The 57,671-nt window shown below is 39.4% G+C and carries 54 protein-coding genes (2 of these 54 running past the window's edge); 42 read left to right on the plus strand and 12 right to left on the minus strand.

The annotated features are described in order from the left end of the window. The 6 genes from aroC to DK861_RS09090 form a co-directional block, all read left to right on the plus strand. Positions 1-111, plus strand: the final stretch of a protein-coding gene (gene aroC / locus DK861_RS09065; RefSeq protein ID WP_109399877.1) for a chorismate synthase. It extends 975 nt beyond the left edge of the window; 111 of the gene's 1,086 nt are visible here — the last part of the coding sequence; its start codon lies beyond the left edge, outside the window; its stop codon occupies positions 109-111. 172 nt (positions 112-283) lie between these two features. Beyond that, positions 284-1,084 (plus strand): sulfite exporter TauE/SafE family protein, encoded by an 801-nt coding sequence (locus tag DK861_RS09070; RefSeq protein ID WP_072063206.1) that lies wholly within the window; start codon positions 284-286, stop codon positions 1,082-1,084. A 19-nt stretch (positions 1,085-1,103) separates the two neighbouring features. After that, positions 1,104-1,658: an elongation factor P hydroxylase gene (locus DK861_RS09075; protein ID WP_109399878.1), complete on the plus strand. Its 555-nt coding sequence runs from the start codon at positions 1,104-1,106 to the stop codon at positions 1,656-1,658. 153 nt (positions 1,659-1,811) lie between these two features. After that, the gene (locus tag DK861_RS09080; RefSeq protein ID WP_006533359.1) at positions 1,812-2,084 is read left to right on the plus strand and encodes a YfcL family protein; all 273 of its coding nucleotides are present in this window, start codon (positions 1,812-1,814) and stop codon (positions 2,082-2,084) included. A gap of 326 nt (positions 2,085-2,410) precedes the next feature. Next, positions 2,411-3,307, plus strand: a complete 897-nt coding sequence (locus DK861_RS09085; protein ID WP_109399879.1) for a hypothetical protein — start codon at positions 2,411-2,413, stop codon at positions 3,305-3,307. 109 nt (positions 3,308-3,416) lie between these two features. Next, positions 3,417-3,965: a GNAT family N-acetyltransferase gene (locus DK861_RS09090; RefSeq protein ID WP_109399880.1), complete on the plus strand. Its 549-nt coding sequence runs from the start codon at positions 3,417-3,419 to the stop codon at positions 3,963-3,965. Positions 3,966-4,061: 96 nt separating this feature from the next. Here the strand turns inward: DK861_RS09090 and mnmC are convergent, their stop codons facing one another. Beyond that, positions 4,062-6,110 (minus strand): bifunctional tRNA (5-methylaminomethyl-2-thiouridine)(34)-methyltransferase MnmD/FAD-dependent 5-carboxymethylaminomethyl-2-thiouridine(34) oxidoreductase MnmC, encoded by a 2,049-nt coding sequence (gene mnmC / locus DK861_RS09095; RefSeq protein ID WP_109399881.1) that lies wholly within the window; start codon positions 6,108-6,110, stop codon positions 4,062-4,064. A 205-nt stretch (positions 6,111-6,315) separates the two neighbouring features. Between mnmC and fabB the strand changes: the two genes are divergently transcribed. Continuing rightward, entirely contained in the window at positions 6,316-7,527 is a 1,212-nt protein-coding gene (gene fabB, locus DK861_RS09100) for a beta-ketoacyl-ACP synthase I (RefSeq protein ID WP_006533354.1), read from the plus strand. 561 nt (positions 7,528-8,088) lie between these two features. On the opposite strand, the gene DK861_RS09105 is transcribed toward fabB, so the two are convergent. After that, complete coding sequence (locus tag DK861_RS09105) at positions 8,089-9,009, minus strand: EamA family transporter (RefSeq protein ID WP_072063201.1); 921 nt, start codon at positions 9,007-9,009, stop codon at positions 8,089-8,091. Between the two features lie 121 nt (positions 9,010-9,130). On the opposite strand from DK861_RS09105, the gene DK861_RS09110 reads away from it, so the two are divergent. The 11 genes from DK861_RS09110 (at position 9,131) to DK861_RS09160 (ending at position 19,859) form a co-directional block, all read left to right on the plus strand. Beyond that, entirely contained in the window at positions 9,131-9,913 is a 783-nt protein-coding gene (locus tag DK861_RS09110; RefSeq protein WP_109399882.1) for a helix-turn-helix transcriptional regulator, read from the plus strand. Positions 9,914-10,062: 149 nt separating this feature from the next. Further along, positions 10,063-11,205, plus strand: a complete 1,143-nt coding sequence (gene pdxB / locus DK861_RS09115) for a 4-phosphoerythronate dehydrogenase PdxB (protein ID WP_006533349.1) — start codon at positions 10,063-10,065, stop codon at positions 11,203-11,205. Between the two features lie 44 nt (positions 11,206-11,249). Continuing rightward, a complete protein-coding gene (locus DK861_RS09120) occupies positions 11,250-12,260 on the plus strand; it encodes an aspartate-semialdehyde dehydrogenase (protein ID WP_006533348.1) in 1,011 nt (336 codons plus the stop codon). After that, positions 12,260-13,144 carry a tRNA pseudouridine(38-40) synthase TruA gene (gene truA, locus DK861_RS09125; protein WP_006533347.1) on the plus strand — a complete coding sequence of 295 codons (885 nt, stop codon included), beginning with the start codon at positions 12,260-12,262 and terminating at the stop codon, positions 13,142-13,144. Before DK861_RS09120 ends, truA begins: the two co-directional genes overlap by 1 nt. Positions 13,145-13,168: 24 nt before the next feature. Then, on the plus strand, positions 13,169-13,870 hold the full coding sequence (locus DK861_RS09130) for a DedA family protein (RefSeq protein WP_109399883.1): 702 nt from the start codon (positions 13,169-13,171) through the stop codon (positions 13,868-13,870). Positions 13,871-14,039: 169 nt separating this feature from the next. Further along, on the plus strand, positions 14,040-15,002 hold the full coding sequence (accD, locus tag DK861_RS09135) for an acetyl-CoA carboxylase, carboxyltransferase subunit beta (RefSeq protein ID WP_072063195.1): 963 nt from the start codon (positions 14,040-14,042) through the stop codon (positions 15,000-15,002). Beyond that, a complete protein-coding gene (folC, locus tag DK861_RS09140; protein ID WP_109399884.1) occupies positions 14,995-16,293 on the plus strand; it encodes a bifunctional tetrahydrofolate synthase/dihydrofolate synthase in 1,299 nt (432 codons plus the stop codon). Before accD ends, folC begins: the two co-directional genes overlap by 8 nt. Further along, a complete protein-coding gene (gene dedD / locus DK861_RS09145) occupies positions 16,283-16,933 on the plus strand; it encodes a cell division protein DedD (protein ID WP_109399885.1) in 651 nt (216 codons plus the stop codon). Before folC ends, dedD begins: the two co-directional genes overlap by 11 nt. Positions 16,934-17,118: 185 nt before the next feature. Beyond that, positions 17,119-17,610 (plus strand): colicin V production protein, encoded by a 492-nt coding sequence (cvpA, locus tag DK861_RS09150; protein ID WP_023581692.1) that lies wholly within the window; start codon positions 17,119-17,121, stop codon positions 17,608-17,610. A 30-nt stretch (positions 17,611-17,640) separates the two neighbouring features. Further along, positions 17,641-19,158: an amidophosphoribosyltransferase gene (gene purF, locus DK861_RS09155; RefSeq protein WP_072063192.1), complete on the plus strand. Its 1,518-nt coding sequence runs from the start codon at positions 17,641-17,643 to the stop codon at positions 19,156-19,158. Positions 19,159-19,277: 119 nt separating this feature from the next. After that, the gene (locus DK861_RS09160) at positions 19,278-19,859 is read left to right on the plus strand and encodes a UbiX family flavin prenyltransferase (RefSeq protein WP_109399886.1); all 582 of its coding nucleotides are present in this window, start codon (positions 19,278-19,280) and stop codon (positions 19,857-19,859) included. A gap of 98 nt (positions 19,860-19,957) precedes the next feature. Here DK861_RS09160 and DK861_RS09165 read toward each other — a convergent pair whose 3' ends face one another. Both DK861_RS09165 and DK861_RS09170 read right to left on the minus strand, forming a co-directional pair. Next, a complete protein-coding gene (locus DK861_RS09165) occupies positions 19,958-20,863 on the minus strand; it encodes a TIGR01777 family oxidoreductase (RefSeq protein WP_109399887.1) in 906 nt (301 codons plus the stop codon). A 66-nt stretch (positions 20,864-20,929) separates the two neighbouring features. Then, on the minus strand, positions 20,930-21,544 hold the full coding sequence (locus tag DK861_RS09170) for a glutathione binding-like protein (protein ID WP_109399888.1): 615 nt from the start codon (positions 21,542-21,544) through the stop codon (positions 20,930-20,932). Between the two features lie 197 nt (positions 21,545-21,741). On the opposite strand from DK861_RS09170, the gene yfcD reads away from it, so the two are divergent. Continuing rightward, the gene (gene yfcD, locus DK861_RS09175; protein WP_072063189.1) at positions 21,742-22,284 is read left to right on the plus strand and encodes an NUDIX hydrolase YfcD; all 543 of its coding nucleotides are present in this window, start codon (positions 21,742-21,744) and stop codon (positions 22,282-22,284) included. Here yfcD and DK861_RS09180 read toward each other — a convergent pair. Beyond that, positions 22,281-23,327 carry a LacI family DNA-binding transcriptional regulator gene (locus DK861_RS09180; RefSeq protein ID WP_006533330.1) on the minus strand — a complete coding sequence of 349 codons (1,047 nt, stop codon included), beginning with the start codon at positions 23,325-23,327 and terminating at the stop codon, positions 22,281-22,283. The two genes, yfcD and DK861_RS09180, sit on opposite strands and share 4 nt — an antisense overlap. Before the next feature lie 227 nt (positions 23,328-23,554). Between DK861_RS09180 and DK861_RS09185 the strand changes: the two genes are divergently transcribed. The 4 genes from DK861_RS09185 to alr all read left to right on the plus strand — a co-directional run bounded on the left by DK861_RS09185 (position 23,555) and on the right by alr (position 26,995). After that, on the plus strand, positions 23,555-23,998 hold the full coding sequence (locus DK861_RS09185) for a PTS sugar transporter subunit IIA (RefSeq protein WP_006533329.1): 444 nt from the start codon (positions 23,555-23,557) through the stop codon (positions 23,996-23,998). A 29-nt stretch (positions 23,999-24,027) separates the two neighbouring features. Next, a complete protein-coding gene (locus tag DK861_RS09190; RefSeq protein WP_069367973.1) occupies positions 24,028-24,315 on the plus strand; it encodes a PTS sugar transporter subunit IIB in 288 nt (95 codons plus the stop codon). 10 nt (positions 24,316-24,325) lie between these two features. Further along, positions 24,326-25,582 (plus strand): PTS ascorbate transporter subunit IIC, encoded by a 1,257-nt coding sequence (locus DK861_RS09195; protein WP_109399889.1) that lies wholly within the window; start codon positions 24,326-24,328, stop codon positions 25,580-25,582. 189 nt (positions 25,583-25,771) lie between these two features. Beyond that, positions 25,772-26,995 carry an alanine racemase gene (gene alr, locus DK861_RS09200; protein WP_109399890.1) on the plus strand — a complete coding sequence of 408 codons (1,224 nt, stop codon included), beginning with the start codon at positions 25,772-25,774 and terminating at the stop codon, positions 26,993-26,995. A gap of 70 nt (positions 26,996-27,065) precedes the next feature. On the opposite strand, the gene DK861_RS09205 is transcribed toward alr, so the two are convergent. The 3 genes from DK861_RS09205 to ackA form a co-directional block, all read right to left on the minus strand. Beyond that, on the minus strand, positions 27,066-27,209 hold the full coding sequence (locus tag DK861_RS09205) for a Hok/Gef family protein (RefSeq protein ID WP_072063187.1): 144 nt from the start codon (positions 27,207-27,209) through the stop codon (positions 27,066-27,068). A 409-nt stretch (positions 27,210-27,618) separates the two neighbouring features. Continuing rightward, positions 27,619-29,763, minus strand: coding sequence for a phosphate acetyltransferase (gene pta, locus DK861_RS09210; protein WP_072063186.1), 2,145 nt, complete (start codon positions 29,761-29,763; stop codon positions 27,619-27,621). Between the two features lie 77 nt (positions 29,764-29,840). Further along, positions 29,841-31,043, minus strand: coding sequence for an acetate kinase (gene ackA, locus DK861_RS09215; RefSeq protein WP_006533321.1), 1,203 nt, complete (start codon positions 31,041-31,043; stop codon positions 29,841-29,843). A gap of 392 nt (positions 31,044-31,435) precedes the next feature. On the opposite strand from ackA, the gene yfbV reads away from it, so the two are divergent. The 5 genes from yfbV (at position 31,436) to DK861_RS09240 (ending at position 36,582) form a co-directional block, all read left to right on the plus strand. Further along, positions 31,436-31,891, plus strand: coding sequence for a terminus macrodomain insulation protein YfbV (gene yfbV / locus DK861_RS09220; protein ID WP_069367978.1), 456 nt, complete (start codon positions 31,436-31,438; stop codon positions 31,889-31,891). A 139-nt stretch (positions 31,892-32,030) separates the two neighbouring features. Beyond that, complete coding sequence (locus DK861_RS09225) at positions 32,031-32,525, plus strand: YfbU family protein (RefSeq protein WP_109399923.1); 495 nt, start codon at positions 32,031-32,033, stop codon at positions 32,523-32,525. A gap of 34 nt (positions 32,526-32,559) precedes the next feature. Continuing rightward, complete coding sequence (locus DK861_RS09230; RefSeq protein WP_109399891.1) at positions 32,560-33,222, plus strand: sugar phosphatase; 663 nt, start codon at positions 32,560-32,562, stop codon at positions 33,220-33,222. 109 nt (positions 33,223-33,331) lie between these two features. Continuing rightward, positions 33,332-35,161: an SLC13 family permease gene (locus DK861_RS09235; protein WP_109399892.1), complete on the plus strand. Its 1,830-nt coding sequence runs from the start codon at positions 33,332-33,334 to the stop codon at positions 35,159-35,161. A 191-nt stretch (positions 35,162-35,352) separates the two neighbouring features. Beyond that, positions 35,353-36,582 carry a hypothetical protein gene (locus DK861_RS09240; RefSeq protein WP_109399893.1) on the plus strand — a complete coding sequence of 410 codons (1,230 nt, stop codon included), beginning with the start codon at positions 35,353-35,355 and terminating at the stop codon, positions 36,580-36,582. Positions 36,583-36,629: 47 nt separating this feature from the next. Here DK861_RS09240 and yfbR read toward each other — a convergent pair whose 3' ends face one another. Continuing rightward, positions 36,630-37,211, minus strand: a complete 582-nt coding sequence (gene yfbR / locus DK861_RS09245; RefSeq protein WP_109399894.1) for a 5'-deoxynucleotidase — start codon at positions 37,209-37,211, stop codon at positions 36,630-36,632. 136 nt (positions 37,212-37,347) lie between these two features. Continuing rightward, entirely contained in the window at positions 37,348-38,562 is a 1,215-nt protein-coding gene (locus tag DK861_RS09250) for a pyridoxal phosphate-dependent aminotransferase (RefSeq protein WP_072063486.1), read from the minus strand. Positions 38,563-39,421: 859 nt separating this feature from the next. Between DK861_RS09250 and hexA the strand changes: the two genes are divergently transcribed. The 14 genes from hexA to nuoN all read left to right on the plus strand — a co-directional run bounded on the left by hexA (position 39,422) and on the right by nuoN (position 56,085). After that, positions 39,422-40,339 carry a transcriptional regulator HexA gene (hexA, locus tag DK861_RS09255; protein WP_006533310.1) on the plus strand — a complete coding sequence of 306 codons (918 nt, stop codon included), beginning with the start codon at positions 39,422-39,424 and terminating at the stop codon, positions 40,337-40,339. A 797-nt stretch (positions 40,340-41,136) separates the two neighbouring features. Next, positions 41,137-41,589 (plus strand): NADH-quinone oxidoreductase subunit A, encoded by a 453-nt coding sequence (locus DK861_RS09265; RefSeq protein ID WP_072068609.1) that lies wholly within the window; start codon positions 41,137-41,139, stop codon positions 41,587-41,589. 17 nt (positions 41,590-41,606) lie between these two features. Continuing rightward, positions 41,607-42,281: an NADH-quinone oxidoreductase subunit B gene (locus tag DK861_RS09270; protein ID WP_004243697.1), complete on the plus strand. Its 675-nt coding sequence runs from the start codon at positions 41,607-41,609 to the stop codon at positions 42,279-42,281. Between the two features lie 76 nt (positions 42,282-42,357). After that, a complete protein-coding gene (nuoC, locus tag DK861_RS09275; protein ID WP_109399895.1) occupies positions 42,358-44,154 on the plus strand; it encodes an NADH-quinone oxidoreductase subunit C/D in 1,797 nt (598 codons plus the stop codon). A gap of 2 nt (positions 44,155-44,156) precedes the next feature. Next, complete coding sequence (gene nuoE, locus DK861_RS09280) at positions 44,157-44,702, plus strand: NADH-quinone oxidoreductase subunit NuoE (protein ID WP_006533305.1); 546 nt, start codon at positions 44,157-44,159, stop codon at positions 44,700-44,702. Next, on the plus strand, positions 44,699-46,063 hold the full coding sequence (nuoF, locus tag DK861_RS09285) for an NADH-quinone oxidoreductase subunit NuoF (RefSeq protein WP_072063177.1): 1,365 nt from the start codon (positions 44,699-44,701) through the stop codon (positions 46,061-46,063). Before nuoE ends, nuoF begins: the two co-directional genes overlap by 4 nt. Positions 46,064-46,116: 53 nt before the next feature. Then, a complete protein-coding gene (nuoG, locus tag DK861_RS09290) occupies positions 46,117-48,849 on the plus strand; it encodes an NADH-quinone oxidoreductase subunit NuoG (RefSeq protein ID WP_072063176.1) in 2,733 nt (910 codons plus the stop codon). Next, complete coding sequence (gene nuoH, locus DK861_RS09295) at positions 48,849-49,826, plus strand: NADH-quinone oxidoreductase subunit NuoH (protein ID WP_006533300.1); 978 nt, start codon at positions 48,849-48,851, stop codon at positions 49,824-49,826. The genes nuoG and nuoH overlap by 1 nt, the downstream gene beginning before the upstream one ends. Positions 49,827-49,840: 14 nt before the next feature. Next, positions 49,841-50,383 (plus strand): NADH-quinone oxidoreductase subunit NuoI, encoded by a 543-nt coding sequence (gene nuoI / locus DK861_RS09300; RefSeq protein ID WP_006533299.1) that lies wholly within the window; start codon positions 49,841-49,843, stop codon positions 50,381-50,383. A gap of 12 nt (positions 50,384-50,395) precedes the next feature. Next, a complete protein-coding gene (nuoJ, locus tag DK861_RS09305; protein ID WP_072063175.1) occupies positions 50,396-50,929 on the plus strand; it encodes an NADH-quinone oxidoreductase subunit J in 534 nt (177 codons plus the stop codon). Next, complete coding sequence (gene nuoK / locus DK861_RS09310; protein WP_023581731.1) at positions 50,926-51,228, plus strand: NADH-quinone oxidoreductase subunit NuoK; 303 nt, start codon at positions 50,926-50,928, stop codon at positions 51,226-51,228. Before nuoJ ends, nuoK begins: the two co-directional genes overlap by 4 nt. Further along, positions 51,225-53,060 (plus strand): NADH-quinone oxidoreductase subunit L, encoded by a 1,836-nt coding sequence (gene nuoL / locus DK861_RS09315; protein WP_006533297.1) that lies wholly within the window; start codon positions 51,225-51,227, stop codon positions 53,058-53,060. The genes nuoK and nuoL overlap by 4 nt, the downstream gene beginning before the upstream one ends. Positions 53,061-53,079: 19 nt before the next feature. Next, positions 53,080-54,609, plus strand: a complete 1,530-nt coding sequence (nuoM, locus tag DK861_RS09320; protein ID WP_109399896.1) for an NADH-quinone oxidoreductase subunit M — start codon at positions 53,080-53,082, stop codon at positions 54,607-54,609. A gap of 6 nt (positions 54,610-54,615) precedes the next feature. After that, the gene (gene nuoN / locus DK861_RS09325; RefSeq protein WP_109399897.1) at positions 54,616-56,085 is read left to right on the plus strand and encodes an NADH-quinone oxidoreductase subunit NuoN; all 1,470 of its coding nucleotides are present in this window, start codon (positions 54,616-54,618) and stop codon (positions 56,083-56,085) included. A 74-nt stretch (positions 56,086-56,159) separates the two neighbouring features. On the opposite strand, the gene DK861_RS09330 is transcribed toward nuoN, so the two are convergent. Together DK861_RS09330 and DK861_RS09335 are read right to left on the minus strand one after the other, a co-directional pair. Beyond that, positions 56,160-57,188 carry an alpha-xenorhabdolysin family binary toxin subunit B gene (locus DK861_RS09330; RefSeq protein ID WP_109399898.1) on the minus strand — a complete coding sequence of 343 codons (1,029 nt, stop codon included), beginning with the start codon at positions 57,186-57,188 and terminating at the stop codon, positions 56,160-56,162. Between the two features lie 15 nt (positions 57,189-57,203). Then, positions 57,204-57,671 carry the end of an alpha-xenorhabdolysin family binary toxin subunit A gene (locus DK861_RS09335; protein ID WP_109399899.1) on the minus strand. 747 nt of this gene lie beyond the right edge of the window, so the window shows 468 of its 1,215 coding nt (coding positions 748-1,215); the start codon falls outside the window, past its right edge; its stop codon occupies positions 57,204-57,206.

The following is a 57,671-nucleotide window of genomic DNA, read 5'->3' on the forward strand; positions in this document are numbered from 1 at the left end:
ATACGCGCTATCCCTATTGCAGAAGCAATGATGGCAATTGTATTACTCGATCATACATTGCGCCAACGTGGTCAATGTGGTGATGTTGTACCTCCACTAATGCAATGGTAATCATTCTAAGTCAATAACGAAGTCGATAAACTATTGTAAGTTTCATGTTAGCTTTAAAGGTGTGAGCGCCTAATTTTATTATGCTCAGATCGTGTTGTTGTGGCTTTTTTAAATAAATGAGATAAACACAGCAACACGCCCTTCATTCATTCCTAATAATTCGGATAGATAAATGGATTGGCTCTTTTCAGATGGCATCTACCTTCTTCTCTTCTTGGTGGCTTTAATCGCAGGTTTTATTGATTCAATTGCTGGTGGTGGTGGATTAATCACTATTCCAGCTTTGTTATCCGCTGGGATCTCGCCTGTTCAGGCTCTTGCAACGAATAAACTGCAATCAGTAGGTGGTTCATTTTCGGCTACGCTCTACTTTATACGTCGAAAGGTGATTGATTTAAGAGCGCAGCGATTTGCCATTTTAATGACGTTTATTGGTGCTGTTTCTGGTGCCATGTTGGTACAGTTTATTAATCCAGAAATTCTTAAACAAGCACTTCCTATTCTTACCATCGCTATCGGTTTCTATTTTCTTCTTACTCCATCAATCGGTGCTCAAGACAGTAAACAACGTATTGGCTATTATACTTTTGGTGCAATATTAGGCGGCGGTGTCGGTTTTTATGATGGTATTTTTGGGCCGGGTACAGGTTCTTTTTTCGCTTTAGGTTATGTCATGTTACTTGGATATAATCTTTCAAAAGCAACAGCTCATGCTAAATTACTCAATTTCACCTCTAATTTTGGCTCTTTACTGTTTTTTATTATTGGTGGGCAGGTTATTTGGACTATTGGTTTAGTTATGCTTTGTGGGCAGTTTATTGGTGCTCGCTTAGGTGCTGGTTTAGTCTTAACAAAAGGGCAAAAATTAATAAGACCTATGTTGGTCATTATCTCCTTTTTGATGAGCATCAAACTCATTAATGACAATCATGGCGATACTATTGCACTTTGGTTCTCTGCACTTTTTAATTAGGAATAAATGGTTTTTTTAAATGTCAGCACATCATTATCAACAGTTAATTGATATCTTTAATCAATGTTTTAGCGAAAGTTTCCAAACCCGTTTAGTTAAAGGGGATGATGAGCCAATTTATTTGCCAGCAAATGAAGAGACACCTTATCATCAAATTATTTTTGCTCATGGTTTTTATGCCAGCGCATTACATGAAATATCGCATTGGTGTATCGCCGGAGAGGCTCGTCGGCAACAAGTTGATTATGGTTACTGGTATTGCCCAGATGGACGAGATGAAACTACTCAAAAACAGTTCGAAGTTGTAGAAATCAAACCTCAAGCATTAGATTGGTTATTCTGCCAAGCTGCTGGTTATCCTTTTAATGTTAGTTGTGACAATTTAGAAGGTAACTTTGAACCTGATCGTTATGAGTTTAGAAATAAAGTGAGAGAACAAGTTCTCGCTTATTTACGAGACAAAAACACACCACCTCGTGCACAGCTATTTATTAATGCGTTACATTTGTTTTACAATACCCCAGAGCTAACGGAAGAGATGTTTCCTTATCAGGAAAATCCTTTAGTTAATTAAGGATTGCGAGAATAACTATCGCCTATCCACTGTGAAGGTTTTACCCAATAGGGTGGAGTCTGAAGTAGTAAGGTTGCTGGAACACACGTATTTATGCTTTGCTAATACAAGGTAAATATAAAAGATAGCAACATTATATATTGAGGATAAATAATGCTTTCTGAGTATGAAGCGTACTTATTAGATAAAATTGATAGCCGTGTTGAACATGCCACTGACGATGAGTTATTTGCAGGTGGGTATTTACAAGGTCATATTACACTAGCTATTGCTGAACTAGAGCAAGAAAATAACACACAGTTAGAAGCGTTAAGAGCGCGTGTAGAAGAGAGCATTCAAAAGGCGATAAAAGCAGGTGAACTTTCACCTCCAGATCAAGCGTTAGTTTTATCTACATGGCATGATTTAGTTAACTCAATAAATTAATTTGGCATGTCGATTAAGAGAACAACCGGCATAAATCGGTTGTTTTTTCTTTCTTAATATTTTATTAAACTCAAGTCGTTAAGTTATATTTAAGATATTTACTGTTGAATTAGATTGGTTTTTATACAAAAATTGATCCTCACTATTTATCAATTGTTTTTATTTGATTTTTCAAAGTCGATGTATCTCTCATTGATTAAGCATAATAGTGCTATCTTTTGTAACTCCTTGCCATTTCTGTAAAATTACTTTTAAATGTTTTTTAGGAATGTTTCTCGGGATGCAAATGATTTGCATAGAATATTTATGATAAGGATAACGATACGATGAAAAATTTCTTTAAAATAGGCCTACTGACTAGTGCTGTTTTATTTTTATCTTCTTGTGATCAATTTGATTTAGATAATAAAAAAAATAAGTTTTATTACAGTAATCCAAGTGAGAAAGTCATTAGTTTTAGCGTTGATGGTAAAGAATATCAGGTTGAGCCAGGTAAAAATGGTTACATAACGCTGTCTCCTGGTGAGCATAATTTAACAGATAGCGCCGGTAATAATGCTCGATTTATGGTTTATGATCATAATAATGGTGGCATATTAAATCCTGATAATTTCATGTATTACACCCTTTCTGAAGTTTATGCCGTAAAGGGAAAAACAAACCAATTTAAACCTGTTGATTACCCCGTTATTATTAATGGCTATGAATTTGAACTTCCAGTGCGTAGCACTAATGCCACATTAATTGATGGTAATGTTTTTCAGTGTACTTATGCTTTAGGTGAGCCATTTCCTAATGAGATCCGTACTCGTAATAAAAATAATGACGGTAGTATAAAAAATAAATGCTTTGATAAACCTGAATTTGTTAAATATATTTCAGCGGAATACAGTAAAGATTTAGCTCCGTTTACTCAAGAAGATGAGTATAACGATTCTGTTAACCTTGATTTAGACTATATGTTACCGACAGCAGAATTTACTGATCCTGATATTCAAGCCGATGCAGAAGAGCTAGTGTCATTATTAAATCAAATTCAAGAAAGTGATGATCCAAAGATCCATAACGCATTAAAAGATAAACTTTATAAGGCGACACTTGCTGTCTCTAGCACGTATGCTAATAGAGTGGTGAAAGACTCGGTAGAAGACAACAAGTATTACAACCATTTTATGGAAGAGAGTGGTAAATTTCAATCTTACGGTATATTACCTAAAAAGTAAGGTATTCAAAGAGTAAAAAGCTATCCAATGCAATTATAAGCCATCCAATCGGGTGGCTTTTTTAACGTATTTAATTCACTAAAGAATAAGAATATCACTGGAAATCTCTATGACAACAACACAAACCAAAATAAAAAATAACGATATTACTCTTCGCCCCACACAAATTGATGATGCAATTAAATTACCCATTATCGAGCAATCAGCAGGGCAATTATTTAGCACCTTAGAAGATTTAAGTTGGATAAGCGAAAGTGGCGTACAAAGCGTTGAAAAACATTTACTCTTTATTAACCATAAAGGGCATTGGGTAGCTGTTAATAGTGAGAATGACCCCGTTGGTTTTATTATGACGAAGCCATTACCAGAAAGTTTATTTATTCATGAACTCTCAGTCAGCCAAGATTGGCAAAATAGGGGGATTGGTAAATTACTTATTCAAAAAGTAAAAGATGAAGCCAAACTACATAAGTTTGATGCTGTTACGTTGACAACATTTCGCCATGTTCCTTGGAATGCACCGTATTATCAACGATTAGGTTTTTCTATTTTACCAGAAAACGAAATTCCTCATTCTTTGCAAGAAATCTTAGATGATGAAGTTGAAAGTGGGGGTTTTGTAAAAGAAATGCGCTGTGCAATGAAGTTTGAGGTTTAGTTTCTCTTTTGATGCGATGATGTCGGATCTCACAATGAGTGGAGTAAAAAGTAAAAATAAGCGAGCTAAGCAACCAAGGCCGGCTGCTTATACCTTTTATTTCACTTCAATTGATTTTCCTCGCAGTAATGCTCTTACCCAAAAACGATTAGGATGTAAGGCATTCAACACATTATCTTCAACGGGAAAAGGTTCATCAAAAATTTGGCTTGCAAGAATTTCGGCGGATAAAGGTGCTGAACATAATCCACGAGAGCCTAATGCACTGATAATATAAAGTTGATGATAAGCAGGCGCTAAAGCGGGAGTTTGTCTTCTACGCTTAAATCTATCTAAATGCGTGTATGCTACTCGCAATTTTTCAAAATCAGGCACTTCGCCTAATAACGGTAGGTGATCGCGAATAGTACAACGAATACCTATTCGCGCTTTATTTTGGCTAAAATCAACTTCTTTAACCCAAGGCGCTTTGGCTAAACACTGTATAAGATGAGCTTGGTTGTTTTCTTGCTCTTGAGTTGAGATAGCTAAATCTAAGCGATCGCGACGAAAGCTTGCCCCTACACAATGCAAATTATCTTGGTTATCAACCGGTGTAAAATAGCCATCATAACAAAGAACGGTTTTTAACTTTGATAATGTTTTTGTTGTTGGAATATGACTAACTTGGCCTCTGACTGCGCTAATGGGTAATTTGGCACTTTGAGTAAAGTCTATAATTCTATGACCATTCGCCAAAATAACGCAATCATGTTGTGATTGAAGATGTATCGTACTCTCTCCATCATGATGAACAACATCTAAGCACCAAGATGTATCCTGTGCACTTATTTGAGTGACTTGATGATTAAAGCGCAACGTTAAGCCTAATTTTTCAGCATATTTTAATGTATTGATTGTGAGCTCAGTCGGGGAAAGCCAGCCGGCTTGTGGATAAAACAATGCATCACAATTAATATCTATTCCGCTGATTTTATTAACTTCATCTTCATTGAGGTAACACGCTATTTGAGCAAAAGGTATGGAATTATCCATAATTCTCTGTGCTTTTTTACGAACTTTCTCGTTATAAATAACCTGAGCAACACCAGACCATTGATGTGAAAAAGGAATGCCTGCTTTACTCAGATTGTCATAAGTGCGATGAGCGAATAGAAATGCGGTTGTAAAAAATTGCTCTAGTTCATCGGATTTGCCATTGAGTAATGGATATAACACGCCTTGTCGATTGCCTGAGGCATTAGTTGCAGGTTGTTTATCTTCACAATATAAGGTGACATTGGCGCCTCTTCTTAAGCAAGAAAGTGCGATAAAGGTGCTAGCAATACCCCCGCCTATAATAGCGATATCTTGTGCTTGTGTTGCATGAGGCCGTGCATAATAAGGTAGATATTCAGGGGTGGGAGAATGAGGGAATACACCTGTCAGCATCTCTCTTTTTTGCCCAAATCCTTTGATTTTAGTTATCTCAAAACCAACACGTTGTAAACCTCGTTTGACAATCCCGGCAGCGGTAAATGTTGCAAATGTGCCGTTTTCTCTCATTGAGTCAGCCATTGATTGGAAGAGCGTTTCACTCCACATCTGTGGGTTTTTCGAAGGAGCAAAACCATCTAAGAACCATGCATCCACTTTGTTATGTAATGCTTGGCGAGTTTGCGGTAACAAGATGTTGATATCACCAAACCATAAATCCAGTGTAATTGTCCCATCAGCAAGGATAATGCGGTGACAACCCGCAATAGCTAATGGCCATTGAGAACAAAGCGCTTGTGAATATTTTTCGAGTTCAGGCCAATGACCATGCGCAGATTGTAAGTCACTTTTTGTAAGAGGAAATTTCTCAAAACTTACATAATGAAGACGTTTTAAACAAGAGTCAGGCGATGCTTGTCTAAATTGCTCGAAAGCTTGCCATAGTGTTAAAAAATTAAGCCCAGTACCAAAACCTGTTTCTGCGATAATACATTCAGAGCGTACATGTGTACCGAAACGTGATGGAAAATGATTTCCATGTAAGAACACATGTCGAGTTTCTTCTAGACCGTCTTGATTTGAAAAGTAAATATCGCCAAATTGCTCAGAGATAGGTGTACCAAGTTCATTCCAACTTAAAGACGCGGTATTTATCGGGCTATTATTCACGAAACTGCCTGTATTTCTCGAAAAAATTAACAGATATCTTAGCGCCGTTAGGTAGTCTGTACCAGCCTTAAAGGGAAAAGTGTTTTATCAGCCTATCTCTATTTTTGTAAAAAAGATCCTGATCGGACTTGTTCGGCGTACAAGTGTACGCTAAAGTGCTACTCAGAAATCCCGCAGCTACAACTATTATTGTAAAGAGGTATGAATGAAGCGCGCAGTGATCACGGGTCTGGGTATTGTTTCGAGCATTGGTAATAACCAGAAAGAAGTGCTGGATTCTTTAAAAGAAGGTCGTTCCGGGATAACTTTCTCAGAAGAATTTAAAGAGATGGGGCTTCGTAGCCACATTTGGGGCAACGTTAAGCTTGATACTGAAGGTCTTATTGACCGTAAAATCCGCCGTTTTATGAGCGACGCATCGGTTTATGCCTATTTATCTATGCAAGAAGCGATAGCAGATTCAGGTCTGAGTGAAGACCAAGTTTCTAATATTCGTTCAGGTTTAGTCGTAGGGTCTGGTGGTGGTTCTCCACGTAATCAGGTTCAAGGTTCTGATGGCATGAGAGCAAAAGGTCTACGTGGCGTAGGTCCTTATATGGTGACTCGTGCAATGGCATCGGGTGTTTCAGCGTGTTTAGCAACACCTTTTAAAATTAAAGGCGTTAACTATTCAATCAGTTCTGCTTGTTCAACATCAGCACACTGTATTGGTCACGCCGTTGAGCTTATCCAATTAGGCAAACAAGACGTTGTGTTTGCAGGTGGTGGCGAAGAGTTAAGTTGGGAAATGACCTGCGAATTTGACGCAATGGGCGCACTTTCAACCAAATATAACGACACACCAAGTAAAGCTTCCCGTACTTACGATAAAAACCGTGATGGTTTTGTTATCGCTGGTGGTGGCGGTATTGTGGTTGTTGAAGAGTTAGAGCACGCATTAGCGCGTGGCGCACATATTTATGCTGAAGTTGTGGGCTATGGCGCAACTTCCGATGGTGCAGATATGGTTGCTCCTTCAGGTGAAGGTGCTGTGCGTTGTATGCAAATGGCAATGCAAGATGTTGAGAAAGTTGATTACATCAATACACATGGTACTTCAACGCCAGTGGGTGATTTAAAAGAGTTGGAAGCTATCACTGAAGTATTTGGTACACATACACCAGCTATTTCAGCCACTAAAGCGATGACTGGCCACTCATTAGGTGCGGCTGGTGTACATGAAGCAATTTATAGCTTATTGATGTTAGAGCACGGTTTTATTGCACCAAGCATTAATATTGAAGAATTAGACGATAAAGCACAGGGTATGAATATCATTACTCAGCCAACAGAACAGAAGTTGGAGACTGTAATGTCAAATAGCTTTGGTTTTGGTGGTACTAATGCTTCATTAGTCATGAGTAAATATAAAAATTAGTTGGTTATACTTATACTTTCTTATTAAAAAAGCAGGCTTCATTTTAATGGAGTCTGCCTTTTTATTTTAAAATCACAAGTTAAAATAAATTATTATTCTAATAAAGATACTTTTCACATAAAAAAATATTTAAAAAAGATTATATAAATAATCTTTAAAAGGCCTTTCTAATAGTTACTTATTTTTATTATTATAAAAAAATAGATGATTTTTATAACTGATTGTTTTAAATGATTAAATAAAGTCAATTGTGTTTTATTTCAATCGTTTGATTTTATTGTAACTAAAGTCACTAAATGTTTTGTTTTATATGAAGTTAGGTTAATAGAAAGGACTAATAGGACAAAAAGAGCTGTAAAAAATTGATCTGGATTATTTTATTATGAATAAGTAGAAGCTATTTAATATAAAAGTTGGTAATGTTTGCTACGGATACTTGTATTACTTTATATTTTATACTTTGATTTCTTGTGTCAGTTTTATTTATTAAACCGAACATTATGAATGTGACCGGCTAAGAATTTAGCCGGCATTTTTTATTGTTGTCTTTTTGACATTGACTCACATCTCCTGATGACAATCTGCTTTTTTTTGAGCAGACTGACGTCGGAAATTTAGTGGTGTTCTAAGTTGTTGCACTAAGAGCACACCTAGTAACACAATCCCCCCACCCACTAAGTGATAACTATGCATTTCTTCACCAAGAAGTGCGATAGCAATCATTGCAGTAAATAATGGCATTAGGTTCATAAAAATAGAGGTTGTGTTTGCACCTAATTTCATCACACCTAAAATCCACAGATAAGGTGCAAGAATAGAAGCTCCGATACCTGCAAAGATAACCAATCCAATATTATCTTTTGTTAATGCAACACTTTCGGCAAGAAAGAAGTTTGGCAATAATAACAGGACACCAAATCCAATTTGCACATAAAGTGATTGCCAGTTAGGTAGTGTGATTGACCATCGTTTTGTTAATACACCATAAAGAGCGTATGACGCCGAAGCTATAAACATCATCAATTCACCATAACCCAAGCCTTGGGAAAGTAACTGAGAGGGTTCGCCACGGCTAATTAGCCAAACTAAGCCACTAATTGAAAGCACAGTGCCTAAAACAATACCTACCGTAGGTACAACACGTAAAACAAAAATACTAATAATGACGGTTAATAATGGGATAAGAGAGTTTAGTATTCCCATAAATGTTGCGCTAACATAATGTGCAGCATAATAAGCCAAACTCTGGTACATCACCATTCCTAATGCACCAAGAATAAATAATTTCCACCAATATTGTTTGACGGTTTTACGATGATGCCAAACTGGCATAATCAAAAAAGGTGTCATAATTAAAAAGGCGAGAAACCAACGATAAAAAGAGATAGCCGCAGGATCGATAACAGACGCAGCTGCTTTATTTACGACGGCATTAATGGACCAGATCAGTACCGCTAAAAGCGGAAATATTGCGTTTTTCATTGTTCTCACATCTATTTTTAAACCAGGTCGCTATTGTAAGCCTGTCTGATTAGATATATATAATGAAAACCAGACAACAGATAGGCCAATAAAGACAACATGACAAGAGAACAACATAACGATGACAATTGAACAACAAAAAATGCAATGGTTATTGTCTGATCCAGATACAGTCCGATTTCGTGATGAGCAACTATTAGCTGAAACTGAGTTTGTTTATCATCAGCATGACTTTGGTCAGTTACTTTATGTGATCTCTGGTGTTATGGATTTAGAAGCCGGAGGACAGCGGTTTTTAGCACCACCAGAATTTAGTGTATGGATCCCCAAAAATATAGGGCACGCTAGTTACAATAAAAAAACACTCTCTTTTAAAGTGCTAGATATCGCACCAAGTTGGAGTGATGAATTATTAGATAAACCTTGTTTGATCCAATTAAGTGCTATTTTTTCAACCATATTTTCCGACTTCTTTCATCGTGGTGTGTGTAAACCACAAACAGAAGAAGATTTTCGCTTAGCCCAAGTATTGATTGATCAACTTAAAGTTTCGCCAATACATCATACTTACTTACCCTCTTCTAAAGATAAATTACTTGCTCCCATACTTTCTGTATTAGAGCAGGATCCAGCGGATAATACCTCATTAGAAGAATGGGCTAAAAAACGTTATACCTCAGAAAGAACACTCTCTCGTCGTTGCCAACAAGAATTAGGTATGTCATTTAGTGAATGGCGTAAACGTCTACGCTTTTTACATGCAATTTCTTTACTAGAGCAAGGGAAAAGTGTGAATGAAATTGCATTTGATGTTGGATATAGCTCTTCATCTTCTTTTATTGCGATGTTTCAACAATTTGCTGGTACAACACCCGAACGTTTTCGTCGATTATCTAATTGTTAAGCTTTCTTTTCATTTATTTACTTAAAATCTAGGAGGATTTTACTGTCAATAATAGGCTTTGCGGTGAATAAGTGGCAAAATAGACCGCTTAATTTTATTTTTCTATTGATTGTTTACACACATAAATACCAAATCAGTGAGATAACACCGTGAAAATTCTGGTTGATGAAAATATGCCTTATGCGGAACAACTTTTCCGCCAATTAGGTGAGGTAAAAGCTGTTTCTGGGCGCCCATTACCTACTGATGAGCTTAATGATTCTGATGCCTTAATGGTGAGATCAATTACTAAAGTCAATGAATCCTTATTATCAGGCAAGCCAGTGAAATTTGTTGGAACGGCGACTGCGGGTTTCGATCATGTCGATATTTCATGGTTAGAACAGCAACAAATTGGTTTTTCATCAGCCCCAGGCTGTAATGCTATTGCGGTCGTTGAATATGTATTTTCGGCACTGATGATGCTAGCAGAGCAAGATGGCTTCCAATTAACCGATAAAGTCGTCGGTATTGTGGGTGTGGGAAATGTAGGTGGACGGTTAGCTACACGTTTACGTGCATTGGGTGTCAATGTATTACTTTGCGATCCACCTAGAGCAGATAATGGTGATAATGAAGAATTTCATTCATTGGAAACGCTATTAGAAAAAGCAGACATTCTGACTTTCCATACACCTCTCAATAAATCAGGTCCATACAAAAGTTATCATTTAATTAATGAGAGCAACCTCGAAAAATTACCTGAAGGACGTATTTTAATTAATGCGAGTCGTGGCGAGGTTGTTGATAATCAAGCATTATTGTCTGTACTCGAGAAAGGTAAGTCTTTACGTGTGGTATTAGATGTTTGGGAGCCAGAGCCTGATCTTTCTATTGAATTATTAAATAAAGTCGATATAGGTACCCCACATATTGCGGGTTATACCTTAGAAGGCAAAGCACGCGGTACAACACAAGTATTTGAGGCTTACTGTGATTTTATTGGACAGCCTCAACAAGTTGAATTATCAACCTTGTTGCCAGCACCGACTATTTCAACAATTTCAATACAAGGTGAGTTAACACAAACACTTTTAAAACAACTGATCCACCTTGTTTATGATGTGCGTCGTGATGATGCACCATTACGAAAGGTAGCAGGTATAAAAGGGGAGTTTGATAAATTACGCAAACTTTATCCTGTACGTCGTGAATGGTCTTCACTACATGTAATTTGTGATAACCAAACTACGGCCAATACATTAAGTGCGATTGGTTTTAGTGCTACATACAAAAGTGCGACACGCAAATAAAGCACAACATTATTTTTAAAATTTATGGTATTGGAGGATATCTTATGGGAGAAGGTTGGAATATCGCAGTTGTTGGTGCAACAGGCGCTGTTGGTGAAGCGATTTTAGAACTGCTACAAGAGCGTGAATTTCCCATTGGTGAACTGACGGCAATCGCAAGTGAAGACAGTATTGGAAAATCAGTGCGTGTAAACAGTAAAAGTGTTGCTGTTCAAGGTATTTACAATATCGAATGGGCAGATATTCAATTAGCTTTTTTTGCGGCGCCAACAGAAATCAGTGCGCAATACGCACAACAAGCCGCTGATGCTGGCTGTATTGTTATTGATTGTAGTGGCATCTTTGCAATGGATTGGGATGTGCCATTGGTTGTTCCTGGTGTGAACAGTGCAATGCTAGCGGAATATCGTACGCGTAATATTGTTTCTATTGCTGATAGCATGGTGAGCCAATTATTACGTGCCATTAATCCACTAACAGAGTCTGCGGGTTTAACGCGCCTTAGTGTGACTAACTTAATGTCTGTTTCTCGTTTTGGGAAACAAGCCGTAGATGAACTCGCAGGGCAAAGTGCTCGTTTACTTAACGGTATTCCTCCTGAATTAGGCCGTTTTAATAAGCAATTGGCATTTAATATTTTACCTTTAATGGTTGATGACGAAGGTTCTATACAAGAAGAGCGTCGTATGGTTGATCAAATTCGTAAAATTTTACAAGATGAAGGCTTGCCAATTTCTGTGACTACACTGCAAGCGCCTGTTTTCTATGGTAATGCACAGTCAGTACAATTAGAAACCTCACGCCCAATGGGAAGTGATGAAGCACGTGAAACATTACAAGAAAGTGAAGATCTTAATATCAGTGATGAAAATGATTTTCCAACACAAGTCACTGATGCATCTGGTAATGTGAGTTTGAATTTAGGCTGTTTCCGTAATGATTATGGTATGCCAGAAGCTTTGCAATTTTGGTCAGTAGCAGATAACGTGCGCTTTGGCGGGGCATTAATGGCTGTTGAAGTAGCAGAGCAATTAATGCAGGAGCAGTTTTACTAATGAATGCGCAAGTGAGTGCTGAAGTGGCAGAACAGCCTTTGACTGAGTCAGCGGTTACTTCTGAAAGCACAACAATCAAAATTGCTTTAGGCGTTGAATATGATGGTAGTCGCTATTATGGCTGGCAACGCCAAAATGAAGTGCGCAGTGTACAAGAACGGCTAGAAAAAGCACTTTCACAAGTGGCTAATGAGCCTATATCTGTGTTTTGTGCGGGAAGAACTGATGCTGGCGTACATGCAACGGGACAAGTTGTCCATTTTGAAACAACTGCGCACCGCAAAGATCCTGCATGGACAATGGGAGTTAACACTCATTTACCTGCGGATATCGCTGTACGTTGGGTAAAAACAGTTGCTGATGATTTTCATGCTCGCTTTAGTGCAACGGCAAGACGTTATCGCTATGTTATTTTTAATCATCGCTATCGTCCCGCTATATTATCATCTGGAGTGACGCATTTTCATTACCCTTTAGATGCTGAGCGTATGCACCAAGCTGCGCAATGTTTACTGGGTGAAAACGATTTTACCTCTTTTAGAGCCGTTCAATGTCAATCGCGAACGCCATGGCGTAACGTTATGCATATCAATGTTTCTCGATATGGTGACTATGTTGTTGTGGACATTAAAGCGAATGCGTTTGTTCATCATATGGTGAGAAATATTGTTGGCAGCCTTTTAGAAATAGGGTGTGGCAATCAGGATATTACTTGGATGGCTGAATTATTAGCCTTAAAAGACAGAACTAAAGCCGCTGCAACAGCTAAAGCGAATGGATTGTATTTAGTTTCTGTGGATTATCCTGATCATTTTGAATTACCAAAACCTGCAATGGGCCCACTATTTTTAGCGGATAACCCTATTGAGATATCTCAATCATAAAGACACCCAGTTTTCTGAGGATTTATGGATATATTAACGCAATTTGTTGATCTGATAAAATTTCTAATTGATTTTATTTTACATATTGATGCGCATTTAGCAGAGCTTGTCGCGCAATATGGTACATGGGTCTATGCCATTTTGTTTCTAATTGTTTTTTGTGAAACAGGGCTTGTGGTAACACCTTTCTTACCTGGAGACTCCTTATTATTCGTTGCTGGCGCTTTAGCTTCATTAGAAACCAATGATGTGAATGTCCATATTATGGTTTTACTGCTACTTTGTGCTGCCATTTTAGGTGATGCAGTAAACTATTCTATAGGGCGACTTTTTGGCGAAAAGCTATTTAGTAAGCCTAATTCACGTATTTTCCGTCGTGAATATCTGGATAAAACCCATGCTTTTTATGAAAAACATGGTGGTAAAGCGATTATTTTGGCAAGATTCGTGCCGATTATCCGAACTTTTGCGCCATTCGTTGCAGGAATGGGAAAAATGTCATATCGTCATTTTGCCTTTTATAATGTTACTGGGGCAATTGCATGGGTACTGCTATTTACTTATGCGGGATACTTTTTTGGTGACTTAGATATAGTTCAAAAGAACTTAAAATTGCTAATTGTTGCCATTATTGTTATTTCTATTTTACCGGGCGTCATTGAGATCATACGCCATCGCAGAGCGAGCGCAAAAGCGAAGAAAGAAAGTGATAGCAAAGAGGTTTGAGCAGTTATCATTAGTTTTTGCCGTAGAATAGCCATAATAAAGAGATGCGCTGAAATTCAGTAAGCGGTATCATCATAAACTTTGCTAACCACACAGCCAGTGCATTGTGGTTGATACGCTCACAATAATTTTACTGGCGAAGGTCAGATTCAGACGAAAAGGTCCGTTAATGAGCTGGATTGAAAAAATTCTAAATAAAAGCACTATCACAAGTTCACGTAAAGCCAATATCCCGGAAGGGGTTTGGACTAAATGTGATAGCTGTGGACAGGTACTCTATCGCGCAGAATTAGAGCGTAATTTAGAGGTTTGTCCTAAATGTGATCACCATATGCGCATTTCAGCGCGCCGTCGCCTTGAGACTTTCCTTGATACAGGAAGCACAACAGAATTAGGTAGCGAATTAGAACCTAAAGATATTCTGAAATTCCGCGACTCTAAAAAATATAAAGACAGAATTAGCGCTGCTCAAAAACAAACGCAAGAAAAAGATGCATTAGTTGTTATGAAAGGAACGCTAAAAAAGATGCCAGTTGTTGCTGCATCCTTTGAGTTTGCGTTTATGGGTGGTTCAATGGCTTCTGTTGTAGGGGCGCGTTTTGTTCGTGCTGTTGAACAAGCACTAGAAGATAACTGCCCATTAGTTTGCTTCTCTGCAAGTGGTGGCGCTCGTATGCAAGAAGCGCTGATGTCATTAATGCAAATGGCAAAAACCAGTGCAGCATTAGCAAAAATGCAGGAACGTGGCTTACCTTATATTTCTGTCATGACTGACCCTACAATGGGGGGCGTTTCTGCAAGTCTAGCGATGTTAGGTGATATCAATGTTGCTGAACCTAAAGCACTGATTGGTTTTGCAGGTCCTCGAGTTATTGAACAAACAGTACGTGAAAAGCTACCTGCTGGTTTCCAACGTAGTGAGTTCCTGCTAGAAAAAGGGGCGATTGATATGATTATTCGCCGCCCTGAAATGCGTGATGAACTAGCTGAATTACTGGCTAAGCTGACTCAGTATGATTTAGTCGAAGATGAAGATGAAATCATTAGTGAAGAAATGATTGCTGATGAAATTGAATCTACAGATAACGAGCCAGAAATTAACATCGAAACGAATAAAAAAGAAGATGTCTAATATCATAACTGCTCCTAAAGCCACATCGCCTTTGTCGGTGTGGCTTTCTTATCTTGAACATTTACACTCCAGCGCTATTGATATGGGGTTAGAACGAGTAGGCAAGGTAGGAAAAATATTAAATGTGTTACGTCCTGCACCTAAGGTAATCACTGTCTCAGGTACAAATGGAAAAGGCACAACCTGTCATATGCTCGAATCAATCTTGATGGCATCAGGATTGAAAGTCGGCGTTTATAGTTCCCCTCATCTTGTGCGTTATACAGAACGCGTTCGTATTCAAGGCAAAGAACTTTCCGAAGGTGCTTTTTGCGAAGTTTTTGCAGAAATTGAACAAGCTAGAGGCGATATTTCGCTGACTTTTTTTGAATATGGCACTCTGGCTGCGTTGAAGCTATTTCAACAAGCGCAACTTGATGTGGTTATTCTTGAGGTAGGATTAGGTGGCCGATTAGATGCGACGAATATCGTTGATGCAGATATTGCGGCTATCACTAGTATTGCACTCGATCATACGGATTGGTTAGGTGCAGATAGAGAACATATTGGTCACGAGAAAGCCGGTATTTTCCGTGCTAATCACTACGCTGTTGTGGGTGAACCGGATATGCCTCATTCCATAGCCCAAGTTGCCAATGAAAAACACGCTAAGCTTTTCCGTCGAGGAACGGATTGGTCTTTTGCTATTGAAGGTGAGCACTGGCATTGGCGTTGTGTTGACTGTGAATTTGATGCGTTACCCATCCCTAATATTCCGCTAGCCAATGCGGCGACAGCAATGGGAGTTATTCGTTGTTTGCTCAAATCTGATGACAAAGTCAGCCAAGCAATAACAGAACAAAGTATTGTCGACGGTATGTCTCGTGCACAATTACCGGGTCGTTTTCAGGTAATTTCGCAACATCCTCTGGTTATCTTTGATGTGGCACATAATCCTCATGCTGCAGGATATTTAGCGGAAAAATTATCACAATTACCACAAAAATCTGATACTCAGGTGCGTATTGTTGTTGGTATGCTGGGTGATAAAGATATTGCAGGAACATTAGCGTGCTTAACACCATTAGCTGATCATTGGTATGTCGCTCCACTTAATGAGTTTCGTGGTGCTTCTGCTGAGGTGTTAGCTCAGCATCTTGATAAGCCAATGGTATTCGATAGTGTTGAAAATGCATGGCAACAAGCAATCTCTGATGCTGCTCCTAATGATATTGTTGTGGTTTGTGGCTCATTTCATACAGTCGCACATATAATGGAACTTTTGGAAAAGGAGAGTGTGGGTGGCAAGTAAATTTCAAAATCGCTTAGTCGGCGCCGTTGTATTGGTGGCAGTAGGGGTTATTTTTTTACCTGCTCTACTCGACGGCGATAAGAAATATAACGAAGACCAGTTCGCCTCTATTCCTTTAGTACCTAAACCAGGCGATGAGCAAGAAATAGAATCTATCGCCCCGATAGAGCAAACCTCAGTGCCTTCTACTCCATCAGAAGGTGCATCTGAAGGTATGCTTTCTGAAGCAGTGACTGGCGTTGAGCAATCTACCGTTACAACACCTGAATCACCCGCTGTTGTACCTGTTACACCAGTAGAACCACCACAACAACCAACGCCTACACCAGAGCCTCCAACTGTGGTGACTCCACCCGTACAACCACCAACACCGCCAGTGCAAGAAACTAAGCCACCGAAAGGCGAAGCTTGGGTTGTTCAATTAGGTGCGTTGAAAAATGCGGCGAAGGTAGAAGAAATTATTGCGAAAATGCATTTCTCAGGTTATCCAGTATATACCATACCCGCCCGCCCAGTTGCAGGACAAGTGACTCGAATTTACATTGGCCCTAGCGCATCTAAGTCAGAATTACAGGCTATTTTGCCTCATTTAAAAGAGCTTACGGGTTTACAAGGTGAGGTAAGGGCATATAAGCCTTAATTTTTTCTAAACGAGTCATCAGATGAGTAATGTAACAAAGCGTTAACTTATTGCGGCGATTATGATTTTTCATATCGCCGTAAATTATTTTGAAATTAGCGAAAATTAGCATTACGCAAACGTTTTCGTTTTCTGTTAGAATGCTTCCGTATTAATGCGGAGCATCATTATTGGATAAAGAATTTATGGTCTGGATAGATTACGCCATCATTGCCATTATTGGTTTTTCCGCATTAGTCAGCCTGATCCGTGGCTTTGTTCGTGAAGCATTGTCACTCATCACCTGGGGTTGTGGTTTCTTTGTTGCTAGTCAGTTTTATCCTTATCTTGCCGTCTATTTTACCCGGTTTGAAGATGAGCTGGTTCGTAACGGGATTGCAATAGTCACGTTATTTATTGCGACACTGATTGTCGGTGCTGTTGTGAATTATGTGATTAGCTCTCTTGTTCAACGCACAGGGTTATCAGGTACAGATCGTGTATTGGGGGTCTGTTTCGGGGCTTTAAGAGGCGTGCTGATAGTTTCAGCATTACTTTTTGTTTTAGGCGCGTTTACGCCTATGGCAGATAGCGCTGATTGGCAACGTTCTGAGCTTATTCCTCAATTCAACCATATTATTAGGTGGTTCTTTGACTACCTACAAAATGCGTCAAGTTTCGTGTCGGAGAGAATATAACCTCTCCGTCTGGCTGATGAGGATCTATTCATGTGCGGTATTGTCGGTATCGCTGGAGCTAATCCAGTAAACCAATCAATTTATGATGCGTTAACGGTGTTACAACACCGAGGTCAAGATGCAGCAGGCATTGCAACGATAGACGGTAACAATGGTTTCCGTCTTCGCAAAGCAAACGGACTGGTTAAAGATGTGTTCGAAACCCGTCATATGTTGCGTTTAAAAGGTACTATCGGGATAGGGCATGTCCGTTACCCAACAGCGGGTAGTTCTAGTGCATCAGAAGCGCAGCCTTTTTATGTGAATTCCCCTTTTGGTATTACGTTGGCGCATAATGGTAATTTAACCAATGCGCATTTATTACGTCGCCAATTATTTGAAACAGCGCGTCGCCATATCAATACCACCTCTGATTCTGAAATCCTGCTCAATGTATTGGCATATGAATTAGACCGTTTTGACCATTTCCCGCTTGAGCCTGATAATATTTTTGCAGCCGTTGCGGCAATGCATAAAAAACTCCGCGGTGCTTATGCTTGTGTTGCTTTGATTATCGGCCATGGTTTACTGGCTTTTCGTGATCCCTTTGGTATCCGTCCTTTAGTATTGGGTAAACGCACCTTAGAAGATGGCCGCCATGAATATATGGTCGCATCTGAAAGTGTTGCGCTTGATACTTTAGGTTTTGAATTCTTGCGTGATGTTGCACCGGGTGAGGCGATTTATATCACAGAGCAAGGGCAACTCTTTACTCGCCAATGTGCCGAAAATCCGCAATTAATTCCTTGTTTATTTGAGTATGTTTATTTTGCTCGTCCTGATTCGTTTATCGATAAAATTTCAGTTTATAATGCACGTTTACGTATGGGGCAGAAATTAGGCGCTAAAATTGCCAAAGAGTGGGATGATTTACACATTGATGTTGTGATCCCCATTCCTGAAACATCTTGCGATATAGCCTTAGAAATTGCGCATATTCTCAACAAACCTTATCGCCAAGGTTTTGTCAAGAATCGCTACGTTGGTCGTACTTTTATTATGCCTGGTCAGCAAGAGCGTCGTAAGTCAGTGAGACGTAAATTGAATGCAAATCGTGCAGAGTTTCGTGATAAAAATGTTCTGCTGATTGATGATTCCATTGTACGTGGCACCACATCAGAGCAAATCGTCGAACTCGCAAGAGAAGCGGGTGCGAAGAAAGTCTATTTTGCCTCAGCAGCGCCAGAAGTTCGCTTCCCGAATGTGTATGGTATTGATATGCCAAATGCCAATGAGCTTATTGCCCATGGACGTGAAGTGGATGAAATTCGTAAATTAATTGGTGCTGATGGACTTATTTTCCAAGATCTCACTGATTTAATCGCTGCGGTACAAGAAGAGAATCCTGATATCAATCAGTTTGAATGCTCTGTATTTGATGGTGTTTATGTTACGAAAGATATCGACCAAGATTACTTGGATTATTTAGAAAATCTACGTCGAGATGATGAACATAAAATTCGTGATCAGAATGAAATAGAAAATTTGGAAATCTATAACGAAGGCTAATTTTTCGGTAAGATATCTCCCTTATAAAGCGTCGATGTCAGTGTGTTCTGCATCGACGCTTGTTTTTTGAGGGTTAATCATCATAATGATTAACAAAGATATATATTCTGAGGATTATAATGAAAAAGCTGATAGTTGGGCTAACCGGCGCCAGTGGTGCAATTTACGGTATACGTTTATTAGAGATACTAAAATCAGTGCCGTCAGTTGAAACCCATCTAGTGATTAGCCAAGCTGCACGCCGTACTATTTCATTAGAAACCGATTATTCGCTAAAAGATATTCATGCTTTAGCGGATGTGATTTATGACGATCGTGATATTGGTGCATCTATCTCTTCTGGCTCATTTCGTGTCAATGGAATGGTCATATTACCTTGTTCTATCAAAAGTTTGTCAGGTATTGTTCATAGTTATACCGATACCTTAGTCACTCGTGCTGCGGATGTCGTACTTAAAGAAGGGCGTAAACTAGTCTTATGTGTGCGTGAAACACCGCTTCATTTAGGGCATTTACGATTGATGACACAAGCATCTGAACTAGGTGCAGTGATTATGCCACCGGTTCCAGCTTTCTATTTTCAGCCTAAAACTATTGATGATATTATTAATCAAACAGTTAATCGTGTGCTTGATCAATTTGAGATTGATTTACCTGATGATTTATTTCAACGGTGGGAAGGGGATAAACCTGCTCGCTAAAGATATTCATCATACTTCAAGGTGCAACGTAGTCAACAACGTTGCATCTTGAATTATTTAGAGTATTTATTCCAACTGATTGAGAATAGAAAAAGAGATTATTTTCCTGTGGTAATAATATCTTTTAATGCCTCTTCTAAGTGTGGGTAACGAAATTCAAAGCCAGCACTGAGTAATTTTTCAGGTATAGCTTGTTGCCCGCCTAATACCAATGTAGCGCTTTCTCCCATCACTAGACGTAATACACTTTCAGGAACTGTCATTAAGGCTGGGCGATTAAAAACTTTTCCTAATAGGCGAGTAAATTCTTTATTTTGTACTGGGTTAGGTGCTGTTAAGTTAAAAGCGCCTTTAGCATCTTGGGTATTAAGCAAGAAAATAATTGCACTGACCATATCATCAATATGGATCCACGGCATATATTGTTTTCCATTTCCCAATTTGCCTCCTAATCCTAATTTAAAGGGTTTACTCATTTTAGGTAGTGCGCCACCGAGAGTTGAAAGTACAATCCCTGTACGCAACAAGCAAACTCGAGTTAATGGTGTTTGAGCTTCAAGTGCAATGCGTTCCCATTTAGCACAAAGTTCATGTGTAAATTCAGGATTTGCAGGCGTCTCTTCTGTGACTCGAGTATCACCTTGATCACCATAAAAACCTACGGCGGAGCCAGAAATAAAAACAGCGGGTGGGGAGTCGCTAGCATTAATCAAATCAACCAATTTCTGGGTTAAATGACAACGACTATTAATCAGTTTCTGTTTTTGAGAGGGTGTCCAACGTTTATCAGCAATAGGCTCTCCAGCAAGATTAATGACGGCATCAAACTCATTAAGATCCTGTTTATCGTTGAGTTGAGTCCAGCAGGTGATTTCATTACAAAAATGCGAATAAACTTTTTGAGGCGAACGAGAAAGCACCGTAATATCATTCTTGGCGAGTGCTAGCTCACAAACTAATGCTTTGCCTATTAATCCTGTACCACCAGTGATAAGTATTTTCATCACAATCCTCCTGATCTGCTTGCTTGATAAAGAATAAATATCATCCTGATATATGAATTGCTTATGTTAACCAAAGATTTTTTTCGTTGCTGGGCGCTGATTAATGTTGTTTAGCCATTTAGCAATTGCTGGATAATTTGTTAAATCAATATTGTGGTGATCGTGCAAACGAGCCCATGTATATGTAGCGATATCCGCAATGCTGTACTCTTCTCCACCAAGATAAGGTGATTGTGCTAATCGTTTCTCTAATACGCTATATAGACGCTGTGTTTCTTCAGTATAACGCTTAATGGCATAAGGGACTTTTTCTGTGGCATAACGGGTGAAGTGGTGATTTTGTCCCAACATCGGACCAAACCCACCTACTTGCCAAAACAACCATTGTAGTTGCGTTGTTTTTTCTCGTAAATGTTGACTGAGTAGTTTGCCACTTTTTTCAGCTAGATAGATAAGAATAGCACCTGATTCAAAAATAGAGATAGGTTCACCTCCATCAATAGGTGAGTTATCTATAATTGCGGGAATTTTATTATTGGGTGAAATGGCTAAAAATTCAGGTTTAAATTGATCGCCTTTACTAATATCGATGCGATGTAACTGATAAGGTATGCCTGTTTCTTCAAGAAAAAGCGTTATTTTTTGGCCATTTGGGGTATCTGCATAATATAAATCAATCATAAAAGCTCCAAAATAAAGTAGGCACTAAATACACAACATAATCACAGTCTGCCTTTTAACATCATAAAAAGCAAAAAAGTGCAAGATGGATAAAATAAGTCACGTATGATTATTGTAGTGGTGAAAAATAGTGATTTTGGTATATTCAGGATAAAAATTACGATCGTTTAGTATCGGTTAAAAAAGGTTTGTTGAGGATGGAACAAGAAAAGACGGCATTGGTTGAATGGGTTGATATTGTTGATGATAAAAATGAAGTCGTTGCACAAGCAACACGTCAACAAATGCGAGCTGAAAACCTAAGACATAGAGCAACTTATATCGTTGTTCATGATGGAATGGGGAAGATCTTGGCGCAGCGTCGAACTGAAACAAAAGATTTTTACCCTGGTTGGTTAGATGCGACTGCGGGTGGTGTGGTTCAACAAGGTGAGAATTTACTTGAAAGTGCGCGTCGTGAAGCAGAAGAAGAGCTAGGTATTGCTGGAGTCCCTTTTGCTGAGCATGGTCAATTTTATTATGATGATGAAAGTTGTCGTGTCTGGGGAAGCTTGTTTAGTTGTGTTTCTCATGGACCTTTCGCACTACAAGCAGAAGAAATTGAGGAAGTGTGTTGGTTAACTCCCTCTGAAATTACTGAGCGCTGTGATGAATTCACGCCTGATTCATTAAAAGCCCTTTCTCTTTGGTTAACACGTAATAACAGTACACGCCTAGAAAGTAGAGAAACCGTAGACTAAGGGGTGCTTTGTCCTAGCTCAAATCGATATGCATAGTTGATAACGGTATCTTCAAATATAGCGTTATCATCTTCGTCTCTTAAACGTTGTAAAAGTGCTATCAGATGTTTTCCTGCCTCTTTTCCCATTTTGTGATAATCAAAACGAATTGTTGTGAGAGAAGGGGAGATCTGATCGCTATTTTCTGAGCCTTCTAAACACGCGATAGCCAGATCTTGTGGGATCTTAATTAATCGACGTTGACACTCAAAAATCATACCTAGTGCAATACTCTCATGACTACAAATAACCGCATCTAGTTCAGGTTGGCGCAATAAAATTTCTGTTAACGCTTGCCGACCGTATGCCATAGACGCGGGATCAGGCGTAGTGACACTTTGCTCAGCATTTAAATAATTTTTGAGTAATGCGCGTGACCAACCTGTTATTTGCTGATGATGCAGGCGCTGGCCTTGTAACGCACCAATATAGCCAATACAACGCTTTCCTTGGGAGACTAAATGGTTTGTTAAATCATATGCGGCTTGCTCATAAGAACAATCAATACTAATAGCCGCTTGTTCGTCTGATTGACTGGCAACACTGACAACGGGCACATTGGCATTACTGATATGTAAAAAATGAGTTGGGCTAAGCTGTGAACCAAAAGCAACTAATGCAGCAGGATTACTTTGCAATAGCATATTAATCACATCATTGGCTTTATGAGGTTGATGCTCATAGCAACCAACTAAAATTTGATACTGATGGCGATTGAGTATTTGTTGTAAAGATTGCATAAAATCTGCACTTGCTCTATCTGTAAAAGAGGGCAACAGGACAGCAATAATATGACTTTGTGCTGAAGCTAAAGCACCGGCCGAGGCATTAGGAATATAACCAAGTTCTTCTACGGCTAGATTAACTTTCTCTCTTAACTTATCAGAAACGAGTTCAGGGGTTCGTAATGCACGCGAAACGGTCATTGAACCGACTCCAGCGTGTTTAGCGACATCTTGTAATGTGACGCGGCCTGTATTTCGGCGCTTACGTGTTTTGATCATGTGTAATTATGCTTGCTTAGCCTATTTGATTAACGGCAGATCCTACCTGAAATCTTCCTATTATGCTGAAACAATACAGTGTCAATAGTTGGCATTTTCTGCAATTAACATTTCATTAAAATGATAGCGCTATCACAATTACGAATGATCTATCTAGATAGCGCTACCATTAATGATTACTATCCTTAATAACGAAGCTCAAAGAGAGTCTGATCGAGGTTATAAATATGCTTAAAACGTTATTAACACCGGATATGGTGCAAGTGGTGCCAAACGTTAGTGATTGGCGAGAGGCTGTAAAAGTGGCGTGCCAGCCATTAATTGATAAAGGCTATATTGAACCTCGTTATATCGATGCAATTTACAAATCACACGAGAAAATAGGGCCATATTATGTATTAGGTCCTGGGATTGCGATGCCTCATGCGCGCCCCGAAGATGGTGTTAATCAACTTTCGCTTGCTTTAACTATTGTTGAGCAAGGGGTTGAGTTTGGTGCAGACGAAAACGATCCGGTGAAATTACTGATTGTTTTGGCTGCAACAGATAACGACAGCCATATTAATGCCATTATGAAATTAGCCGAACTTTTTGATAACGATACAGATATTCAAAAGTTATTTAATGCGAAAAGCAAAGTGGATGTCTTATCTGTTATCAACAACTATTAATAACAATTTAAATTACCAAGGGGAATATCATGAAAATTACTGTTGTGTGTGGAAATGGTTTAGGTAGTAGCTTAATGATGGAAATGAGCATCAAAAGCATTTTAAAAGATCTTTCTGTAAATGCTGAAGTTGATCACGTTGATCTGGGGTCAGCAAAAGGTACACCAAGTGATATCTATGTAGGTACACGCGATATTGCAGAACAACTTAATTCACAAGCAGTAAATGGGAAAGTTGTTTCACTGGATAACATGATTGATAAAGTAGCGATGAAAGAGAAGCTTTCAGTCGCGTTACGTGAATTAGGCGCGTTATAAGGAGCCTATCATGGACTTTTTCCGCTTTCTAATGAGTGATGTGCTTTCAGAGCCTGCTATTTTAGTTGGTTTGATCGCATTAATTGGTTTAATTGCCCAAAAAAAACCAGTTACAGAATGTATTAAAGGTACCGTAAAAACCATTATGGGTTTTGTGATTTTAGGTGCTGGCGCTGGTCTTGTCATTAACTCACTGGGTGATTTCTCAACGATTTTCCAACATGCATTCGGTATTCAAGGCGTTGTGCCTAATAATGAGGCAATTGTCTCTATTGCACAAAAAAGCTTTGGTAAAGAGATGGCATTAATCATGTTTTTTGCCATGTTGATTAATATCTTAATTGCACGTTTAACGCCGTGGAAATTTATTTTCTTAACAGGTCACCATACATTATTTATGTCGATGATGGTGGCGGTTATTTTGGCAACTGCGGGCTTAGAAGGCACAGTGTTAGTTACGGTAGGTTCATTAGTTGTTGGGATTTCAATGGTATTTTTCCCAGCCATTGCACATCCTTATATGAAAAAAATTACTGGCTCTGATGATGTTGCATTAGGACACTTTTCCACTATTTCTTATGTCGTTGCCGGCTTTATCGGCAGTAAATTTGGTAATAAAGAGCATTCAACTGAAGAGATGAATGTTCCTAAAAGCCTACTATTTTTACGTGATACACCCGTTGCCATTGCTTTCACTATGGGAATTATTTTTATCATTACCTGTTTATTTGCGGGCGATACTTTTGTTCGTGAAGTCAGTGGTGGTAAAAACTGGTTTATGTTCTCATTGATGCAATCGATAACCTTTGCAGCAGGGGTTTATATTATTCTGCAAGGTGTACGTATGGTTATTGCTGAAATTGTTCCTGCATTTAAAGGTATTTCAGATAAATTAGTTCCTAATGCAAAACCAGCGTTAGATTGCCCAGTCGTATTCCCTTATGCACCAAATGCCGTATTAGTCGGTTTTTTAAGTAGCTTTGCGGCGGGTGTTATTGGCATGTTTATTCTGTATGCCTTAGATTGGACAGTGATCATTCCGGGGGTTGTTCCTCATTTCTTTGTGGGCGCCACCGCAGGGGTATTTGGTAATGCAACCGGTGGACGTCGCGGTGCAATTTTAGGTGCTTTTGTTCAAGGTTTATTGATTACATTTTTACCTGTATTCCTATTACCTGTACTTGGAGATATCGGTATTGCTAACACCACATTTAGTGATGCAGACTTTGGTGTTATCGGTATTCTGTTAGGTATTATTGTTCGCTGATTGTTTTAAGAATTAAGATACATCAACGCCTCATTGAAATTAATTCACTGGGGCGTTTTTTTATATGAATTTATATGTTTATTTTATGAATAACAATGCTATTATCCTGAGTGAATATTCACATTGTGTATATTTTCGTACCTAATTATAAAAATAGGTTTAACATCACAATCACTAAGGAAAAAGAAGATGTCTTTCGGTATTCGATATCTTGCGTTGTTACCACTTTTTGTTATCACTGCTTGTCAACAACCCGTTAATCACAATCCACCAGTGGCTCAAACTGCTCAAGTTCAGCCTGCAATCGTGAATAACTCATGGATTGAAATCTCACGTAGTGCGCTCGATTTTAATGTGAAAAAAGTTCAATCACTTTTAGGTGATAAATCCTCACTTTGTGCCATTTTAAAAGGCGATGCATATGGTCATGATTTATCATTAGTTGCACCGGTTATGATTGAAAACAATGTGCAATGTATTGGTGTAACGAATAACCAAGAGCTAAAAGAAGTTCGTGATCTAGGATTTCATGGTCGTTTAATGCGAGTACGTAATGCTACAGAGCAGGAAATGGCTCAGGCGACAAGCTATAACGTAGAAGAATTAATTGGTAACTTAGATATGGCTAAGAAATTAGATGCCATTGCTAAACAGCAAAATAAAGTGATCCCTATTCATCTTGCCTTAAATTCAGGTGGAATGTCTCGTAATGGCTTAGAGGTCAATAACAAAGCAGGGCTTGAAGAGGCGAAACAAATTGCTCAATTAGCTAACCTTAAAGTGGTTGGCATTATGTCTCATTATCCTGAAGAAGATGCTGATAAAGTAAGAGAAGATCTCGCTCGTTTTAAACAGCAATCACAAAAGGTATTGGATGTTACAGGGCTAAATCCTAAAGAGGTTACTCTGCATATGGCAAATACTTTTGCCACAATTACCGTACCTGGATCCTGGTTAGATATGGTGCGTGTAGGCGGAATTTTCTATGGCGATACTATTGCAAGTACAGATTACAAACGCGTAATGACGTTTAAATCCAGCATTGCTTCAATCAATTATTATCCTAAAGGCAATACTGTTGGTTATGATCGCACTTACACACTAAAACGTGATTCAGTATTAGCTAATATTCCTGTCGGTTATGCAGATGGTTATCGTCGAGTTTTTAGTAATGCGGGACATGCTTTAATTGGTGGCCAACGTGTACCTGTTTTAGGTAAAACGTCAATGAATGCGGTGATTGTTGATATTACCGATCTTAAAAATATCAAATCAGGGGATGAAGTCGTGTTCTTTGGTAAGCAAGGTAATGCAGAGATCACGGCTGAAGAGATTGAAGATATTAGTGGTGCGCTGTTTACAGAGATGTCGATTTTGTGGGGAGCGACAAATCAGCGTGTATTGGTGGATTAAAGTAGGGTGCTTGTGATCACCAATAGTAACAACTTTTGAGAGAAATTGTGGGGGAAATTCCCCCACAAAACTATTTATCGCAAGATAAAATAGCTTGAACTACGGTGTCGCCACTACTGATATTAAAAGAACATAATCTTTCATGTTTCAGTAAAGCAAAACACAAAACTGTAATACATACAGTAATCAGCCCTAATAGGGCAAGCTTAGTCATTTCTCTTGACACTCCTTTATAAAGGAGACAGAATCAAGTTGTGTGGTTTTGAGACTGCCTCGGATTTTAGTAAATTAAAATTCGGGGCTTTCGTCTTTTTGGCTCCTGCAAATGCTTGAACCAAAATGATCCAAGCACCCGCCTGCATACTAACAGAAATTCATCTCATTCCTATCTTTTTTTGAATAACAAAGACATAAATAAACAATTAAAATCAATGTGTTAATTGTTTTTATATCGAGTGTTTATATGTGTGGTTTTATTTGACACTCCTTTATAAAGGAGACAGAATCAAGTTGTCTGTTTTGAGACTGCCTCGGATTTTCGTTGAATAAAAAATCTGTAGAATAAAAAACGCCAGATGAAATCAATCATCTGGCGTTTTTCTATTTGAAGCGAACTTCAATAATTATGCGTTTTCTTGTTGGCTTGCTTGAATAGCTGTCAACGCAACGGTGTAGACGATATCGTCTACTAATGCACCACGAGAAAGGTCATTCACTGGTTTACGCATACCTTGTAACATTGGTCCGATTGAAACCAAGTCAGCTGAACGTTGTACCGCTTTATAAGTGGTGTTACCGGTGTTCAGATCAGGGAAGATAAACACAGTTGCTTTACCTGCAACTGGTGAGTTTGGTGCTTTAGATTTAGCAACATCAGCCATAACAGCTGCGTCGTATTGTAAAGGACCATCAATCATCAGATCAGGGCGTTTTTCTTGTGCTAAACGTGTCGCTTCACGAACTTTCTCTACATCGCTACCTGCACCAGAGTTACCAGTAGAATAAGAGATCATCGCAACGCGTGGGTCGATACCGAATGCAATTGCAGAGTCTGCAGATTGAATTGCGATTTCAGCCAGTTGTTCTGCTGTTGGATCTGGGTTAATTGCACAGTCACCATAAACATAAACTTGTTCAGGTAACAGCATAAAGAACACAGAAGACACTAATGAGCTACCTGGTGCAGTTTTGATTAACTGTAATGGTGGGCGAATAGTGTTAGCAGTTGTATGAACAGCACCAGAAACTAGGCCGTCTACTTCGCCTTTTTCTAGCATTAATGTGCCGAGAACAACGTTATCTTCTAATTGTTCACGAGCAACAACTTCTGTCATACCTTTATTTTTGCGTAGTTCAACTAAGCGAGGTACATAGATTTCACGTACTTCTTTAGGATTGACTAACTCAATACCTGTGCCTAATTCAACACCTTGTGCAGTTGCTACGCGACGAATTTCTTCAGGATCACCTAACAGTACGCAAGTCGCGATACCACGATCAGCACAAATTGCGGCGGCTTTAACAGTACGTGGCTCATCACCTTCTGGTAAAACAATACGTTTTTTCGCTTTACGTGCTAATTCTGTTAATTGATAACGGAATGCTGGTGGTGATAAACGGTTAGGGCGTTCAGAGTTAGCGGTCAGTGAATCAATCCATTGTGTATTGATATGTTGAGCAACGTAGTTCTGAATTTTTTCAATACGTTCATGGTCATCAGCAGGCACTTCTAAGCTAAAGCTTTGCAGATTTAAAGAGGTCTGCCAAGTGTTCGCATTAACCATAAAGATTGGTAAACCAGTTTCGAATGCACGTTCACAAAGTTGTTTGATAGGCGCATCGATTTGGTAGCCACCTGTTAGTAGAATTGCACCAATTTCAACGCCATTCATTGCAGCAAGGCACGCTGAAACTAATACATCTGGGCGATCCGCTGAAGTCACTAAAAGTGAACCTGGACGGAAGTGCTCTAACATGTGTGGAATACTGCGGGCACAGAAAGTGACAGACTTAATACGACGAGTTTCAATATCGCCTTTATTGACGATAGTCGCATTTAAGTGTTTTGCCATATCTGTTGCACGAGTAGCGATTAAATCGAAGTTCCATGGAATGCAACCCAGTAAAGGCAGTGGGCTGTTTTTTTCGATGGTTTTTAAATCGACATTAGAGATAATCGCTTTACTTGAATCATCAAAGATTTCAGATAAGTCAGGGCGAGTACGGCCTTGATCATCAACAGGTGCATTTAGTTTGTTAACAATAACACCGGTGATATTTTGGTTTTTTACACCGCCGAATTCAGCACGCGCAAATTCGATACGCTCTTTTAGCTGTTCAACCGTGTTGTTACCTAGCGCAGTAACAAAAACAATTTCAGCACCTAATGTTTTTGCAATTTCATAGTTTAATGATTGTGCAAAAGGGTGCTTACGCATAGGTACCAGGCCTTCGATGAGAACAACTTCTGCATCAGTGGTATTTTCATGGTATCTAGCAACAATTTCTTCCATCAAAACATCTTTTTGGTTTGAGCTGAGTAGAGACTCAACATAATCCATGTTTAAAGGTTCTGATGATTGAATAGTGGAGTGAGAGCGGATAATCGCAGTTGTCTGATCTAAAGCGCCTTTTACACGAGGTTGTGCAATTGGTTTGAACACGCTAAGGCGAACGCCTTTTTGTTCCATAGAACGGATAACACCCAAGCTGACGCTGGTTAAACCTACGCGTGTATCAGTTGGGACTAACATAATTGTACGGGACACGGAAACCTCTTTAAATATCGGTTGCTCGTTATGTAAAACAGTACTGCCAGCATGACACTGGCAGCACATCAAAGAACTTAAGCGGTCAGGCGACTTGCGTCCTGAGCGATAACTAACTCTTCGTTAGTTGGGATAACAACAGCAAGACGGCTGTTATCGGTAGTGATAGTGCCTGATTTGCCGAAACGTGCATCTAAGTTGCGTTGATGGTCAACTTCAAAACCTAATAGAGCCAGTTTTTTCAGAGATAATTCACGAACCATTGCTGCGTTTTCACCGATACCACCAGTAAAGATAATCGCATCTAAACGACCTTCCATCAGTGCACAGTAAGAACCGATGTATTTCGCTAAACGATGGCAGTAAACGTCCATTGCACGTTTAGCATCTGCTTTAGTGTCGTAGTTATCTTCAACATAACGGCAGTCACTAGTGACTTCTGTTAAACCTAACAGACCAGATTCTTTAGTCAGCAGTTTGTTGATGTCTTCAACACTCATACCTAAAGTATCGTGTAAATGGAACACGATAGCAGGATCGATATCACCACTACGAGTACCCATTACTAAACCTTCTAATGGAGTCAGACCCATAGAGGTATCAACACATTTACCGTTAACAACAGCAGAAACAGAACCACCATTACCTAAGTGGCAAGTAATTACGTTCAGTTCGTCAACAGGTTTGTTTAACATTTTAGCGGCTTCACGAGAAACATAGAAATGGCTAGTTCCGTGAGCACCGTAACGACGGATGCTGTGATCTTTATATAAGCTGTATGGCAGTGCATACAGATAAGCTTCTTCTGGCATTGTTTGGTGGAATGCAGTGTCAAATACCGCAACCATTTTCTCAATTAAATGAGGGAATGCTTTACGCGCTTCTTCAATACCAATAAGGTGAGCTGGGTTATGTAATGGAGCAAATGGGATAGCAGCTTCAATACCTTTGATAACTTCGTCAGTGATCACGACAGATTTAGTGAATTTCTCACCACCGTGAACAATACGGTGACCAATTGAAGCGATTTGTGCAGACAGTTCTGGTTTTTCAGCCAGAATAGTATTTACGATAAAGTTTAATGCTTCGCTATGAGCAGCACCTGCGCCTAACGCAGCTTCATGTTTTTGGCCATCCATTTTCCACTTCAGGCGGGCTTCAGGAAGGTTGAAGCATTCAGCCAAACCTGACAGGAATTCTTCACCATTTTCTGGGTTGATAATTGCAAATTTAAGAGAAGAACTACCGCAGTTCAGTACCAGCACCAGCTTACTTGACATGGAATTACCTATTTATCTTGTTGTCGTAGTGTCTTTTATATTATAAAGACGGTGGTTAATAAAACGTCAATCATAAAAGCCTATCGCATTACTATGATGACATTAATGACGCGCATCATGCTTAAAGTAAAAAACTTGATGCTAATTATAGTTGCCAATCATTAATTGGACGATTTTTATTCACCCATTAACTTTTCGCGTTAAAATCGGCGAAAAGGGTTGAAAATCACGCCGGCAAACAAAATATAGCGCTTTATTGCCACAAACCTTTAGAATGGGCACAGGATACAGAGTAAAGGCAACAAAGACAAAATATACTTAATTCTACTAAAAGATTTTTATTCTTTATAGATATTTTTTAAAAGTTACAGAAGAAATTGATTGAGGTCATTATGAGCGAACCGACAGTGACTCCCCCCGGCTTTTTTAAGAAGCTTCGTTTGGGGAACGAGTATTTAAAAACCTGGCCGGTTGAAAAACAATTAGCGCCTGTTTTTCCTGAGAATCGTATTGTCAAAGCCACACGTTTTGGTATTCGTTATATGCCACCTATTGCTATTTTTACAATGACATGGCAAATCGCATTAGGCGGTAATTTAGGGCCTGCAATTACAACGGCGTTATTTGCCTGTAGTCTGCCAATGCAAGGGTTGTGGTGGTTAGGTAAGCGTGCAGCAACGCCACTTCCAGCTACGTTATTACGCTGGTTTTATGAAATTCGAGAGAAATTTGAAGAAGCAGGCATTGCTTTAGCACCAGTCGAACAAACGCCGACTTACCTTTCTTTAGCTCATTTATTAAAACGCGCTTTTAAGCAACTTGATCGTTCTTTTCTTGATGATGTGTAGAACATCTGTTCTACCTTCTTCGTTGGTCATGATTGTCATCAGAATTACCCCGTTGAGATCAAAAAACGCGTAGTTAACACTACTCAATACTTTTGATTAATGTCATTCTCTCCTCAATGATTTCTTTGGAGAATTAATGATGGAAATGACACATGCACAACGCTTGATCCTCTCTAATCAATACAAAATGATGACTATGATGGATCCTGATAACGCTGAACGTTATCGTCGCTATCAGACAATCATTGAACGCGGTTACGGATTACAATTACGTGAACTAGACCGTGATTTTGATGAAATGTCTGAGGAGACTTGCCGTACCATTATTAACGTCATGGAAATGTACCATGCACTGCAAGTTTCTCGCGATAACTTAAAAGATCAAGAAATGCCTGATGCTCGTCGTGTTGCATTTATTGGCTTTGATGCGGCGACAGAATCCCGCTATCTTAGTTATGTGCGTTTTATGGTGAATACAGAAGGGCGTTATACACATTTTGATAGTGGCAGTCATGGTTTTAACTCACAAACACCAATGTGGGAAAAATACCAGAGAATGCTGGCTGTTTGGTTAGCGTGCCCTCGTCAATATCACCTTAGCGTCGTTGAAATCCAACAAATTCTTAATGCGTAATAAGTAACGCATCATTCTAAGGTAGGCATAAATTATGGCGATCACATGTAAAGGCTTTCTATTTGATTTAGATGGAACATTAGTTGATTCATTACCTGTTGTTGAACATTGCTGGGCGTTATTTGGTGAACGCGTTGGCGTATCAACACAAGAGATTAATGACTACATCCATGGAAAGCCTGCTATTGAGTCGATTCGCCATTTTATGCCTAATGCTACCGAACAAGAGATAACAGAAACTTTTCGTTGGTTAGAAAAATTAGAATCAACACAAACAGAGGGTTTAGCACCGCTTCCAGGGGCTATTGAGTTAATTAATCGTCTTAATGACTTAAATATTCCATGGGCGATTGTCACATCTGGTACTGTTCCTATCGCCTCAACGCGCCAATCTGTCACGGGTATCCCTGAACCTAAGCATTGGGTTACCGCGGAATGTATTAGTAAAGGTAAACCTAATCCTGAGCCTTATCTTTTAGGTGCCAAAAAATTGGGTTTATTGCCACAGGATTGTGTCGTTTTTGAAGATGCTGCAGCGGGTATTTACTCTGGTTTAGATGCAGGATGTCAAGTCGTTGCTGTTCATGCACCTCTTTCTCTCCCTCGCCGCAATGAGATTCATTTAATCATTGATTTTTTAAACAATATTCAAATCGAGAAGCAAGCTGAAAAAGTGATAATAACGCACAAAAGATAGTCTTTTCTTTGATCATATTAGAAGATTTATTGTTGTAAAAATGGTCTACTTATCAATGTAGTGAATTGATGTCTTAACTTGTTTTCACTTATTGCTGATCGAGGCCATTTTGAATAGCGAATTATTATGGGTTTTAAGCCTGCTATTGATAGCTATTGTCCTTTTTACGACCAACAAAATCCGCATGGATGTGGTCGCTTTACTTGTCATTATCGCATTCGTTCTTAGTGGAACTCTCTCATTAAATGAAGCCACGGTAGGATTTAGCGATCCAAACGTATTGCTTATTGCTGCCCTTTTTGTTATTGGCGAAGGGTTAGTGAGAACGGGCGTGGCTTATCAAATGGGGGACTGGCTGGTACGTGTCGCGGGTAATAGTGAAGTTAAAATGCTTGTGCTATTAATGATATGCGTAGCAAGTCTAGGTGCTTTCATGAGTTCAACTGGCGTTGTCGCAATATTTATTCCTGTTGTATTGAGTGTTGCAGCTCGAATGAAAACATCACCCGGTCGTTTAATGATGCCGTTAGGTTTTGCTGGATTGATTAGTGGCTTAATGACCTTAGTGGCAACGCCACCTAATATGGTTGTTAACAGTGAATTAGTCAGAGAGGGGTTACCGAGTTTTCAGTTTTTCTCTATTACGCCTATTGGTATCGCCGTATTATTCGCAGGCATTCTTTATATGCTGGTGGTACGCAGGTGGTTAGGAAATAACGATAATGGTAAGCAAAAAGAAGCTTATCGCCGTACTTTCCGTGATCTTATTCGTGATTATCAGTTAGCGGGGCGTGCTCGCCGTTTAGCTATTCGTAAAGGCTCTCCACTGATAGGTCATTCACTTGATGAATTACACTTACGTTCACGTTATGGTGCAAACGTTGTCGGTATTGAACGCTGGAGGCGTTTTCGGCGTGTGATGGTCAGTGCAACTGGTGGTACAGAATTAAGAGAGCGAGATGTTCTATTAGTTGATATGTCCGCTAGTGATGTCGATTTACGTGAGTTTTGCCGTGAACAAATGTTAGAGCCAATGGTCTTGCGAGGCGAATATTTTTCTGAACAATCTCGTGATGTAGGGCTTGCTGAAGTATCCATGAATCCAGATTCAGAGTTATTAGGCAAATCATTAAGAGAGATTAAATTCCGTACTCGCTACGGATTAAACGTGGTTGCTATTCGCCGTGAAGGAAGTGCCTTACCGGGTAAAATTGTCGATGAGCCATTACGCCTTGGTGATGTGTTATTAGTGATTGGTGATTGGAAACTTATTCGGATTTTATCAACCAAACCACGTAATTTTATCGTGTTAAATTTAGCGGCAGAAATTGAAACTGTGGCGCCTGCTTCATCTCAAGCTCCTCATGCACTGTTTTCGTTAGCGTTAATGGTGGCATTAATGGTAACGAATGAAGTTCCTAACTTTATTGCGGCACTTATTGCCTGTTTATTAATGGGTAAATTCCGTTGTATTGATATGGAAAGTGCTTATCGCTCTATTCATTGGCCAAGCATTATTTTAATTGTCGGTATGATGCCTTTTGCTGCAGCATTACAAAAAACAGGCGGCATAGAGCTTATTGTTAATGGCTTAATGGATGTGGCAGGTAGTGCTGGTCCTCAAGTGATGTTGGTGTGTTTATTTATACTTTGTGCATCAATTGGGTTGTTTATTTCAAATACCGCGACTGCAGTATTAATGGCACCAATTGCTATTGCGGCCGCAAATCAAATGCATGTATCACCATTACCATTTGCAATGGTGATTGGTGTTGCAGCATCTGCAGCATTTATGACGCCGGTTTCATCGCCTGTTAATACGCTAATCCTTGAGCCAGGTGGTTATAAGTTTGCCGATTTTATTAAGATTGGTGTGCCATTTACGATTATTGTGATGTTGATTAGTGTCTTCCTGATCCCGCTATTATTCCCATTCTAAATATTAATACTTTTTTTTGCTGAAACGCTGTTTGTTAATTAATAAACAGCGTTTTTTATTTACTGGTCGGTGGTTTTTTATTTGATGTATACGACATATCTATGAATGTGTGTTTTTTGAAAATCTTTCTTAGAAAAAAAAGTATAGTCATATTATTGAGTTGAAAATAATTTAATAAGAGAGATATATATATGGTTGCTATAATTTCAACGTCCCGCCAAGGAACCGTTTCGATTAAGTCTGATCAAAATAGTCAAAATAACAAAGGAGTAAACGTTATATCAAATAGTAGTAAAGAGTTTAAAACTAATAACAATAATCATACATCAAAAGAAAGTAACAAAGTATTAAGAAATAAAATAAAAGAGATAATAATAGAAAAAAATATCCATGGTAAATCAACCGCAAGAGTGAATAATAAAAACATTGTTTTTTCTAGCGAACATAATAAAAATTTGACTCAAAGTGCTAGTGATGACCTAGAGCAGATAAAACAGGCCATTTCTACGCATCGAATTGTTTTTAAAGGATTAATTGCAAATAGTTTGATTAATAATAAAGAAAGTGTGGGGAGTGAGATATTATCAAAGTATAATAATTTTACTTCATTGGCACCTGAGTTTCATGATAAAGCATCAAAAGCAATGACTAATTTTTCTATTTCATTAGAATTAAAAAATGCAGATGAGGCAATAATTTTTTCTATATTAGAAAATAATAATAAGAATGATTCTGTTGATTATGTAAAGGATTATTTAAATAAGAAATACCAAGGATATATAGACGCTAGAAAAAATAAATTGAATATCACTAATAGAGCGAAAAATATATTAAAAACGATGGAGTCAAACAAATTTGATAAAAAAATAGAAAGTCTTTTTGAACTTGTTAATGATTTTAAAAATAAAAATATTGTTAGAAATAAAAGTGAATTAAATACACATGATATTTTTCAAGGAGTTGCTGAACACTATCTTAATGATAATAATATTCATGTTAATTTAGAACAAGCCGAAAATATTATTGAAAAAATGATCAAAGATAAAGGTCTAGAGTTTGCTGCTACATTAAACTCAGAAAAACGATTAGAGACAGTTAATTCAGCAATTGACCAAACATTAGATTATATAAAAACACTAAAACTTGATGAAAATAAAAATGATATAATAATGCTTGCTATGGGAAAAACAAAAAGTATCAATAGAAGTAATGTATTTATTAGAGGTATGAAAGGAATAAGAAATTTAGTTATTGGTAAAGATAATAGCAAAAATGATAAACTAAATAAATTAACAGAAGGTTTGATAAAAAGTTTTGAATCTAATACATTGAAGTTTTTAGCGGAAAATATAAAGGAAATGGAAAATATGAATGATAATGATATTAACCCTGATAAAAAGGATGTGAAAAATGAAGGTTGATGTATATCAGTAAATTATAGTCTCAACTTTAAAGTGAGTGATTATTATCACTCACTAATCTCATCCAGCGATAAACTAAATCCCGGTACAAACACCTTCATAAAATAATCCATTTCTGGGCTATGCCTTTCAGCAAGTGTTTTCTCTAGGCGATTTTTCGCTAAATTAAATTCGCTATTACCTGCAGCTAACTCTTCAAGACATTTTAAATAAGCGCACAGACTATCTGCTTGCTTAACAATAAACGTTTCTTCTTCATTATGTAATTGCTCATCAATAAGAGGACGAAAATCGTCTTGTAGTTCTTCGGGTAACATTTCAATTAGTTTTTGCTGTGCATATTTTTCTATTTTTTTATATTCATGAGCAATTTGAGGGTTGTGATATTTAATAGGCGTTGGCATATCGCCAGTGATCACTTCGCTGGCATCATGATACATCGCTTGTAATGCAATTCGCTCTGCATTGACATTGCCACCAAACTTGCGGTTTTTTATCACTGCTAAGGCATGGGCGACAAAAGCAACTTGTAAACTGTGTTCAGACACATTTTCTTGGCGAATATTACGCATTAAAGGCCAACGAGTAATGAGTTTTAAGCGAGAAAGGTGGGCAAAAAAGTAACTCATAATATCTCCCAATTGCGTGATTGAAGACATTATTGTGAGTGGATAATAGATAGATGTAAACATTAATAAAAAATAAAATAAAAAAACGCAATATAACGTATTGTAATATTGCGTTTTATTTTAGGTGTAGACAATTTTATTGATGATAACCCACAATAAAACGACCAAATTTTTGGATTGCCATATCTAAATCATCTTCACGCGGAAGGGTCACAATACGGAAATGGTCTGGGTATGGCCAGTTAAAGGCGGTTCCTTGTACCAATAACACTTTTTCTTGCAGTAATAAATCAAGGATCATTTTCTGATCGTTTTTAATACTGTAGCGGTTAAGGTCTATTTTAGGGAACATATACAACGCCCCCATAGGTTTAACACAAGAAACTCCCGGGATTTGATTAATGAGTTCCCAAGCTCGATTGCGTTGTTCGTATAAACGACCACCAGGCAGAATAAATTCACTAATACTTTGATAGCCTCCTAATGCCGTTTGAATAGCATGTTGCATTGGTACGTTGGCACATAAACGCATCGATGCCAGCATATCTAAGCCTTCAATATAGCTTTTAGCCTGTTTTTTAGGGCCGTTTAATACCATCCAACCTTGACGGAAACCTGCAACACGGTAAGTTTTTGATAAACCATTAAATGTTACGGTTAATAAATCGGGTGCCATGGCAGCGATAGAATGATGTTGTGCATCGTCATACAGAATTTTATCGTAGATCTCGTCAGCGAAGATAATCAGGTTGTGTTGACGTGCTATCTCAACGATTTCCATCAGAATATCTTTGCTATACACCGCACCTGTTGGATTATTTGGATTGATAATAACAATACCGCGGGTATTTTTTGTAATTTTACTACGAATATCATCGAGATCAGGGAACCAACCTTGTTGCTCGTCACACATATAATGAACGGCATTTCCCCCAGAAAGGGAAACAGCGGCTGTCCATAATGGGTAATCAGGCGCTGGTACTAGCATTTCATCGCCATTATTCAATAACGCTTGCATCGCTTGTACGATTAACTCAGAAACACCATTACCAATATAGATGTCTTCAACAGTGATATCTCGCATATCACGAGCTTGATAATGCTGCATGATAGCTTTACGCGCGGAAAACAGACCTTTAGAGTCACTATAACCCTGAGAGCTTGGTAGATTGCGGATCACATCTACTAAAATTTCATCAGGTGCTTCAAAGCCAAAAGGTGCTGGGTTACCAATATTGAGTTTTAAAACTTTGTTACCTTCTTCTTCCAGACGTTTTGCCTCTTGCAAAACCGGACCTCTAATGTCGTAACAGACATGTTCGAGTTTGTTTGATTTTTTAATCTGATTCATAGCGCGTTTACCTAATAGGGTCTGACTCGTATCTTTATTGTGATTATGGCGACTTAGCGACATTTATCGCCGGTTGCTATTCATATAGAAAGATACAAATGAAAAGGTTATCCCAGCAAATAACTGTTCTATCACTCTACTCTCACGTTACAAACTTTTGAAGATGCTAGGTAATTTTTGGTGTAAAAGGTCAGTTTATTCTTGGAATGTTATTTTGATGACTGAATATATTACCTACTGTGGGATTATGTTTCAGATTTGATAAATAATCCAGATTGTTATTCTGATGAAAAGGGCCTTTTTAGTGTGTCGATTAGAAATAAGTTGATGTGATAGGTTAGTAAGTGAAATGTTGCATAATCAATTATTGAATAATTTTATCGGATTTGTATTATCTGACTTAATATATTAAATTTTCAAATAATATGGTTAAATCTACTTTATTCTATAGCAATCAATTAGTTTAAGTATAAATTAAATTTAAATCTTAAATTTAGTTTATAGGGGGAAATACTTAAACTTGAATGTATAGTTAAGATAATCTAAATTATTTTCAAAATGTTAAAATTTATGAATGAGAAAACAATATAGCATGATCTAAGTCTAACTTGTGATGACGGTATAAAGTTCTTTCTTGTGAATATATAAAATGATAATAAAATTTAATTTGTTACAAAAAGATGCAATTCCTTTCTATCTAGGAGGTGTAAACGATAAGAAACAAATGTAAAGTATTCTGTATGTCTTTGCTCTCCTTTTCAGAGTAAAGTACAGTCTGAATCGGAAGTCTTTTTAGACTTTTGATATAAAACACCAGGTATATGTAATTTAAAAATCAAAAATAAGTGAAGAATAAACAATGATTAATGCAAATCGTCCGATAATGAATCTCGACCTCGATCTGCTTAGAACGTTTGTAGCTGTAGCAGATTTGAACACTTTTGCAGCCGCCGCGGCTGCTGTATGTCGAACCCAATCTGCTGTGAGTCAGCAGATGCAACGTTTAGAGCAATTGGTGGGTAGAGAGCTTTTCGCCCGTCATGGTCGTAATAAACTTTTAACCGAGCATGGTCTACAACTGTTAGGTTATGCGCGTCAAATTCTGCGTGCAAATGATGATGCAACGGCATCATTAACGTATAGCGATGCAGAAGGGGAGCTACGTATTGGTGCTTCTGATGACTCTGTCGATACTTTATTACCGTTTTTATTAAATCGTATCGCGTCAGTGTATCCTCGTTTAGCTGTTGATGTACGTATTAAGCGTTCTCAATATATTGAGACAATGCTAGATAATCATGAAATTGATTTAGCGTTAACAACAGCACGTATTGGTCATCACCCACGTACAGCGTTACGTACTGCACCAGTGTTATGGCATTGTGCGCCAGATTTTCAATTACAAATGAATGAACCTATTCCTTTAGTTGTTATGGATGAAACGAATCCATTCCGTCAATTAGCGATAAACACGTTAGATGACGCTGGAATTCAATGGCGTGTTGCTTATGAAGCCGCTTCTTTATCTGCTGTTCGTGCGGCAGTTAATGCAGAAGTGGGTATTACTGCTCGTCCACTTGAAATGCAAAATGCTGATTTGCGTATTTTAGGTGAAAGCGAAGGTTTACCGCGTTTACCTGAAACACAATATTGGTTATATCGTAACTCTGATGAACAAAATGAAGCGGTGTTAACAGTATTCAATGCGATTGAAAACAAGAAAACACCTTATACTGTCACTGCATCTGAAGATATTAGCTCTACTGAACTTGAATAATCACATTAATAATTGTGTGAATTTTTTAGCGTTAAAACACAAAAATTAAAGATTAAAATAGAGTCAAATAAAACTGGATAGTGATGAATAATAAACGGGAATAGATGCAATGAAGTGCATTTATTTCCGTTTTTTTATTGCTTTCTTCTGAAGTAGTAACATTATGTTAATAATTATGTTGTTTTATGTATTTATCTTTGTGACATTTCATTCCATTACTACCTAAACTATTTGTTAAAAAAATGTTTACCTTCCCTCTTGGTTAATCACTTGTAGGATTTGTTAACAAATAAAAAGTTTGTCTAGGTTTTAAGAGAATAAAAAAGTAAATCTAAGCGGATATTTGACCTTCTCCACAATATTAGAAAGTTAATTTGTTAAAATTTGGATAAATTTTAAACTGATTAGGCGTTTTTTCGACTATTTTGTGAGTTTGATCAAAAAAATAAGGCACATTTGCCTGTGTTGAATAAGGTTTTTCCTGAGATACTGGTGTAGTAAAATCGAATTATCGGTTAGACTAAGCGTGTTAGCATAAAGTTTGTCGGTTGACTGACACGTTTTAGCATTAGCCAGTAATTAAGTGTTAAAAATGAGTGTTTAATTTGTTAAATCGCGATAGAAAACTGAGTGACTTGTCGCAAAGTTTTCTAAAAAAGAAAAAAGGTATAAATAGACTGTTATTATTTCTTTAATTAGCAAGTCTGTTTAATTCGCCTTTTTTTTCGTAATTAGAAATGTGGTGTAAACCGCCGGATAAGAGTTGGTTAATTGACACCACCTTTGATGAGTAAGCAATGAGTATGTCTACAACCACCGAAGTTATCGCCCATCATTGGGCATTTGCTGTCTTCCTCATAGGCGCATTGGGGTTATGTTCGCTCATGTTGTTGGGTGCCCGCTATTTAGGCGGACGCGCACAGGCAAGGGCAAAGCATGTTCCTTATGAATCTGGTCTTGATTCTGTTGGCAGCGCTCGTCTGCGCATGTCAGCTAAATTCTATTTAGTTGCCATGTTTTTCGTTATTTTCGATGTTGAAGCACTGTTTCTTTATGCCTGGGCTGTTTCCGTTCGTGAAGTTGGCTGGTTAGGCTTTATTGAAGCATCAGTCTTCATCGCTATTTTATTAGCTGGATTATTCTATTTGGTTCGCATAGGTGCATTAGATTGGACGCCTATTCGCTCTCGCCGTGAAACTGCGAGTAAAAGCCATGTTCGATTAACCAGCGGCAAACATCCGCAGCAGTAATAAGCGAGGCATTAGAAATGGATTATACGCTCACCCGCATAGATCCGAACGGTGAGAATGACCGTTATCCCCTGCAATCACAGGAAATTGTCAGTGACCCATTAGATGCTCACGTTCATCGCAGTGTGTATATGGGAAAACTGGAACATGCGTTGCATGACGTTGTGAACTGGGGACGGAAAAACTCTTTATGGCCATATAACTTTGGTCTTTCTTGTTGTTACGTTGAAATGGTGACGTCATTTACAGCTGTACATGACGTGGCTCGTTTTGGTTCAGAAGTATTACGTGCATCCCCTCGTCAAGCTGACTTTATGGTGGTTGCGGGTACTTGCTTTACGAAAATGGCACCCGTTATTCAGCGTTTATACGATCAGATGTTAGAGCCTAAATGGGTTATCTCTATGGGTGCATGTGCTAACTCTGGTGGTATGTATGACATCTACTCAGTAGTGCAAGGTGTGGATAAGTTCATTCCAGTTGATGTGTATATTCCTGGATGTCCGCCACGCCCTGAAGCTTATATGCAAGCACTGATGTTATTACAAGAGTCCATTGGTAAAGAACGTCGCCCATTATCATGGGTTGTCGGCGACCAAGGCGTTTACCGTGCCAATATGCAATCAGAACGAGAAAGAAAACACGGTGAGCGTATCGCAGTCAAAAATCTGCGTACTCCTGACGAAATTTAAAGGCTTTTGCCTAAGACGTAACCAGAGCAATGTGTTGCGATCATAGTAACCCTGATCAAAGTTGTGGTGAATAGAAATGACCGATCAGATAGCGCAAAAAGGCGCTCGGCCAGCGTGGGAAACGACCGATCATATTGATGATCAGGTAGTTAATGAACTGCGTCAGAAATTTGGGCCAGATGCGTTTACGTTCCAGCCTACTCGTACTGGCATGCCAGTTGTTTGGGTTAAGCGGGAACAACTCATTGAGGTACTGCAATACCTCAAATCTTTACCAAAACCTTATGTCATGCTGTTTGATATGCATGGCTTTGATGAGCGTCTTCGTACGCACCGCCAAGGCTTACCAGCAGCAGACTTTTCCGTTTTCTATCATCTGATATCAATCGATCGTAATAAAGATATTATGTTGAAAGTCGCATTAAGTGAAAATGATCTTAATGTTCCGACAATCACATCTCTCTTTCCTAACTCGAATTGGTATGAGCGTGAAGTCTGGGATATGTTTGGGATTGTCTTTAATGGGCACCCCAATTTACGCCGTATTATGATGCTTCCTGATTGGGAAGGTCATCCACTGCGTAAAGATTATCCTGCTCGTGCGACAGAGTTCGATCCTTATGTGCTGACAAAGCAGAAGCAGGATCTGGAAATGGAATCGCTGACATTTAAACCTGAAGAGTGGGGGATGAAACGCGGTACGGAGAATGAGGACTTTATGTTCTTAAACCTCGGCCCTAACCATCCATCCTCTCACGGTGCATTCCGTATTATTCTTCAGCTTGATGGCGAGGAAATCGTCGACTGTGTACCTGATGTGGGTTATCACCACCGTGGTGCTGAAAAAATGGGTGAGCGCCAATCTTGGCACAGCTATATCCCATATACAGATCGAATCGAATACCTCGGCGGATGCGTTAACGAAATGCCTTATGTACTTGCAGTGGAAAAACTTGCCGGTATCGAAGTGCCTGAACGCGTCAAAGTCATTCGTGTCATGCTGTCTGAGCTATTTCGTATTAATAGCCACTTACTGTATATCAGTACCTTTATCCAAGACGTTGGTGCAATGACACCGGTGTTCTTCGCCTTTACTGATCGCCAAAAAGTTTACAACATTGTTGAAGCGATTACCGGATTCCGTATGCATCCTGCATGGTTCCGTATTGGCGGTGTTGCTCATGACTTGCCACGTGGTTGGGAACGCTTATTACGTGAATTTTTAGATTGGATGCCAAAACGTCTAGATTCTTACGTAAAAGCAGCGTTGCAAAACAGTATTTTGAAAGGTCGTACTATTGGCGTTGCCTCATATAACGCAAAAGAAGCGTTAGAGTGGGGAGTCACAGGTGCGGGTCTTCGTGCAACAGGTGTTGAATTTGACGTGCGTAAATGGCGCCCATATTCAGGTTATGAAAACTTTGAATTTGAAATCCCTGTCGCAAGCAATGGTGACTGTTACGATCGTGTAATGCTGAAAGTAGAAGAGCTACGCCAGAGCTTACGCATTTTGGAACAGTGCTATAAAAATATGCCAGAAGGGCCATTTAAAGCAGATCATCCACTGACAACGCCTCCACCAAAAGAGCGCACATTACAGCATATCGAAACCATGATTAACCACTTCTTACAGGTTTCATGGGGCCCGGTTATGCCTGCTAATGAATCATTCCAGATGGTTGAAGCCACTAAAGGGATCAACAGTTATTACTTAACCAGCGATGGCAGCACAATGAGCTACCGTACACGTATTCGTACGCCTAGTTTTGCTCATTTACAACAAATCCCAGCGGTTATCCGCGGTAGCTTGGTTTCTGACTTGATTGTGTATCTGGGAAGTATTGATTTTGTAATGTCGGATGTGGATCGTTAATCATGCAAAATGAATTAAACCAAAAAGATGATGCAGTGCAGATCGAAATCGTTGATGTAACACATTCAAAGAAAGCAACGTTTGTTTTAACTGAAGAAGAACGTGCTGAAATTGAACAAGAAAAACATCACTACGAAGATCCGCGAGCAGCCTCTATTGAAGCACTGAAAATTGTGCAAAAGAACCGCGGTTGGGTGGAAGACGGCGCGATTTATGCGATTGCGGATGTTCTTGGGATCCCTGCAAGCGATGTTGAAGGCGTTGCTACGTTCTATAGCCAAATTTTCCGCCAACCCGTTGGCCGTCACATTATTCGTTTTTGTGACAGCGTGGTTTGTCATATTACAGGTTATCAAGGCATTCAAGCAGCAATTGAAAAGCATCTTAATATTATCCCTGGTCAAACAACACCAGATGGTCGCTTTACATTACTGCCAACCTGCTGTTTAGGTAATTGTGATAAAGGTCCTACCATGATGGTAGATGACGATACTCACAGCTTTGTTAAACCTGAAGAGATTGAAACGTTACTGGAGCAGTATCCATGACAGCAATTTCAGGAGCAAAACCGATTATTCGTAGCGCAGAAACGCATCCGCTAACGTGGCGCTTACGCGATGATCGTCAGCCTGTATGGCTGGATGAATACCGTGCTAAAAACGGTTATAAAGCGGCAGAAAAAGCATTAAAAGGGATGTCTCCGACTGAGGTGACTACTGAAGTTAAAGATGCTGGCCTAAAAGGTCGTGGTGGTGCTGGATTCTCAACAGGCTTGAAATGGAGCCTGATGCCAAAAGATGAAAGCATGAATATCCGTTACATCCTTTGTAATGCAGATGAAATGGAGCCGGGTACTTATAAAGACCGTCTCTTAATGGAAGAACTTCCACATCTATTAATTGAAGGGATGATTATCGGCGCTCACGCACTAAAAGCTTACCGTGGTTATATTTTCCTTCGTGGCGAATATATTGAAGCGGCTAAGCATTTACGCCATGCCATTGAGGAAGCAAAAGCAGCGGGTTTCCTTGGTAAAAATATCTTCGGTTCAGGAATTGACTTTGAACTGTTTGTTCATACAGGTGCTGGTCGTTACATCTGTGGTGAAGAGACGGCATTAATCAACTCCTTAGAAGGTCGTCGTGCTAACCCGCGCTCTAAACCACCATTCCCTGCAACATCAGGTGCATGGGGTAAACCAACCTGTGTCAATAACGTTGAAACACTGTGTAACGTGCCCGCGATTATTGAACATGGCAAAGATTGGTACATCGGCTTAAGTGAAGGCAAAAGCCCAGACGCGGGTACTAAATTAATGGGATTCTCTGGTCGTGTGAAATTTCCGGGCTTATGGGAATTACCATTTGGTACAACCGCGCGTGAGATCCTTGAAGATTACGCAGGCGGTATGCGTGATGGTCTTAAGCTGAAAGCATGGCAACCGGGTGGTGCAGGTACTGATTTCTTAACAGAAGATCACCTCGATCTCCCAATGGATTTTGGCACGATTGCAAAAGCAGGTAGCCGTTTAGGCACAGCGCTTGCGATGGCAGTAGATAATGAAATTAATATGGTTTCATTAACTCGCAACTTAGAAGAGTTCTTTGCGCGTGAATCTTGTGGCTGGTGTACACCTTGCCGTGATGGCTTGCCATGGAGTGTCGAAATCTTACGTGCGATAGAAAACGGTAAAGGTCGCCCTGGTGATATTGAAACCCTTGAGCATTTATGTCGTTCTTTAAGTCCAGGACACACATTCTGTGCTCACGCACCGGGTGCGGTAGAACCTTTACAAAGCGCCATTAAATATTTCCGTGAAGAATTTGAAGCGGGCATTATTCAAGAAGATTATACAAATGCCAACTTAATCAGAGGTATTCAGCCTAACTTGCTGAAAAGCCGCTGGTAATTTTTCACGACACATTCTAGGTTTAACGCCTGCTGTGCAGGCCTTTGGGAAGCATGCTGACTATGGCTACGATTCATGTAGACGGCAAAGAATATGAAGTTAACGGGGCTGATAACCTGTTAGAAGCCTGTCTTAATTTAGGCTTAGATATTCCTTATTTTTGCTGGCACCCAGCGCTGGGAAGCGTTGGCGCTTGCCGCCAGTGTGCGGTTAAGCAGTATCAAAATGCTGAGGATACCCGCGGTCGTTTAGTGATGTCTTGTATGACACCAGCGACTGATGGCACGTTTATTTCTATTGATGACGAAGAAGCGAAGAAATTCCGCGAAAGCGTTGTTGAATGGTATATGACAAACCATCCTCATGACTGTCCAGTTTGTGAAGAAGGGGGTAACTGCCACCTTCAAGATATGACGGTAATGACAGGTCACACTATGCGTCGCTATCGCTTTACCAAGCGTACACATAGAAATCAAGATCTGGGACCGTTTATTTCTCATGAAATGAACCGTTGTATTGCTTGTTACCGCTGTGTTCGTTACTACAAAGACTATGCCGATGGTACTGATCTTGGTGTCTTTGGTGCGCATAACAACGTTTTCTTTGGACGTGTTGAAGATGGCACATTAGAGAGCGAATTCTCGGGTAACTTAGTCGAAATTTGTCCGACGGGTGTATTTACTGATAAAACTCACTCATCACGTTATAACCGTAAGTGGGATATGCAGTTTGCACCAAGTATTTGCCAAGGTTGTAGCATGGGCTGTAACACAAGCCCGGGTGAACGCTATGGTGAATTACGTCGTATTGAAAACCGTTATAACGGGACTGTAAACCGCTATTTCCTCTGTGACCGTGGTCGTTTTGGCTATGGCTATGTGAACTTAGCAAGCAGACCTCGTCAGCCTAAAAAACGTTTAGGTAGTAACTGGTTAGAAATTAGTGCAGTTCAAGCGACTCAAGCCGCTGCGGATATGCTGAAGAAAAGTCAGCGTATCGTGGGTATTGGTTCGCCTCGTGCAAGCATTGAAAGTAACTTTGCATTACGTGAAGTTGTGGGTGCTGAAAACTTCTATAGTGGTATCTCTGCATCAGAGCAGAAACGTTTGACATTAATGTTAGAGATTTTACAAAAAGGTGGTGTTCATACTCCATCTCTACGTGAAATTGAAGATTACGATGCGGTTTTAGTGTTAGGTGAAGATTTAACGCAAACTGGTGCTCGTATGGCATTGTCTGTACGTCAAGCGGTGAAAGGTAAAGCGCGTGAAATGGCTGCGGCTCAAAAAGTCGCTGACTGGCAAATTGCTGCGATTATGAATATCGGGCAACGTGCGAAATATCCGCTGTTTGTGACTCATGTTGATGAAACCCGTCTTGATGATGTTGCTGCATGGAGTTATCGCGCCCCGGTTGTTGATCAAGCACGCTTAGGATTTGCAATTGCCAATAACATTAACGGTGAAGCACCTGCGGTTGATGGTATCGATGACGCGCTGAATAAACATATCGAGATGGTTGTTCAAGCACTTTCTCAAGCGAAAAAACCATTAATTATCAGTGGTAGTCATGCAGGTAGTGAAGACGTTATTAAAGCTGCTGCCAACATTGCGTTTGCATTAAAAGCAAAAGGCAATGAAGTGGGACTTTCTTTCGTTGCTGATGATGCAAACAGCATGGGGCTAGCCATGATCAACGCTCAGCCACTTGATGATGCTTTAAAAATCATGCGCAGTGGTCAAGCCGACACCGTTGTTGTTATGGAAAACGATTTATATCGCCATTACGATGCTGATGTTATTGATGATGCGATTGCTAAAGTCGATAACGTTATTGTTATCGACCACCAGCAAACAGATATTATGGCAAAAGCACATCTAGTTCTCCCTGCGTCTTCATTCGCTGAAAGCGATGGGACAATGGTGAGCCAAGAGGGAAGAGCACAGCGTTATTTCCAAGTTTTTGAACCTTCTTTCTATAACAAAGAAGTGGTGATGCATGAAAGCTGGCGTTGGTTAAGTGCAGTTGATTCACAATGGCATGAAAGAACGCTGGATTGGACACAGTTAGACAATGTGATTGAGCATTGTGCAACCAGTCTTCCTCAGTTTGCTGGCATTGTTGATGCCGCTCCGAATGCATCATTCCGTATTCGCGGTCAAAAATTGGCGCGTGAACCCCATCGTTACAGTGGTCGTACTTCCATGTTGGCGAATGTGTCTGTTCATGAACAGCGTCAACCAAAAGATATCGACACACCATTTGCGTTCTCAATGGAAGGTAATAACAGCCCAACCGCACCTCGTCAGCAAATTCCATTTGCATGGGCACCGGGTTGGAACTCACCTCAAGCATGGAATAAATTCCAAGCCGAAGTGGGTGGCAGCTTACGCTTTGGCGATCCGGGTGTGCGCTTAATCGAATGTGGTGATAATACACTTGGCTACTTTACTGATATTCCTGCGCCATTTAATGCACAGAAAAATCAATGGACTGTCGCACCTTGCTACCGTTTATTTGGTAGTGAAGAATTATCACAACGTGCAGAAGTTATCCAATCTCGTATGGAAACGGCTTATTTAACATTGAGCGAATCTGATGCACAAGCATTAGCGTTAACTCAGGGTCAGCAAGCCATGTTTACTTACGAAGGTCGTGAATTCACCTTACCTGTGAAAATCAGTGCTCACCTAACTCAAGGTCAAATCGGCTTGCCGTTAGGTATGGCAGGTATTTCTCCATCGCTGGTGGGTGTATCGGTTCGTCAACTGCGGGGTATTGCATAATGAGCTGGTTATCTCCTGAAGTTACAGAGATTTTACTCACTGTTCTAAAAGCCGTGGTGATCTTGCTTGTCGTGGTCACCTGTGGTGCTTTTATGAGTATGGGGGAACGCCGTTTACTGGGGTTATTTCAAAACCGTTATGGGCCTAACCGTGTAGGTTATGCAGGTTCAGCACAGCTAATTGCGGATATGATCAAAATGTTCTTTAAAGAGGACTGGATCCCAAAATTTGCTGACCGCTTTATCTTCACCATAGCACCAGTAATTGCGTTTTCATCTTTATTGCTGTCATTTGCCATTGTACCGGTTAGCTCAACATGGGTTGTTGCTGACTTAAATATCGGTATTTTATTCTTCTTGATGGTTGCGGGTATCGCGGTGTATGCCGTGTTATTTGCGGGTTGGTCAAGTAACAATAAATACTCATTGTTAGGTGCAATGCGTGCATCAGCACAAACCGTAAGCTATGAAGTGTTCTTAGGACTTTCAATCTTAGGGGTTGTTGCTCAAGCAGGCTCTTTTAACTTGACAGATATTGTGAATTCACAAGCGAATATGTGGAATGTTATCCCACAATTCTTCGGCTTTATTACGTTTGCAATTGCTGGCGTTGCTGTTTGTCACCGTCATCCATTTGACCAACCAGAAGCAGAACAAGAGCTTGCTGATGGTTATCACATTGAATATTCCGGTATGAAATTCGGTTTGTTCTTTGTCGGTGAATATATCGGGATCGTTGCAGTATCAGGTCTTATCGTGACGTTATTCTTTGGTGGTTGGCAAGGTCCTTTCTTACCGTCATTCATTTGGTTTGCACTGAAAACAGGATTTTTCATGATGATGTTCATCCTTATTCGTGCTTCGTTACCGCGTCCGCGTTACGACCAAGTGATGTCTTTTGGTTGGAAAATTTGCTTACCGTTAACTCTTATCAATCTGCTGGTAACTGCTGCAGTGATACTTTACAACGCTCAATAAGGGGTGATTGAACCATGACTTTAAAAGAGTTATTGACTGGTTTCGGCACCCAGGTACGAAGCATTTGGATGATTGGCTTACACGCCTTCGCCAAACGTGAAACACAGATGTACCCGGAAGAACCTGTCAACGTTGCACCACGCTACCGTGGACGTATTGTATTGACGCGTGATCCCGATGGTGAAGAACGCTGTGTTGCTTGTAACTTGTGTGCGGCAGTTTGTCCAGTTGGCTGTATTTCATTACAGAAAGCAGAACATGAAGATGGTCGTTGGTATCCGGAATTTTTCCGTATCAACTTTTCTCGCTGTATTTTCTGCGGTTTATGTGAAGAAGCTTGCCCAACAACGGCGTTGCAATTGACGCCTGACTTTGAAATGGGTGAGTTTAAGCGTCAGGATCTGGTTTATGAAAAAGACGATCTGTTGATTTCTGGACCCGGCAAATATCCTGAATATAACTTTTACCGTAAAACAGGTATGGCGATTAACGGCAAAGACAAAGGTGATGCAGATGATGAAGCTAAACCTATCGATGTCAAAAGCCTGTTACCGTAAGGAGCGATATTCATGGAATTTGCATTTTACATCGCGGGGCTGATTGCCATCCTTGCAACATTGAGAGTGATCACTCATACCAATCCAGTACACGCATTGTTGTACTTAGTGATTTCATTGATTGCCCTCTCTGTGGTTTTCTTCTCGCTGGGCGCCTATTTCGCAGGTGCATTAGAAATCATCGTTTACGCTGGCGCCATTATGGTGTTGTTCGTTTTCGTGGTGATGATGCTTAATTTAGGTAAATCCGTCGTTGACCAAGAGAGAAAGTGGCTACAACCGAAGTTTTGGATTGGGCCTGCACTGTTATCTCTAATGCTATTAGTCGTGCTTATTTATGCAATTAGTAGTGTTACTCACGGTGAGATTACTGGAGAAATAATTGGTGCGAAAGAGGTCGGTATTAGCTTATTTGGGCCTTATATTCTGGCTGTTGAGTTAGCATCTGTTCTCTTATTGTCGGGGTTAATAGTTGCTTATCACATTGGTCGTGATCAGAGCCATGACGATCTCGTCGAAAACGAAAACGCAGGGGAGCAAAAATGATACCTCTTCAACATGGTTTGATCTTGGCGGCGGTACTGTTTGTGTTAGGTTTTACCTGTTTAGTACTTCGCCGCAACCTGTTGTTTATGTTGATCGGACTAGAAATTATGATTAATGCGGCTGCACTGGCATTTGTTGTCGGTGGTAGCTTTTGGGGTCAAACAGATGGTCAGATAATGTATATTCTGGCAATCAGCTTGGCGGCGGCAGAGGCAAGTATTGGTCTGGCATTGTTGTTACAGCTTCATAGACATCGCCAAAACATCAATATTGATACAGTCAGTGAGATGCGCGGATGAATATACTCTATTTAACCATTCTGCTACCACTGCTGGGATTTTTACTGCTCGCTTTCTCACGTGGTCGTTGGTCTGAAAACGTATCAGCATGGATTGGTACAGGTTCGGTTGGTTTATCGGCTTTAGTTGCACTTTGGGTTGGTATGGATTTCTTTGCCAATGGGCAAGAAACTCAAGTTCTGACTTTATGGAACTGGATGTCAGCAGGGAATTTTAATATTCCATTCACACTGGTTCTTGATGGTCTTTCATTAACCATGCTGGGTGTGATTACCGGTGTTGGCTTCCTGATTCATATGTATGCATCGTGGTATATGCGTGGAGAAGAAGGGTATTCTCGCTTCTTTGCTTATACCAACTTATTTATCGCCAGTATGGTTGTCTTAGTACTGGCTGATAACATGATGCTGATGTATATGGGTTGGGAAGGGGTTGGTCTATGTAGCTACCTGTTAATTGGTTTCTATTATAGCAATCCTGCTAATGGCGCAGCGGCGATGAAAGCGTTTATCGTAACGCGTATCGGTGATGTGTTCCTAGCTATCGGTATGTTTATCCTGTTTGACCAATTAGGTACATTGAGCTTCCGTGAAATGGCGGTACTTGCGCCTGAGCAATTAGCAGTAGGTTCAAGTGTTATTAATTGGGCAATGTTAATGGTATTAGGCGGTGCAGTAGGTAAATCAGCACAGCTTCCATTACAAACTTGGTTAGCCGATGCAATGGCAGGCCCAACACCTGTATCTGCATTAATTCACGCCGCAACCATGGTTACAGCGGGTGTGTACTTAGTGGCACGTAGCAACGCGCTATTCTTAATGGCACCAGAAGTGCTGGAATTAGTCGGTATTATCGGTGCGGTGACATTAGTGTTAGCGGGTTTTGCTGCCTTAGTACAAACAGATATTAAACGTATTCTTGCTTATTCAACCATGAGCCAAATTGGTTATATGTTCTTGGCTTTAGGCGCTCAAGCATGGGATGCGGCAATTTTCCACTTAATGACCCACGCTTTCTTTAAAGCGTTACTGTTCTTATCCGCAGGCTCTGTGATTATTGCCTGCCACCACGAACAAAATATCTTTAAGATGGGCGGGTTACGTAAGAAGATCCCATTTGTTTATGCTTGTTTCCTGATTGGTGGTGGCGCATTAGCGGCATTACCACTGTTAACAGCAGGGTTCTTCAGTAAAGATGAAATCTTATGGGGTGCGTACTCAAACGGGCATTTTAACTTAATGCTAGCAGGGTTAATTGGTGCGTTATTTACGTCTCTTTATACCTTCCGTTTGATTTTCATCGTATTCCATGGTGAAACCAAAACCGAAGCACACCAAGTTAAAGGGTTTACTCATACTTTCCCATTAGCGGTATTAGCACTGTTATCAACATTTATCGGTGCGTTAATCACTCAACCGTTAGGTGCTGTTTTCCCTGAAGGAAACGCATCGCACGATGGTAAGTATGTATTAGAAATTCTTTCTGGTGTGGTAGCGATTGTAGGCGTTGCCATTGCAGCATGGTTATACCTGAAACAGCGTCAATGTGTTGCTAAGGTTGCCAATACTCGTACCGGTCGTTTCTTCTCAACATGGTGGTTCCATGCTTGGGGATTTGATGCTCTGTATGAAGTGCTGTTTGTCAAACCTTATAAAGGGGCGGCGTGGCTTATCCAAAATGATCCTGTTAACCAATTCTTTAATTTATTCGGTTGCCTGCTTAAAGGTACCAATAAAGGATTAAGTTTCAGTGAGAATGGATTAACTCGTTGGTATGCGGCTTCTCTCGGTTTAGGTGCAGTGCTGGTTATCGCTCTGCTGCTTCTGGTTTAATTAAGGGACACATTGCGCCATGTTATTACCCTGGCTAATACTTATTCCCTTCATCGGTGGCCTGCTAAGTTGGCAGGCTGAACGAATCGGCTCGCAAGTTCCTCGCTGGGTTGCGTTGCTGACGATGGGATTAACACTCGTTATTTCTGTGCAACTTTGGTTGCAAGGCGATTATCAACTACTCAGTGCTGATGGAGCGCCACGCTGGACAGAGTATTACTTTGTACCGTGGATCCCTGCGTTAGGGATCAATATCCAGTTTGCACTTGATGGTATGTCATTGCTGATGGCTGTTTTGACCGCAATTTTAGGTATTTTAGCGGTGCTCTCTTCGTGGAGTGAAAACCAACCATCACAAGGTGCTTTCCATTTTAACCTGCTGTGGATCTTAGCAGGTGTAATGGGAGTATTTTTAGCAACGGACTTGTTCTTATTCTTCTTCTTTTGGGAAATGATGTTGATCCCAATGTATTTCCTGATTTCTTTATGGGGACACAAAGGAAGTAGTGATAAAGCACACGTCAGTGCAGCAACGAAATTCTTTATCTATACACAGGCAAGTGGCCTGTTAATGTTGCTGGCCATTATCGGTTTAGCGGTTGCTTTCTACCGTGAAACAGGTATTTGGACGTTTAGCTATGACACCTTATTACAAGCACACACCGTATTAGGTACTGAGCTACAATTTATCCTGATGCTAGGTTTCTTCGCTGCATTTGCGGTGAAAATGCCAATCGTTCCTGTTCATGGCTGGTTAGCCGATGCGCACGCAGAAGCACCAACCGCGGGTTCTGTTGACTTATCCGGTATTTTGTTAAAAACAGCGGCTTACGGTTTATTGCGTTTTAACTTACCACTGTTCCCAGAAGCGTCAGCGTTATTGGCACCTGTGGCGATGTGGTTAGGTTTAATTACCGTATTTTATGCAGCATTACTGGCATTTCGTCAGACAGATATCAAACGTCTTGCGGCTTACAGTAGTATTTCTCACATGGGCTTTATCGTAATTGCGATTTATGCTGGCTCTGTATTGGCTTATCAAGGTGCGATTATTCAAATGATCACCAATGGTTTGTCAGCAGCAGGTCTATTTATCATGTGTGGCATGCTGTATGAGCGTTTAGGTACGCGTGATATGAATCAAATGGGCGGATTGTGGAAAAGCATCCGTTTCTTACCTGCGTTTTCACTGTTCTTTGCGGTTGCCTCTTTAGGTATGCCAGGAACAGGTAACTTCGTCGGTGAGTTTATGATCCTATTTGGTACTTATGGCAACTTTAAGCTGATCACGATTATTTCGGTCTTTGGTTTAGTCTTTGCATCTGTTTATGCACTATGGATGATGCAGCAGGCTTACTACGGTTCACCGAAAACAGCTGAAAGAACCTATAAAGGGTTGGATCTGAGAGAATTCTTTATCCTGATCACCTTGGTTGTTTTACTGGTTATTCTGGGCTTCTTCCCACAACCTGTATTAGACACCTCGGCATCAGCGATGGAAAATCTCCAGACTTGGTATTCCGCTTCTATTTCAACAGTAAGGCCGTAATTCGCCATGACAATAACTCCTGAACAATTGATCGCAATGCTACCGCTATTAATCGTCGGATTGACGGTGGTGGTTGTGATGCTGTCCATTGCGTGGCGACGCGATCATTTCACTATTGCCACTTTGACAGCAACAGGTTTCATCATTGCGCTGGGATCACTCTATTACGTTAATGCATTAGGTGTAGTGGACGTTACCACGCTTTACCATGTTGATGGATACTCTAGTTTCTTTACTGCACTAGTTATTCTTTCGGGTATTGGTACTATCGCTTTTGCTTATCCTTGGTTAGAAGGCTATCAAGATAACAAAGAAGAGTTTTACATGCTGATTGCGATTGCGGTGATTGGAGGGATTTTACTCTCTTCAGCCCACCACTTCGCATCGATGTTTATTGGTATTGAATTACTGACATTACCGCTGTTTGGTCTTATCGGTTATGCATTCCAACAACGTCCATCACTGGAAGCGGGTATTAAATATATGCTGCTTTCGGCAGCAGCATCTTCTTTCTTACTGTTTGGTATGGCACTGCTCTATGCAGAAGCAGGGGATCTCTCCTTTACTGCGATGGGACAAAGTTTAAGTGATAGCAATATCCATAAACCATTAGTACTTGCAGGTTTAGGGATGATGTTGGTGGGAATTGGATTTAAATTATCTTTATTCCCATTCCAACTGTGGACACCTGATGTTTACCAAGGTGCGCCAGCACCAACGGGGGCATTCTTAGCCACTGCAAGTAAGATTGGTATTTTTGCAGTTGTGATGCGTTTATTCCTTGAAGCACCCGCTGCGGATAGTGAAACCTTACGAATGATCTTAGGTTTCATGGCAATTGCCTCTATCTTGTTTGGTAACATTATGGCGTTAACGCAAAAGAGCGTGAAGCGCTTACTGGGTTACTCTTCAGTATCGCACCTTGGTTATCTGCTAGTGGCATTAATTGTATTGCAATACAGTCCTGTGCTGGCGCAAGAAACGGCTGAAATTTATTTAGCTGGTTACTTGTTTGCAAGCTTAGGGGCGTTTGGTGCTATTGCAATAGCTTCAAGTCCTTATCGTGAAAGCGAAATGGATTCACTAGAAGATTACCGTGGATTATTCTGGCGCCGTCCTGTCGTTGCTGTGGTGATGTCACTCATGATGTTATCGCTGGCAGGTGTACCAATTACATTAGGTTTTATTGGTAAACTTTATGTCATTATTGCAGGTATTAACTCAAGCTTATGGTGGTTAACAGGTATGGTCGTGTTAGGTAGTGCGATAGGTTTATTCTACTACCTACGCGCAGCCGCGATTGTCTTCTTACGTAAACCAGACAATGACAATACACCGGTGGTTGCAACCACATCACAAAATATGGCGACATTTGTTGCATTAATCTGCGTTATTGTTGTGATTGCTTTAGGTGTATGGCCACAACCATTAATTGAACTAACGAATTTCGCGATTATTGCACCAGTAGCAAATTAATCGTAATAGTGAGATATTCAAACTAAGAGCGGCTCTTTTATAGAGCCGTTTTTTTTCGTTATTATTAATGTTTTTTATTTTTCAACCTCTTCATAATATAAAGAAAAACTATCTAAGAATGAAAATATAGGAATAATAATATCTTTATTTAATAAATTATTATTTTTTAGTGTGTGTATTTGCAAAATAATTTCTTTCCAATATTCAGATAAAAACTCTAACTGTTTAATCAAGATATGAAGAAAATAATCAATATCAACGAGTTTGTAATGATGTTTTAAATTTAAAAGTGTATTTTGCTGTTCTTTTTTTAACTGATGAATTTTTTTTATTTGTGCCAAATAAAGTGTAGTAAGCTGATGTCGAGTTTCGACTATTTTGGTATAAGAAAAACCATAATCTAATGTAGAAAACAAATTGTTTAATATTTTTACTAGGGAAGATAAAATATTTTTTTCTTGCTTTTCAATATTGAGATTATTAATTTCTGATAGTTGAGGTATCGAATTTTTAAAAAGGTCGAAAAAATTTTTTTTATGTAAAATATCTTCGCTATCACGTATAATATCAAGTTCTTTTTTAGTTTCCTCTGATTGATGTTCTAAATTGATAATTTCACTTGTAAGTTTTTTTATATTATTTTCTTTGTCATGAATGAAAGGGGTTATTTTAGTTGTGATAAATTTGTTTTTTAATTCATTAATTTCAAATAAAAGATACTGGTTGTGTTGATTAATAGAATTTATTGTTTCATCTATTTCATCAAAAAATATTTTTAATATTTCATTTTTTTCTTCTTTTAATTTATTCTTTAATTCATTATTAATTTTTTCGTCCTGTATTCCTCTATCAATTTCATTAACCGTTTCTAAGATATCATTAAATAAAATTTGTCTTAGCCTATTTTTTATATTGAGAGAAAAGTAAATAATATTTTCAATGTTCTTATTGTTTCTTTCTAAAAGCTGTGTTGTTTCTTCTTCTAGTGTACTATCCATATAGCCTTTACTACTACTTAAATAAAAAATATTTTTGTATGCATGAAATAATTTACTATGTTCAAAGAGGTGATTTAATCTAATGGGATTTTCATGATTGTTCATAACAATATCCTTTTGTTAGCTATTTGATGAATAAAACGTAGAAAGCGCATTATCAAAAGAGAGCAAGATCTCCTTTGAGTAACCAATAACCATGTACCAAGGTGTGATGATTTTCTCAAGATAAATACTAAATTTTATCAACTCTAACGCATTGTTAATTTTATTAAAGTTAGTTATTGAAGCTTCTATCTCTGTTAATATCGCCTGCCATACATACTCAATATGCTCTAAAGCCATATTTGTATCTTCAATAAATTGTTCGATTTCTGATAATTCAATATAAAGTGTATTTAAATGCAAAGACAAACCAGCATAGACATCGATCTTTATATTGATTGTTTTTACTTTTTCAATGAGCTCATTTTTCTTTTTACGAATGACTTCGGCTTTTGCACCAAATATTCCTCCTGTAATAATGACACCAATAATACCTACGGCGAGTCCCGTAAAAGCAAGGCCAACATAGTGTTTATATTCATCTTT

The organism is Proteus sp. TJ1640 (assembly GCF_003144445.1).
Lineage (GTDB): Bacteria > Pseudomonadota > Gammaproteobacteria > Enterobacterales > Enterobacteriaceae > Proteus > Proteus penneri.

What these genes read in the sequence shown, in the direction of transcription:
- DK861_RS09070 (WP_072063206.1), top strand. Translation starts at nt 284, where the DNA reads ATGGATTGGCTCTTTTCAGATGGCATCTACCTTCTTCTCTTCTTGGTG.
- DK861_RS09075 (WP_109399878.1), top strand. Translation starts at nt 1,104, where the DNA reads ATGTCAGCACATCATTATCAACAGTTAATTGATATCTTTAATCAATGT.
- DK861_RS09080 (WP_006533359.1), top strand. Translation starts at nt 1,812, where the DNA reads ATGCTTTCTGAGTATGAAGCGTACTTATTAGATAAAATTGATAGCCGT.
- DK861_RS09085 (WP_109399879.1), top strand. Translation starts at nt 2,411, where the DNA reads ATGAAAAATTTCTTTAAAATAGGCCTACTGACTAGTGCTGTTTTATTT.
- DK861_RS09090 (WP_109399880.1), top strand. Translation starts at nt 3,417, where the DNA reads ATGACAACAACACAAACCAAAATAAAAAATAACGATATTACTCTTCGC.
- fabB (WP_006533354.1), top strand. Translation starts at nt 6,316, where the DNA reads ATGAAGCGCGCAGTGATCACGGGTCTGGGTATTGTTTCGAGCATTGGT.
- DK861_RS09105 (WP_072063201.1), bottom strand. Translation starts at nt 9,009, where the DNA reads ATGAAAAACGCAATATTTCCGCTTTTAGCGGTACTGATCTGGTCCATT.
- DK861_RS09110 (WP_109399882.1), top strand. Translation starts at nt 9,131, where the DNA reads ATGACAATTGAACAACAAAAAATGCAATGGTTATTGTCTGATCCAGAT.
- DK861_RS09120 (WP_006533348.1), top strand. Translation starts at nt 11,250, where the DNA reads ATGGGAGAAGGTTGGAATATCGCAGTTGTTGGTGCAACAGGCGCTGTT.
- truA (WP_006533347.1), top strand. Translation starts at nt 12,260, where the DNA reads ATGAATGCGCAAGTGAGTGCTGAAGTGGCAGAACAGCCTTTGACTGAG.
- DK861_RS09130 (WP_109399883.1), top strand. Translation starts at nt 13,169, where the DNA reads ATGGATATATTAACGCAATTTGTTGATCTGATAAAATTTCTAATTGAT.
- accD (WP_072063195.1), top strand. Translation starts at nt 14,040, where the DNA reads ATGAGCTGGATTGAAAAAATTCTAAATAAAAGCACTATCACAAGTTCA.
- folC (WP_109399884.1), top strand. Translation starts at nt 14,995, where the DNA reads ATGTCTAATATCATAACTGCTCCTAAAGCCACATCGCCTTTGTCGGTG.
- cvpA (WP_023581692.1), top strand. Translation starts at nt 17,119, where the DNA reads ATGGTCTGGATAGATTACGCCATCATTGCCATTATTGGTTTTTCCGCA.
- purF (WP_072063192.1), top strand. Translation starts at nt 17,641, where the DNA reads ATGTGCGGTATTGTCGGTATCGCTGGAGCTAATCCAGTAAACCAATCA.
- DK861_RS09160 (WP_109399886.1), top strand. Translation starts at nt 19,278, where the DNA reads ATGAAAAAGCTGATAGTTGGGCTAACCGGCGCCAGTGGTGCAATTTAC.
- DK861_RS09165 (WP_109399887.1), bottom strand. Translation starts at nt 20,863, where the DNA reads ATGAAAATACTTATCACTGGTGGTACAGGATTAATAGGCAAAGCATTA.
- DK861_RS09170 (WP_109399888.1), bottom strand. Translation starts at nt 21,544, where the DNA reads ATGATTGATTTATATTATGCAGATACCCCAAATGGCCAAAAAATAACG.
- yfcD (WP_072063189.1), top strand. Translation starts at nt 21,742, where the DNA reads ATGGAACAAGAAAAGACGGCATTGGTTGAATGGGTTGATATTGTTGAT.
- DK861_RS09180 (WP_006533330.1), bottom strand. Translation starts at nt 23,327, where the DNA reads ATGATCAAAACACGTAAGCGCCGAAATACAGGCCGCGTCACATTACAA.
- DK861_RS09185 (WP_006533329.1), top strand. Translation starts at nt 23,555, where the DNA reads ATGCTTAAAACGTTATTAACACCGGATATGGTGCAAGTGGTGCCAAAC.
- DK861_RS09190 (WP_069367973.1), top strand. Translation starts at nt 24,028, where the DNA reads ATGAAAATTACTGTTGTGTGTGGAAATGGTTTAGGTAGTAGCTTAATG.
- DK861_RS09195 (WP_109399889.1), top strand. Translation starts at nt 24,326, where the DNA reads ATGGACTTTTTCCGCTTTCTAATGAGTGATGTGCTTTCAGAGCCTGCT.
- alr (WP_109399890.1), top strand. Translation starts at nt 25,772, where the DNA reads ATGTCTTTCGGTATTCGATATCTTGCGTTGTTACCACTTTTTGTTATC.
- DK861_RS09205 (WP_072063187.1), bottom strand. Translation starts at nt 27,209, where the DNA reads ATGACTAAGCTTGCCCTATTAGGGCTGATTACTGTATGTATTACAGTT.
- ackA (WP_006533321.1), bottom strand. Translation starts at nt 31,043, where the DNA reads ATGTCAAGTAAGCTGGTGCTGGTACTGAACTGCGGTAGTTCTTCTCTT.
- yfbV (WP_069367978.1), top strand. Translation starts at nt 31,436, where the DNA reads ATGAGCGAACCGACAGTGACTCCCCCCGGCTTTTTTAAGAAGCTTCGT.
- DK861_RS09225 (WP_109399923.1), top strand. Translation starts at nt 32,031, where the DNA reads ATGGAAATGACACATGCACAACGCTTGATCCTCTCTAATCAATACAAA.
- DK861_RS09230 (WP_109399891.1), top strand. Translation starts at nt 32,560, where the DNA reads ATGGCGATCACATGTAAAGGCTTTCTATTTGATTTAGATGGAACATTA.
- DK861_RS09240 (WP_109399893.1), top strand. Translation starts at nt 35,353, where the DNA reads ATGGTTGCTATAATTTCAACGTCCCGCCAAGGAACCGTTTCGATTAAG.
- yfbR (WP_109399894.1), bottom strand. Translation starts at nt 37,211, where the DNA reads ATGAGTTACTTTTTTGCCCACCTTTCTCGCTTAAAACTCATTACTCGT.
- DK861_RS09250 (WP_072063486.1), bottom strand. Translation starts at nt 38,562, where the DNA reads ATGAATCAGATTAAAAAATCAAACAAACTCGAACATGTCTGTTACGAC.
- hexA (WP_006533310.1), top strand. Translation starts at nt 39,422, where the DNA reads ATGATTAATGCAAATCGTCCGATAATGAATCTCGACCTCGATCTGCTT.
- DK861_RS09265 (WP_072068609.1), top strand. Translation starts at nt 41,137, where the DNA reads ATGAGTATGTCTACAACCACCGAAGTTATCGCCCATCATTGGGCATTT.
- DK861_RS09270 (WP_004243697.1), top strand. Translation starts at nt 41,607, where the DNA reads ATGGATTATACGCTCACCCGCATAGATCCGAACGGTGAGAATGACCGT.
- nuoC (WP_109399895.1), top strand. Translation starts at nt 42,358, where the DNA reads ATGACCGATCAGATAGCGCAAAAAGGCGCTCGGCCAGCGTGGGAAACG.
- nuoE (WP_006533305.1), top strand. Translation starts at nt 44,157, where the DNA reads ATGCAAAATGAATTAAACCAAAAAGATGATGCAGTGCAGATCGAAATC.
- nuoF (WP_072063177.1), top strand. Translation starts at nt 44,699, where the DNA reads ATGACAGCAATTTCAGGAGCAAAACCGATTATTCGTAGCGCAGAAACG.
- nuoG (WP_072063176.1), top strand. Translation starts at nt 46,117, where the DNA reads ATGCTGACTATGGCTACGATTCATGTAGACGGCAAAGAATATGAAGTT.
- nuoH (WP_006533300.1), top strand. Translation starts at nt 48,849, where the DNA reads ATGAGCTGGTTATCTCCTGAAGTTACAGAGATTTTACTCACTGTTCTA.
- nuoI (WP_006533299.1), top strand. Translation starts at nt 49,841, where the DNA reads ATGACTTTAAAAGAGTTATTGACTGGTTTCGGCACCCAGGTACGAAGC.
- nuoJ (WP_072063175.1), top strand. Translation starts at nt 50,396, where the DNA reads ATGGAATTTGCATTTTACATCGCGGGGCTGATTGCCATCCTTGCAACA.
- nuoK (WP_023581731.1), top strand. Translation starts at nt 50,926, where the DNA reads ATGATACCTCTTCAACATGGTTTGATCTTGGCGGCGGTACTGTTTGTG.
- nuoL (WP_006533297.1), top strand. Translation starts at nt 51,225, where the DNA reads ATGAATATACTCTATTTAACCATTCTGCTACCACTGCTGGGATTTTTA.
- nuoM (WP_109399896.1), top strand. Translation starts at nt 53,080, where the DNA reads ATGTTATTACCCTGGCTAATACTTATTCCCTTCATCGGTGGCCTGCTA.
- nuoN (WP_109399897.1), top strand. Translation starts at nt 54,616, where the DNA reads ATGACAATAACTCCTGAACAATTGATCGCAATGCTACCGCTATTAATC.
- DK861_RS09330 (WP_109399898.1), bottom strand. Translation starts at nt 57,188, where the DNA reads ATGAACAATCATGAAAATCCCATTAGATTAAATCACCTCTTTGAACAT.